Consider the following 57,671-nt stretch of genomic DNA (forward strand, 5'->3'; position numbering starts at 1 on the left):
CAAGTCTTCTGTGTGGAAGTCAGGGTTTTCGCCGGCAATTTTGTCAGCTACTTCCTGTGTGATGTTCTTGATGCCTTGTTCAGTCAGGAAGTGGTATTTCACCCAATGGGATACGCCTTCAGCGTTAGTCCATTTGAATGTGTGGCTTCCGAAACCGTGCATGTGGCGAAGTGTTGCGGGAATTCCGCGGTCGCCCATCAAGTAAGTCACTTGGTGCAAGGATTCAGGTGACAATGACCAGAAGTCCCACACTGCGTTAGGGTTTTTCAAATGCGTTTTTGGATCACGTTTTTGTGTATGGATAAAGTCAGGGAATTTGATCGCGTCTTGGATAAAGAAAATCGGCGTGTTGTTACCGACTAGATCGTAGTTTCCTTCTTCTGTGTAGAATTTCAAAGCGAAACCGCGTGGGTCGCGAACTGTATCTGCAGAACCGTTTTCACCTGCTACTGTTGAAAAGCGGGCAAACATATCTGTCTTTTTGCCGACTTCAGAAAGGAAAGCAGCTTTAGTGTATTTTGAAACGTCCTGAGTTACTTCGAAATAACCGTGTGCGCCAGCGCCTTTAGCGTGGACTACGCGTTCAGGTACACGTTCTCTATTGAAATGCGCCAATTTTTCAAGCAAATGCACATCTTGCAATAGGACAGGACCACGCGCTCCGGCAGTCTGTGAGTTTTGGTTGTCTCCGACTGGGGCACCCCAGCTGGTTGTTAAACCTGTTTTGTTTGTACTCATGAATCGAACACCTCATTCTCATTTTTTTAACTTTACTATTTAATAATAACATTTTTCAAATTAAAATCAATTCTAAATGATAATCATTATAATTAAAGAAAAGGTTTTATTCGCATAATCGACCATTAAAATAAAAAAGCCTCTTCTCCGAGTTAACGGAAGAAAGGCTGAAGGCTGATATTAATCCATTGCATAAAGGCGTTTATAGCCAGAGAAGTGCTTGCTCCAATAGCTGTTGCTCAAACTTGTGATCTGAACTTTGTCACCGCCTGCATGGATGAACTGATTGTTGCCGATATAGATGCCCATGTGGGAAATTCCCGCGCGATATGTGTTTTCAAAGAACACTAGATCGCCGACTTGTGGTGAGCTGATGTCGTATGAACGCGCATCATAGCCAGTTGTGCTGGTACGTGGAATTTTGATGCCCGCCTGGTTGTATACATAATAGATGAACCCGCTGCAGTCGAATCCGCTGGCAGTCGAGCCGCCCCACACATATGGTGTTCCGACAAGCGATTTTGCTGTTTCCACAATTTTGCCGACTGTATCAGTCGCTGCCGGTGGAGCCGGGTTTGATACAGGCGTTGTTTGTGAAGGCGCCGCTGTGGAGTTTTCAATTTTTAGAACTTGCCCAACGCGGATCATGCTGGAAGTAAGTCCGTTCCAGTTCATCAATTGTGTCACCGAAATACCGTTGCGGTAAGCGATTCCTGTTAATGTGTCACCACTGACAACTTTATAAGTTCTCGCAGTTCCGGCAGATGGAGCTGGTGCTGGAGCAGGTGCCGCTGTGGCCGTCGGCGGAGTTGGTGCAGTGACTGCAGGGGCAGAAACCGCTCCGCTGACAGTAAGTTTTTGTCCCGGGTAAATCAGGTGGCCGGAAATCTTATTGAGTTCCTGGATTTTGCTGACGGTCGTTTTATGTAAAGAAGCAATTTTTGATAAAGTATCGCCTGATTTTACTGTATATGTATTGGTCGTGTTGCTGACTGGCTGGGAAGGAGCCGGTGTCGGCGCAGGAGCCGGAGTGGTTGTTGAACTGCCCGTTGCAGCCGCTGCCACTTGAAGTACCTGATTCGGGAAAATGGCATCCGAAGTCAGTTTGTTCCATGATTTTAACTCAGCTACTGAAACGTTATGCTGGCTGGCGATCTTCCAAAGGCTGTCGCCTGATTTAATCGTGTAAGTTGAACTTGCTTCTGCATCTGCAACTCCGATTAAAAGGGCCAAGGAGCCGGATGCAATTACTGAAAAGGCAATCTTATTCATAGTTTCTCTCCCTTTATATGTAAATTTTTTATAGTTAAACAGTAAAGTATACTTAGTAATTTTAGTACTCTCTATTCTATCTGCAACGAATAGAATAGGCAATATGATTTATTGTTACAATTAGATTACAAAAATGAAAACAAGGTTTAAAAGGAAACAAGAATGAAGATATCGGGTTTTTCCTTAAAAAAAGACAGCAAAAGTAAAAGGCGTTGCCAAAAGATGTAATATTTGCCATGCTTGCAACAAGAACAATCCAATATTAAGAGGAGGAAGAACAATGAAGCTTAAACCGATGGAAGAAACGATTGCTGGAGTTTTAGGGATCGAAATGGGGGAAGTGACGAAAGACAGAGTGACAGCGACCATGCCGGTCAATTCTTCAACACATCAGCCTTTTGGCCAGCTTCATGGCGGAGCTTCCGTCGTACTTGCCGAAACGGTCGCGAGTGTAGGGACCTGGCATCTCATTGATCAGGAAAACGAAATCGCGGTAGGGCTTGAGATCAATGCCAATCACATCAGAGGAAAACGCGATGGAATTGTTACAGCTGTCGGAACTCCTCTGCATAAAGGGCGCACGACGATGGTATGGGATATTAAAATTGTGGATGAAGAAAATCGGTTAATTTGCGTATCAAGATGTACGGTAGCAATTGTACAGAAGAAAAAGTAGTTCGTTACTTTTATACTAATAGAAAAAAGTCAAAACCCGCTGTAATTTTCAACGGGTTTTTCACTTGCTGTTTTTTCTTCAACTCCAGAAACGAGTGTTTTAGGATAACAAGGAGTCAATTTAGTATCAAAAACAACATATTTCTGTTTTAGTTCTTTTCTTTGGGGAATAAGAGAGTTAACATAAGAGAGAAGGATACAGATAGCAGCTACTATAACGAAAAACTATATTAAGCTATTGATTTGGAATTGCGGCAGAAGCAATCGGCCAATAAAATCAATCGTCTCTTCTATAACAACTTAAATAGATGAAAAACTGCCGAGAACCAGAAGAAATGATCAAAAGACTCTACTTCCCGCATTTCGGTTTATGCCGGTATGCGGGCTTTATTTGTATAATCAGCCAGTCGCCGAAGAACGAGGGAAATGGAATATTATTTGAAAAGAGAGTGGACGCAATGTTTGGTGATTTAAACGAATTAATGGAAGCGAGAGCGATTAAAGACAAGCGTTCGGTCTCGTGGAATACAATATGCGAAACCGAAAATTTATCGGAAAAATTCATCCGCGACAATGAAGCGCAGGTTAACTGGTACCTGGTTTCGGGCCATCAGCAATTATCGGAGGGATTTATCCGCGAATTCAGCGGACGCCTGTATTGGGATGAAGTCATACGCACCCAGAAAGTGTCTGAGGCGTTTATCGAAGAATTTGCTGAGGCGGAAAAATGGAGCGCGGATACGGAGAAGTTAAGCAAAAGACAAGCCAAGACAAGGGAAAATGAAGCAAGTCCGTTTAATCTTAAACAGTATTGGGAAATTGTTTCGCGCAAAAAAGAAATGTTGAATGCCAAAGGTCTTTCGCCAGCTTTTATCGAACGGCACAGTGAAAAACTGTCTTGGCCTTCCTTATCGGTTTGCCAGCATTTGCCGATGTCGTTGATCGACCGTCATCCCGAACGGGTGGACTGGACTGCTGTAACCCGCCACCAAGTGCTGTCAGAATTGTTTATTGAAAAATATCGCACTAAAGTTGAATGGGAAACAATCACATTCCATCAGCGATTATCTGAACGCTTCATCAACAGGCATCATGCAAAGATGAGTTTCATTTCAGCGGAAGAAAAAAGATCTGAAGCTTTTATCTATACCCACTTGGATAAAATGGATGCAGCATCGGTAATCGAGCATCAGGATTTTAGGACGATCAGAAGCTATGTGCCGATGGACGTTTATGTGCTGTCAAAGAATGGCCGTAAAAAATACATTCTGAAATTTAAGAGCCATGACAGGAGTGAGCTGTTGGATTATTGCAAAGTTGATGAAGAAGAGCTGCTTGAGATCCTGCAGGAATATGGACTTGAAGAAGTGATTGAAAAAGATTTTCCTGAACTGCTGGTCGGTGAAGGAAGCCTATATTAGTATGAATGCAATACAAGGCCGTTTAGGAACAGCAACCCTGATTCCTTTAACGGCTTTTTATTTTCTTTGAAAATTATAGTTAGAATAATCAGAAATACATGGCAATAAAATCTGTAAGTGATAAAATTCTCTTATAGGGATAGTATAAAATGAACACAGCTGAACAGAAGTTCCGGGAGGGCTATATGGGCAATCAAGTTACAATAATCGATTATACAGAACAAGGAAATTCCATCTATGTGAATTTGGAAGTGCTGGATGAAGGGCAAGATAAAATATATGCTGAAGAAGTACGGTTTCTTGATGATTTGATTTACGGGGATCTCGTACATGCCAAAAGATCGCCATTGACGGACGGTTGCCGGAAGGAAACAATCCAATATTTGAAGAATTACTTCAATCGTTGAAGTGGAGGTGCCTGATGATATTCCATTCAGGAAAGGACAGCAGAAAATTACTTGCACTGACAATTTATAATGATTTCGCGGCTGTCAGGGAGGTTAGAAGCCTGCAGCTTGAAACAGAAATCAATCACTTGGTCATCGGGGACCTTCCAGCTGGAATTGAACCTGACTCTTTGTTCGTCAAGGGGGCTGCTGTCCTGGAACAGGATTACGAACGGGGCATAACAGATAAAGAGCAGTTGTTGGAAAAATATATTGGCCGGGTAGTTACTGTGGGAAATTTGGAAACGGGCACTGAAACGAAAATCCGTTTGCTGAATGCTGGACCCGATGTTATCGGGGAAATTGAAGGTACCGATGAAATCTTGGTTAATCCTGGTGGACATATCATTCTGCCATCGGGAGGCGGCAAAATTCAAATCGATCCTGCAATATCCTGCCGCATTGAAACTTTGCATGAAGATACAGATATCGGTTTGCATTATCTGGTTTCCGGCCTCAATTGGGAAGCGAACTATATTGCCGAACTTTTGGACGAAGAAATGGTATTGAATGGCTGGATAAAAATTATAAACTATGCCGGAGGAGATTTTGAAAACTGCCAAATAAGAGCGGTTGCCGGCATTTTGAAAAGAACCGGTGAAGGGGTTCCCTTCATGGAGAACAGCCGGTTCAATGTAAAAGGCTCCTCCGGTGAGCTGAAACCATATGGCTTTACTGAAGGGAATGTCTATGAACTGGAAGGGACTTTCTCGATTGGAGGAGGCGGACATAAGCAGGTCCGATTTATCCATAATCAGCCTGCTGCTTTTCAGAAAATATACAGAATTGAAGATCGGCAAGAGAATGCATCTATACAGCTTCAGTTAGGGAATGCTGCTGATTCAGGATTGGATATTCCGCTTCCAAAAGGAAACATACAATTTTATGGGCATGGCGGAAATGGGGAGTTGGACTTTCTCGGGGAAGATGAAATCAGCCATATGTCAGCCAAGGAGAAGCTTATAGTAACAATTGGCAAAACTTTTGACTTAACCAATAAATCATTTGAAAAGAGCCGGAAAGTCACAGGCGGTTCAGAGTACGTTACTTTCGTCTACAGAATTAAAAACAGCAAGCTGAAAAATATTGCTGTCCTTGTCGAGCATTCAGTCAGCGATCCTATTTGGGAAATGGAATCCTCGACCCATGATTATGAAGTAAAAGCTTCGCATACTTTGGAATTTCATGTACGGATGGGTGCCGGAAAAACAGTTGAGCTTGAGTTCACTTACGAGGTGAAGAAGCGATAAGTAAAAAATACAATTAAGATTAGCTGTTTGTGAAAGCTGCTGACTGTCTTGCCAAAGTAACCCGGGAACGGGGGGCATAACGGCCCGAACATACAGCAGGTTTCTGAGTATGTGAATTCTATTATTGCGCCAATGGGGTGACACAAAAATTAATTGAAAAAGCTGTTCCAATAATCCTTAAGCGGATTCGCGGAACAGCTTTTTTCTTAATGATAATACACAGGTTAGATGACAGGTTGAGTGTAGCTAAATCAGGCGTGTTTGATAAAATGAAGATGTAATTGTTCTCAATAGAAGAAGGAGGAAAAGAAATGTTCAAGAAAATGGCGTCAGACGCTTTGGGTTTAAGTGATGTCGGAAAAATAATCGATCCGAAGGACTTTGATAAAACAGATTCCGATGATTATGTCATGCATGAAGACCAGGAAAAGATATATTTCCTGATTAAAACAAGAGCGGATGAATATTGTTTTACAAATCTTGCTTTAATCCATGTGGACGGAGAGAGTGCCGTATCTTCAAAAAGAACTTTAAAACGCTATCCTTATTCAAGACATCCGATTTCCGATGTATTTTTGGAGACCGCTGGAAAAATAGATATCGATGTAGAAATTGCTTTTAAACTGGGAGCTGAACAATTTCAAATCGACGTTCAGAAAAGCCAAATTGAGCAATTGAAGGATTTGTATAAATCTTTATTGCGCATCGCGGAATTGACTTATGAAAACGGCATCGTAATTGATATGGCCAACCAAAGCCTTGATAAAGCAGCAGGAATTCTTCAAAGTTCCCGTCCTTCCAATGTGGCATTGGACGAACAGTATTCAAAACTGACGGATTTCGGATTCACATGGCTGACTTCTGTCAGAAATCAGTATCATGTAAAAGATTTCGGCGACGTATTTGAAAAGTATATCAACAATTAAGCAGAAAGCACCGGATCCGTGATGGGTTCGGTGCTTTTAGCTTGTTGAGAAAAAGATAAATGTAAGTAATCGATATTTCGCAAAACAGCTTCGAAGGCATTAGCCGTGTGTTGCACGGAGAATGCCTTTGCGACGAAGTGCGCAGCACTGCAGGAGCACGTTTTTTTAGGCAACTCCTGCATCGCTGCGCTAGCTTCGTCGCAAAGAGATGTCCCAAATTACATTTGGTCCATCTCTTGCTTGTCGGAGCTGAGCGGCCGTTTCCGCTTTTCTTTTTACTCCTCACTCAACTTCCTTCTGCCAAAAATAAAGTAATAGTAAGTGGACGACACGATATACAATCCGGCTGTGATCGAGAACGCATAGGCATAGCCCCAATACGAACCGAAAGCGATGACCAGGCCTGCCGCAACCGGACCCATCGTGGCCCAGCCGACATTAAAGACCATCTGGTTCACGGAATTTGCCAGCCCTTTGTATTTATCGTGCACGACTTCCATCGCAATAGCGCTTTGGATGGGATTACCTGCATTCATCAATGCCTGGCGCAGCAAAAAGCCTAACGAAGCCAAAAATAGAGAAGTGGTATATGCGGTCAGAATCAGGAAGGGAATCGACAGGACCTGAAAGATGATTAAAGCTTTTACTTTGCCTACCCGCCGGACAAGCATCGGACCAATCAGCATTGCGACTGCGGTCATGGCGGAACCGAGTGATAGCACCAGACCGATGTAGGCATTGGAAGCGTCGAAGCGATTTGCGAAGTAAAGATTCAGGTACGGCACAACCAAACCGGAGCCAAGGCCGATCAGCAGGCTGGCGAATGAGAAGTGGAAAATAACGATCAAATTTCGCCTTAACCCAGGATCATCCGGTTCGATATCGATCCTTGTCTCCACTTTTTCGGAAGGTTCAGGTATTTTATTGTTCAATTCGAATAAAGGCAAGAGCCCTGCTGTAAAAAGGGTGGCCCCAAAAAGCAGCGACCAGCGGATGGCGTCGACTGCGGACATCGACAGATAGACTTGGAATACGTCGGATACGATGCCGCCCAGCAGGCTGCCCACAACATTTGCGGCTGTCATCAAAGCAAAATAGATGCTGAACATGTGCACACGCTCAGAAGATTTTGAGTTCTCGGCGAGAAGCGGTACACCGGAAACTTGGACGAAAGCCATGAAAAGACCGGTGAAAAAAGCTGCAGTAACAAGAGGGGATTCCAGAACCGCAAAGCTTCGATAGTATAAAGTGACGGCACCGAACAAAGCACCTGCAATGATGATCCATTTCCGTCCGATTTTATCACTGAGGAAACCTGCAGGAATCAGCATGATGGCCGAAGCCAGAGCGGTCATGGAAATCACTTTGCCGTTGACGGTTTCAGGCATGCCGAGTTCTTTTATATAGAGGTTATACATCACCATGAAAACGCCCAACCCGATTTGGATCAGGACATTGGCGAGCATAAACAGTTTAACGTTTCGATTAAAGGAAAGGATTTTAGTCTTCCAGTCCATGAACCAGGATTTCATCTAATCCACTCTTTTCTGCAGAAAGTTATTTCGCCTCTCTAAATATATAGTCAGATGTAAATAAAATCAATCCATTCCGATTATTTTCGGTCAAAATTGTTTGAAAAGGAATATAGCTTCACGATTGCCTCAAACAGCTCATATATCTGAAAATTTTTATATTTCAATTCTGCCTTGAATGATTTTTGAGGCGTGCTATAATTGGTCCATTCAAAAATAATATTCACTCATATAATAGCGGGGATATGGCTCGCGAGTTTCTACCGGTTTACCGTAAATAAACCGACTATGAGAAGCAACGAAACGATGGACTATGCCCTTTTTGGCGCATATTTCTTTGCGTTTCCTTTCGAATTCAGCTCGAAGGACATTGCTCCGCTCATGGTTATGAATGGATGCACGGTTCTGAGGGCTATTTTTTATGCCCTCGGCCGTGACGAAAGGGGAACCAGCGAAATGAAGCAGTTACAGGAGAAAATAGTATCAGAAGGAAGAGTATTATCTGAATCCGTCTTGAAAGTGGATTCATTCCTGAATCACCAAATCGATCCGGTGCTGATGGATGCAATCGGCGAAGAGTTTGCCTCGCGCTTCTCGGATGCCGGCGTCACTAAAATATTGACAATCGAATCTTCAGGGATTGCCCCTGCCGTAATGACGGGCCTCAAAATGGGTGTTAAGCCTGTTTTTGCGCGCAAAAGCCAGTCGCTCACATTAACCGATAATTTGTATTCGGCAAGCGTCCATTCGTTTACCAAAAATGTCACTAGTGAAATATCGGTCTCAAAAGATTTTCTGGATAAAGATGATATGGTGCTGATTTTGGATGATTTTCTGGCTAACGGCCAGGCGGTTTTGGGGTTATTGAATATCATTGAACAAGCTGGAGCGTCGATTGCAGGTGTCGGCATTGTCATCGAAAAAGGTTTCCAGCCCGGCGGCAAGGAGATCCGCGACCGCGGCATCCGCGTGGAAACGCTCGCGAACATCAAGACAATGGAAAATGGCAAAGCAGAGTTCTTTGAGGAGGCGATGGTCCGATGAAAAAATTATTAGGCGAATCAGCTCTGGGGCTGCAGCATGTACTGGCGATGTATGCCGGAGCCGTATTGGTTCCATTAATAGTCGGAGGCGCACTCGGCCTCAACTCTGAACAACTGACTTACTTAGTATCAATCGATATTTTACTGTGTGGGATTGCAACCTTGCTGCAAATTGTCAGCAACCGATTTTTCGGAATCGGTCTGCCGGTGGTTCTTGGCTGTACGTTTACAGCAGTTGGTCCGATGATTGCCATCGGAGGCGAATTTGGCATTTCTGCTATTTATGGGGCGATCATAGCATCCGGAATTTTTGTCGTCCTGATCAGCAGTGTCTTCGGCAGTCTTGTGCGCTTCTTCCCGCCGATCGTCACGGGTTCTGTGGTGACGATCATCGGAATTACGCTGATTCCTGTTGCCATCAATAATATGGGCGGAGGGCAAGGTGCGGCTGATTTCGGTTCCACTGCCAATATCTCTCTGGCATTCGGCACGCTGCTATTCATCATTTTGCTTTACAAGTTCTCAACCGGTTTTGTCAGAGCCATTTCGATTCTGCTTGGTCTTGTCGGCGGGACGCTCGTTGCCGGTTTCATGGGGTTGGTCAATTTCGCGCCAATCGCCGAAGCTTCCTATTTTCATATGGTCAAACCGTTTTATTTCGGCATGCCGACTTTCGAATGGTCCGCCATTCTGACGATGAGCTTGGTGGCGATGGTATCCCTGGTTGAATCGACGGGTGTCTACTTCGCGTTAAGCGATATCACGAAAAAGAAATTGGAACAGAAGGATTTGGCGAAAGGCTACCGGGCGGAAGGCTTGGCTATAATGATGGGCGGCATTTTTAATGCTTTCCCTTATACGGCATTTTCACAGAACGTCGGACTGATCCAGATGTCCGGCGTCAAATCCCGGAAAATTATTTTCATCGCCGCGATGATGCTCATCACACTTGGATTTGTACCGAAAATTGCGGCCATGACGACAATCATCCCGACAGCTGTCCTGGGTGGAGCGATGCTTGCGATGTTCGGTATGGTTATTTCCCAGGGAATAAAAATGCTTGGCAAAGTGATGGGTGAATCTACGGAAAACTCGATGATCGTTGCCTGTTCTGTCGGAATCGGGCTGGGGGTAACAGTGGTTCCAGAAATTTTTGCGTTGGTGCCGCCAAGCTTTCAGATCCTGACGAGCAACGGCATTGTGGCAGGCAGTGTAACGGCAATCGCATTGAACATCGTGTTCAATATGATTCCAGCCAGAAGCAAAGCAAAAGCGGATGTGCCCAGCTCTAAATCGGCAACATCGGAAAAATTACTGAGTCAGAACTGAAAAAGACTCCAATTGAGCGGAAATTGCTCAATTGGAGTCTTTTTATCTGCTTTTAACTGAAAGGAAATCCAAAGTTTCGCTTAATGTTTCCTGCGCATCAAGTGTGTCCAGCGCATATTGGAACTCATGCTGCAGATTTTTTTCCGAACCCTCGAAAAACATCGTTTCAACCGTTATTCCGTGTGAACGGATGATGCTTGCAAGTTCGATTGATTGCGGAGCCAGTGGATCTCCGTCTCCCACTGAAATGAATGTATCCGGAAAATCAGCGGTAATGTGCTTAACTGTCGACAGCTCTTCCAAATCCCTGAAGTTTTCAAACGCCGTGGTTCCGGTGTATGTGTTCAAAAAATAATCGATATTGGGAAATCCGGTGTCACTGACTGTTGCCATATTGTATAATCCGCAAAACAATAAAGCGCCGCGCAGCTTTTCGGAATCAACGGATGGCGTAAGCCCCATGGTGGAAGCTAATCCTTCATTTGAGATAACGGCACTGAGCTGGCTTGCAATTTGCGCGCCGGCAGAATCACCGCCGATGAATATGCGGTCCATATCTCCGCCAAACTCAGCGGCATGCTCCTGAAGATATGCCAGTGCAGCGTTTGCCTGGAAAATCGGTCCTGGATAAAGCTGTTCAGGAGCAAGGCCGTAATCAATATTGGCTACAAGATAGCCCTCATGGGCAAGAGTCATGGCATAATCACGCCGGCTGTCTTTCGAACCGCCGACATAACCGCCGCCGTGAATCCACAAAATCACTGGTACCGGTTCGTCCAGCGTTGCGGGAATATAAAGGTCCAAAAGCGCATCTGATTCCTCTTCGTAAATGAGGTCTGGGATTACAGTGACTTCCGCCCGCACTTCTTCTATATAAGGAGGCGGAGCAAACACTGCCGACCCGGCTGGCTCCCTGGAAGCGACAGCGTCTTTCGGCGTCATCATGTCTTCCATGAAAAGAACCGCCAATAGCGCCAATCCTATAATAATAGGGAAAATCCATATTTTATTTAGCATAAAGTTAGCTGGTTTTTTCATAAAGCACATCCCAACGTCATAATCTGTCGATTTCGGGCTAGTAAGTTCATCCTATCTGTAATGATTGTAATAAAGAAAGAGACTAACTGCCTAAATGTTGTAATATGTGCGATTTAAGGTTCTTTTTATAAAGAAGGGGTAAATAAATAGGTGATGTTTTAAAGAAGTTGTAAGGGAAAAGGGGGATTTATATGTTCGGGTTATCGGATTTAGTGGCACTGGTGATATCGGCATTCATCATATTGCCGGTCGTCGTATTTCTTCGTGAAATGGGATACGTAATTGTAGGCTTGCTGCTTGGTGTAAAAAATCCCCGTTTAACGGTAGGATCCGGACCAAGAATCGTGAAGGTCGGAATGTTCGATATTCGGAAATATTATCATCTATACAGTTGGTTTTCCTACGATTCCCTTAAAAGGGAAGGGAAATTTGCTTATATCTTATTGTACGCTGGCCCAATTTTAGTGAACGTTGTGGTGGCGTTAGTCATCAACGCCATGCTGGCGAACGATATGCTCCAGGAATATGAAACTTTCTGGAATCGATTTATCTTTTATGCGTTCTATTACGTCCTATTTGATGTCGTCCCGATGAAAACAGCCAACGGGATGCCGAATAACGGGCTGATCATCTATGAAATGCTGCGTTATGGCAAACGGACTGATTTTAATGAGGAGCCTTTCATTCCTGCGACTAGTGAAGTGGAAGAACAATATGAAGAAGAAATGGAGAAGATAGAAGAAGTGAAAGAACACCAGAAAGATGTAGCGGCAGAAGAAGCGGATACCAAATATGAAGAAAGACAACACAAATCGGAAATTGAAAAAGTTAAACAAGATGAAATTGAGGATCTGGAAAAAGCGGGAAAACATGAACAAGCCAAGAAGAAAAAGCATGAGAAAAACATGCCTGAATAATAGAGATGAAGGGGAAGGGGTTTAATGTCTTTAATTCGAGATAAATACTTGCTATGATGATAGCAGGTGAAGTGCTTAGCAAAGGAGTGTGTGAATGATGGCAAAGAAAATTTCGGGAATTCATCATATTACAGCCATCGTCGGTGATGTGCAGCAAAATGTGGATTTTTATGCAGGTGTTTTAGGGTTGCGGCTGACGAAAAAAACAGTCAATTTTGATGATCCAGGGACTTATCATCTTTATTTTGGCAATGAAGAAGGAGCGCCTGGAACGATCATGACTTTCTTTCCTTGGGGCGATGCTTACCGCGGGAAAATCGGTGACGGGCAGGTCGGGGTGACGGCATTTGCTGTGCCGCCGAATAGCCTTGGTTTCTGGAAGGAGCGCCTGACTAAATTCGGTGTTCCATTTACTGAAAATGAAAGATTCGGCGAGGGTTATATAGGCTTCGAAGACCCTCATGGCCTGCTTCTGGAGTTGGTGGAACGGACTGAAGGCCAGAAAAGTTCGTGGGATTTCGGCGGAATTACCGGAGAAACAGCGATCAAAGGATTTGCTGGAGCCCTTCTTTTCACAGCGAATGCCGAGAAAACATGGGAATTGCTGGAGTCCGTCATGGGACTCGAAAAAATTGGCGAAGAAGGCAATATCATACGCTTTAAGTCTACGGCAGAAATCGGCAATATCGTGGATGTCATGACGGAGCGGCAAGGTACCGGCCAAATGGGAGTAGGCACCGTCCATCACATTGCCTGGCGGGCTGAAGACGATGCGGATCAGCTCGACTGGAAGGACAAAATCGAAAACTGGAGGCTCGGTGTCACCCCGGTGCAGGATCGGAATTATTTCAATTCGATTTACTTCCGTGAATACGGGGACATCCTTTTTGAAATTGCCACTGACCCGCCGGGCTTCTCAGTAGATGAACCGGTTGAAACACTCGGGCAGGAGCTGAAGCTTCCGCCGCAATATGAGCAATTCCGCAAACGGCTGTCGCAGGAACTGCCGCCGCTGCGTGTCAGAACTTTGGATGAAGACAAATAAAAGGAGCCGCGGAATATATTCCGCGGCCCCTTTTTAATTTGCACTCTATTTATTTGGATACCATGCTGCGCAAAGCCAAGTTGATGTTCTGCGGGCGTTCCGCCAATCTTCTCATGAAGTAGGCGTACCAGTCTTTCCCGTAAGGCACATACGTTGTGAAAGCATATCCTTCCGCGGCCAGCTCTTTCTGCATTTCCGTACGGAAACCGTAAAGCATCTGGAATTCAAAACGGTCATGAGGGATATTGTTTTCTTCAACGAATTTCTTCACTTCATTGATGATATTATGGTCATGGGTTGCGATGGAAGTAAACGCTTTCCCGAGAAGCCGGATTTTGATCAATTTCAGGAAGTTTTCATCAATGTCCTGCTTGCTTTGCAGGGAAACATCCGGAATTTCCTTGTAAGCACCTTTTACGATGCGCAGACGGACATCATCCAGACGCTCCAAATCTTTTTCTGAACGGTATAAATAAGCTTGGATTACCGTACCGACATTCGGATAATCCTTACGCAGTGCAGTTAGAATATCGAGAGTCTGCTGGAGGTGGGCATAATCTTCCATGTCCAGGTTGATGAATATATCGTATTTTTCGGCTGCAGCTGCAATTTCGCGAATATTTTCAAGGCTGAAATCGTAATCGATATCCAGTCCGATTTGAGTCAGCTTAATCGACATATGGGCATCTACGCCATGTTCTTGAATAGCTTCAATAGTATTGATGATATCTTCTTTGGCGGCAGTCGCTTCTTCTCTGCTGTAGACGAATTCGCCAAGGTTGTCGATTGTCGCACTGATTTTCATGCTGTTCAATTCTTTAACCGATTTCATCATACTGTCAATGTCAGTACCGGCAACCATTTTACTGGCACCTAATTTTAATCCCCATTTTTTTGCACCGCTGTTCAACAATTGGTTTTTGCTCATAGCAATAAAAAAGTCTCTAGTTACACCCACAATATTTCCTCCTATACTATCAAACGACTTAATTTATCTCGAAAAACTAGCAGATCGGCAAAGAATTGAATACAGCTTTTTCCGTCGGGAATTCATGAAGAAAATCCAGAAGAACGCTGTGCGCTCGTATCCCAGATATATTATAATTGATTGTTTGAAGTCAGCATATCATTAAATATTATAGAATTAAAACTATTCCTATTAAAAAAAATAATTTTATGTCTTTTTTTAGTCCTGTAAACTTTTCATCGGGCTTTACAAGTGTAGAATAGAGGATAACTTAGGGGTAAAACGGAAAGGAAGAGAGTGTATGAAAGGTATCGCAGCAAAAGGTTTTACCTTTTCGGTGTCGGTTTATGCGCTGCTCCATTTCATCACCTATTTCTTCTTCAACGAGGCTTTGTTCAATGTATTATCTGTCCTGGGGTCACTGACCTTAGTGTTCGGGTTGATTCTGCTGCCGCTCAATAAAATGCAATTGCCGATTTTTCTCTCCACAATTGCGGTCGGCGTCATGTTATTAACAAATGGCTCTTTGCTGGAAGGGCTGGCGGAAGGTTTTTTACAGATGCGCAGCCTGATTTCGCTATTGCTGATTGTACCGATGATCAGCTGGGTGTTGAATGAAGAACCTTATATCGATGAAATCATGAGCTATGGCCATAAATTTTTGAATGAAAGCCGGAAATTCTATTTAGGGTTGACGGGCATGACCCAAATCATCTCCCATTTCCTTCTTTTTGGAGCGGTTCCGATGATGTACAGTTTCATTGATTCATTTTTGAAGGAACAAAAAAGCGAAGCGTGGGAACAATTCAAGGGGACAGCCATTTTGCGGGGCTTTGCTTTGTCCACACTATGGGTCATCAGCATTCCAAGCTTCATCTTTGCGGTGGAGGCTTTAGGCGCCACTTTATGGAAATCAGTCGCACTGGGGTTTAGCGCGGCTATAGGTGGAAGTTTGCTCGGTGCATTTTTTGCTTATCGTCAGGAGAAGAGAGATGGAGATGACTTTTCGGCGGTCCTGCGCACTGAAATTGGCGAAGCAATCAAGAACTCGCGGAACACTGGCAAATGGAACCGGGATGTGGCGGAATTCGCTTTTCTGTTTGTGTCCCTGTTCGGTACGATATTTTTCATTCACGAAGTCTGGAGGATCGACTTTCTGGTAGTGATTCCACTTGTCATTCTGTTTTGGACATTGCTTTATTTCCTGCTGAAAAAACGGCTGGGGAATTATGTGGCGGATGGTAAAAATTATTTTTCGAATGGGATTTCACGGCAGGCACAGCAGTTCAGTATCCTGCTGTCCGCAGGATTAATGATTTACGCGCTGAATAGATCAGGGACAGGCGCATACGTAATTGATGGCATGAATTACATCACGGAACTCATCCCGTTTCTGAATATCCTGCTGCTGCTTCCTTTCATCCTGATCGTTCTCGGGTTTATCGGGCTTGGTCCATTGCCTGTCATTGTTTTGGTGACAGGGATTCTGGAAGGGGCGGTGCTGCCGTATCCGCCGGAATTGATTGTGCTTGCGGTAACTTCAGGGAGCGTCATTTCCATTATCCTGTCACCGTTCGTCATGCCGGTCATCATTTTGAGCAGCTTGAATGGCTTGAGCGGCATCCGGAACGGCATCCGTTTCAATTTAAGATATGCCATCGCTTTCTATATAATGGTCCAGCTGTTTATACAGACGAGCATTCTTTTATAAGCCGATCATCCACCTGTCACAAGGTGGATTTTTTGTAGCCGATATTCCGCAAAGCAGCTTCGCTTTCGGGCCCACAGGATGTGGGTCATGCAGTCGGCGCGACAGGACGTCGCGGTTCCGACTGCCGGGGGATTTAAAACCTTTGCTCCTGCATCGCTGCGCTGCTTCGTCGCAAGTAGTTGCCCTCGCAGGCTACGGTCAACTATTCGCTGTTTTGCTCCATATCTCTAGAAATTTCTCTTATCACTGCAACGGTAGATTAGATTCTTTTTTAATGTGACTTACATAGTAGCCTGAACCAATCCGGTTTGATAGGCTATATATAAATTGAGCGGCTGACGAGTGGGAGTCGGCGACGCAGAAGGAGGAGTTTTGTTTGGCAATTCTTCATATGCTTACGGGTTCATATGCGGGCCGAGAAGAAAAAGGCATCAAACTGTGGGAGTTCGATACGGATTCTGGGACGCTCAAGGAAGTGGCAGGAGTCAGCGGAATTGAACGTCCATCATTCCTCACGATTCATCCATCACAGGAATTAGCGGTATCGGGCAGTGAAGATTTCGACGGCGAACTGGTATCCTACAAGCTGGATTCGGATAACGGCATGATACAGGAACACAGCCGCAGCAGCGGAAATGGCGATCATCCTGCTTATGTCACGATTGATCGAAGCGGCAAATGGCTGCTGTCTGTCAATTATTCCGGTGGGAACGTGAATGTCTTTGAACTGAAAGAAGACGGGTCCATCGGGGGAATGACCGACTCAGTGCAGCATGAAGGAACGGGGCCGAATCATGAAAGGCAGGATGCTGCCCATCCGCATTCCATCATTCAAGTGCCAGGGGAAAATCTGTTTGCTGTCTCGGATCTTGGAACGGATACAATTTACTTTTATCAGCTTGATATGCAAAACGGGAAACTGGCGCTTGATCACGCAGTAGATACAGAACCGGGAAGCGGTCCGAGGCATTTGGCATTCCATCCGAAATTGCCACTGATTTATTCGCTGGGTGAACTGGATTCGACAATGACGGTTCTGACGGTTGGACAGGAAAGTGAAATCAAGCCAGTTCAGCGCGTGTCACTTCTGCCGACAGCTTTCGAGGGAGAAAATACGGCTGCGGAAGTGGTTGTATCCGAAGATGGAAAATTCCTTTATGCTTCAAACAGAGGGAATGACAGCATCGTCTCTTTTGAAATCGATGAAAGCGGCAAACTCCGCAGTCCGGAATTCACGAGCAGCGGCGGAGCGGGACCGCGCCATTTCTCATTGGTTCCAGGCGGGAAATGGCTGATTGCGGCTAATGAGAAATCGGATACCCTCACAGTTTTGAAACTGGAAGACGGACGGCCGATTGAACTTGCGCAGGAAATAAAAACTACGGCGCCAGTCTGTGTGAAATTCATCGAATAGGAAATATAGAAAAAAGAGGGAATGTTGATTCGGGGAGTATGTCTTTGTCATTCACTCCATGTCATTTTGTGCTGGTTTTGTGCAGATTCAAAGCATCTACTTCTTATTTGAAACAGACTTGAAAAGACATACTTTGTAGAGAGGTATCTGAGATATGGAGCAAAAAAGCGAAGACTCCCAGGGGAGTAGAACCGGAGTTGGCTTGCCAACTCCGGTTCGAGCGAAGTGCTGAGATCCACTCGGACGAAGTAGAACGAGTCCGAGTTAGCTCAGTGCAAGCCAAGCGCGGCCGAAGAACTTCCGGCCGGCGCTTTGCGACGAAGCTAGCGCAGCGATGCAGGAGCACGGGTTTGTAAAGCGAAGCTGTTTTGCGCAATATCGTTTATATTTTTCCTGTTCTTAAAGAATAAACAGGCCGTGGACATTTGTCCGCGGCCTGTTTTCTGTCTACCAATCCTGTGATTCTTTTTCCATGACGCCGAACTCTTTCAAGATGCTTGTGAACCGGCTTTCCACATTTCCTTCAAAAGCTTCAGCCGTGCAGTCTGTATGCGGCGGGTAATTCAGTTCCCGGGCCTGCTGCAGGGTCGATTCCTCAAGGTAATTCGTCGCGTCCGCTTCCTGGAAACAGGAGGGGGCGATATAAGTCCGGTGGGTATGCTCCAGAATCACCCGTGTGTTGGGCGGAGGAACATTCTCGCGCGGCACAAAAAGGAAAATCAAAAACACGGCTGCGGCCAAAATGCCGAGCAAAATCCAAATATTCATCTTTTTCATCGCTTATTCCTCCGCCAAAAGGATTTTGATATCACTTATGATCTCTTCTGTTGGGGGATCGATCCCGTCATAGAATTTGCGGACAACACCTTCTTGGTCAACCAGATTGAAAGACGTTCCATGAACGACCTGGTCTTCATTCGCAGGTTTTCTGGCAACGACTTTAAAGTTCTCCATCGCGAATGCATCGATTTCTTCGGGAGAATAGCCTGTCAGCAAGTCCCAGCTGTTCAGATCTGCACCGTAATTCTCAGCATAGGATTTTAAAACTTCTGGTGTATCAATCGTTGGATCCACACTGAACGAAACAATCCGCACATCAAGTCCTTCTTCCTTCAATTGCCCCTGCAATTCGGTCATATTCGCCATCATCGGCAAACAGACGGTCGTGCAATTGGTGAATACGAAATCCGCCAGCCATACCTCGCCTTGCAGATCTGCTAGACCGACATCTTCATTATTTTGATTGGTGAAAGTAAAATCTTCTATTTCCCAACTGACGGGATCTTTTATTTCCTGGCCGCAGCCGGCAAGGAAAATACTTAACACTATTAAAAGGGTAAACCACTTCGTTTTCAGCAATAGTACCCGTCCTTTCTGAATCGCTATCGTGAATCCTTATAAGCGTAGTGGATATGGAGCCGCCAAACAAGTACCGGACACCAAAAATATATGTAAATATTTCGAACGGAAGAGTTTGGGAAGCGAAAAGTAAATGGAATAACGGAAATAAAATATATTTGTAATTTAATTTACGAAAAATTTAGTTAATTTACAAAGGATTATCATGGAGCGTGTAGAATCTACTAAAGATAGATAATTAAGGAAAGGCGATGTTAGGAGGAGTTCGTATGATTATCCAGGAAGAAGAGTTGACGGCAGATAAATTGAAGGACTTCCATAACGGCCAGATGAAAAATGCTTATCAATATTTTGGAGCAAAAGTCGAAAGGGGCTTTACCTCATTCACGCTCTGGGTTCCGGACGTCAAAAGGGTGACGGCCGTGGTATTTCATCCAGAGACCAGTGAAATGGTTTCATATGAGATGAAATGCCTGCCGCATGACGAAACGATTTGGCAAATCCGTGTCCCGGCGGATTTGACGGGATACTCCTATATTTATGAAATTCTCTCGAATAATGGTGAACTCCTTGAGAAGTCCGATCCTTATGCCAGACAGGGAGAGATGAGGCCGCAGACAAGATCGGTGATTGTCGGACCTTCACGGTATGAATGGCAAGAAGAGATCATGGAAAAGAAACGCAGCCTGGCTGAAAACCACGTTGAAAAACCGATGGCAATTTATGAATTGCATATCGGGACCTGGAGAAGGAACGAACAAGGAAACTTTCTGACTTACAGGGAACTGGCTGATGAACTCGTTCCTTATGTGAAAAACATGGGTTTTACACATATTGAAATCCTGCCGATTACTGAGCATCCTCTTGATGAGTCATGGGGTTATCAGGCAACCGGCTATTTTGCGCCGACAATCCGCTATGGCACTGCAGATGACTTGAAGTATTTTATTTCTGTATGCGCAAAAAATGAGATCGGAATATTTTTGGACTGGATTCCTGGCCATTTCTGCAGTGATGCATTTGCGCTTTCTTTATTCAATGGAAAACCGCTTTACGAAGAATCCCGTGAAGAAAGAAGAGTGAATTATGATTGGGGCACATTGAATTTTGATATCCAACGAGGTGAAGTGGTGAGCTTCCTGATTTCAAGCGCTCATTATTGGATGAAAGAATTCAAATTCGACGGTTTTCGCATGGACGCAGTCATTACACAGCTTTATATACCAAATGAAGAAGCCAGAACTTTTAATGCAGAGGGCAAGGAATTTTTACGCACTTTAGTGTCCAGTTTAAAAAAAGGGTTCCCAGACGCCATCCTTGTTGCAGAAGATGCGTGGGGGCATCCGAAAGTGACCCATACCCCAGAGGAAAATGGAGTCGGCTTTGATTATAAATGGAATTTCGGCTGGATGCACGACACGCTCGCATATATGAAAGAGCAGCCGTCGGAACGCTCGGAGCACCACGACAAGATGAACTTTTCACTTATGTATCAATACGATGAGCGTTATATCCTGGCTTTTTCACATGATGAAGTGGTTCATGGAGAAAAATCGCTGCTGAATAAATTGCCGGGAACAATGGAAGAGAAGTTCAGCCAATTGCGTTTGCTGCTTGGTTTTTGGATTACCCATCCCGGTAAAAAGTTATTATTCATGGGCCAGGAATTCGGGCATTTCGATGAATGGGAATTCAAGCCGGAACTGGATTGGGCTTCGCTGGAACAGGAAGCACACAAAAAAATGGCCTATTTTACGAAAGACCTCCTGGGATTCTATAAAAGTGAAAGATCACTTTATCAATTGGATGATCATTCCAAAGGATTTGTCTGGCTTGATGCCGACAATCATGAACAGAGTGTCGCCTCGTTCATCAGAAGAGGAAAGAATCCGCAAGATGAGTGTGTCATTTTGTGCAATTTCTCGCATAATGCCTATTCTGATTTTCGCGTGGGGGTGCCGGGAAACGGGGAATATAGACAAATCTTTACAAGTGCAGCCGCCGAATATGGGGGAGTCCAGAGCAGTATCGCCCGCATAGCTTCAGCTGAAGATATCGGAGCGGATGGACAGGACAAGTCCATAAAAATTGAGTTGCCTGCATTTACCATGTGTATCTGGAAATTGATGGAGAAAGGGAGCGAAGCGGATTGAAAAAGCAGATTGTGGCAATGTTATTGGCCGGCGGGCAAGGAACCCGGCTGAAAGAACTTACTTACGCGGTGGCAAAGCCGGCAATTCCATTTGGCGGGAAGTACCGCATCATTGATTTTCCATTATCAAATTGCACAAATTCAGAAATCCATACAGTTGGCGTTTTGACGCAATACCAGCCGCATTTATTGCATCAATATATCGGCCTTGGAACCCCGTGGGACCTTGACCGCCGAAATGGTGGCGTGACGATGCTCCCGCCATATGCGGAAGCTGACGGCATCAAATGGTATGACGGAACCGCGAATGCGATTCATCAGAACATAAAATTTTTAGAGGCGCATCAACCGGAATATGTTCTAATTCTATCGGGTGACCATATATATAAGATGAATTATATGCTGATGCTCGATTTCCATATCAAGCATCAGGCGGATGCCACGATTTCAGTTATTGAAGTGCCATGGGAAGAGGCAAGCCGCTTTGGCTTGATGGAGACGGATGAAGAAATGCAGATTAAGAGATTTGTGGAAAAGCCGGCTGACCCACAAACTAATTTAGCCTCTATGGGCGTATATATTTTTAATTATCAAAAGCTGAAGGAATACTTGGCAAGAGACGCAGAACAAGAAGAGTCGAGCCATGATTTCGGCAAAGATATCATTCCGGCCATGCTTGAAAGCAATGAAAAAATGGTCGCTTATCCATATAAAGGCTATTGGAAAGACGTGGGGACAGTGGAGAGTCTTTGGGAAGCGAATATGGATTTGCTGGAACTGGACTCGGGTCTCGTGCTCCACGATTCGGCCTGGAGGATTTTTTCATCCAATCCTCAGCTGCCTCCGCAAGTAGTGACGTCGACATGTGAAATTCAGGAATCATTTGTCAATGAAGGCTGCATCATCGAAGGCAAAGTCAGGAGATCCGTTATTTCTCAGGATGTCCATATCAAAGAAGGGGCAGAGATTGATGAATGTGTGGTAATGGCAGGGACGGTAGTCGGATCGGGTGCAAAAATCAGCAGGGCGATCATAACGCCTGATCTCAAAATTCCCGCCAATTTTACGCTGCAGAAAAAAGATGGGGAAATCACTCTTTTAACAAAAGAAACGATCAGGAATTGGGAAGGGAGTGAAGACGATGCGCTTAGCAGCAGTAATTGACGCGACTGTCACGATTCCGGGACTGAAGGAATTGGCGATGTACCGGTCGTCCGCCTCGATTCCATTTGCAGGCAGGTATCGCTTAATCGATTTTGCATTATCCAATATTGTGAATTCGGATATCAGTTCAGTCGGAGTCTTTGCTTCACAGCAAAGTGTTTCGCTGATGGATCATATAGGGAAAGGGAAAAGCTGGGATCTGGACCGCCGCAGAAACGGACTTTATTTTTTGCCCACCTCACAACGGGAAGGCGACCAATTGAGTGTCGGTTCCTTTGCGGCGCTTGAGGACCATCTCAGTTTCTTCAAGAAAAGCACGCAGCCCTACGTCGTTGTAACCAGTGCCTTTTCCATTTCGCAACTGGATTATAACGATATGCTGGATGCCCATTTAGCGTCAGGAGCCGATATTACAGAGGCGGTCCGGGACGGGGAATGCATGAAATCTTACATCTTATCCAAGGAATTATTAATGGAGATGATCAAGAGTTTCCGGGAAAATCGGGTTGTGAGTGTTGAAGATATCGTGAATCTTAAGAGAAAGCCATATACCTTTTCGCAATACCAATATGAAGGTTATTTCGTGCTGATCAATTCAATGGAAAGCTATTTCAATGAATCGATGGCGCTGTTGAACGAAGTGACATGGAGGCAGCTGTTCCTGCCCGAAAAACCGATTTATACGAAAGTCAAAGATGAACCGCCGACCAAATATATGAAGGGATCGAGTGTTAAGCGGTCCCTGGTTGCAAACGGAAGCTTATTGGAAGGCCAGGTCAGTGACAGTATTCTGAGCAGAGCGGTGGAAATCGGCAAAAATTCAAAACTCGAAAATTGCATCATCATGCAAAAATGTGTAATAGAAGATAATTGTGATTTGCTGTATGTGATTGCGGATAAAGATGTGCGCATCAAAGCTGGCAGTGTACTGCATGGAACAAAAGAAAAGCCGGTGATCATCCGTAAAGGCAGTGTAGTGTCGGAGGGAGAAGTCTTATGAAAATTATTATGGCAGCAGCGGAATGTGTACCTTTTGCAAAAACAGGAGGGCTGGCTGACGTAATTGGTGCATTGCCAAAGGAACTGGCGAATAACAACCATGACGTTACTGTGTTCTTGCCCAAATACAGCCTGATTGCGGAAGAATTTACAGAGCATTTTTCATTGATTGAAGAAATTCCTGTCTCTTTCGGCGGAGAAATCAAACCATGTGGTGTCTACCAGTACAATGATGAAAATATCCGTTATTTATTCCTGGAAAGCCGGGAATATTTCGGACGGTCCAAAATATATGGCGAACCGGATGATGGGGAGCGTTTCAACTTTTTCAGCATCGCTGTCCTGACCGCAATGAAAGAGATGGAAGTAAAAGCGGACATCATCCACGTCCATGACTGGCATACAGCCATCATTCCATTGCTGATAAAAAAAGACAGCCGTTTCAAAGTGCTTGGAGAAAGCGCTAAAACAGTTCTGACGATCCACAATCTCCAATTTCAAGGCAATTTTGCCACTACTGTTTTCACAAAAGGATTTGAACTGGATGAAAACGGGTTCGACCTTTCTTCCATTGAATGGAATGGAAACTACAATATGCTCAAGACCGGCATTTCCTATGCCGATAAAGTGACCACTGTCAGTCCAAGTTACCGGGACGAAATTTTAACAGCTGCATATGGTGAAGGGCTGGAAGATGTGCTTAAGGAACGTAAAGGCGATCTGGTCGGAATCCTGAACGGATTGGATACTCAGTTTTATAATCCCGCCACAGACCTGGCGATTGAAATGGAGTATGACCACTCATCGATCGAAGAAAAAGCGGTCAATAAGCGCAAGGCTCAATCATTGATGGGTTTGCCGGTGAAAGGGGATGTTCCGCTGACCGTCATGATTTCGCGGCTGGCGGGCCAAAAAGGAATCGATATCCTGGAGGAGGCTCTGCCGGAATTGCTGCAATCCAATGAACTGCAATTTATCCTGCTGGGTTCAGGGGAAGAGAAATTTGAAGACTTTTTCGTGCAGCTGGCTAAAGAATTTCCAGATAAAGTAGCGGTGCATATTGGCTTCGACGAAGACCTTGCGCACCAGCTTTATGCAGGGGCAGATATCTTCCTGATGCCTTCCCATTTTGAGCCTTGTGGTTTAAGTCAGCTCATTTCAATGCGTTACGGAACCGTTCCTGTAGCCAATAAAACAGGCGGTTTGAAAGATACAGTCATTGAATATGACCGCGTCACGCAAACGGGCAATGGTTTTCTGAGTGACTTCACAGGGAATGAGCCTTTCACAGAAGCTGTGAGAAGGGCATTAATGTTCTATCAGGAATCCGGACATTGGGAAGCGATTAAAAAGAATGGCATGGAGGCGGATTATTCCTGGAAACAGTCTGCCGGATTATATGAGGGGCTATATCAGGAATTGACGAAAAACCTTAGCGCAAAATAACCTGGGAATTCACTATCGAACGACCAAAGGAAAGGTGATCTGATGGCAGATAAATCATTCGATAACACAGATTTGGCTGATTATAAAGCAAGCGGTGCCCTGGAAGGGAAAGTGGCGATTATCACTGGCGCCAGCAGCGGCATCGGGCAAGCGGTGGCCATAGCCTACGCGAAAGAAGGAGCAAAAGTTGTCATCGGCTACAAAGGCAATGAAGAAGGAGCCAGGGCAACCCTGCAGACAATCGGGAAATATGGCGGCGACGCAAAAGCGTTCCAAGGAGATTTGGGAAAATCGGCCGAATGCGAAAAGATTGTTCAATTTACGCTTGAAACTTTCGGCCAGATTGACATCCTCGTCAATAATGCGGGCTATCAATACCCACAAACTTCACCGCTGGATATCACGGATGAACAGATGCTCAAAACTTTCGAAATCAAAGCTTTTGCGATGTTCTATTTAGTGAGAGCGGCGTTGCCTCATCTGAAAAAAGGGTCCCGTATCATCAATACAGCTTCCATCAATGCCTACCGTGGACATTCGGATCTGATCGATTATTCAGGTGCGAATGGCGCGATGGTGGCCATGACCCGCTCGCTGGCAAGGCGTCTGGTTCGGGAAGAAATCGCGGTAAACGGTATTGCACCCGGTCCGATCTGGACGCCATTGATTACGAAGACATTCGGGGATTTAAACCCTAACGTAGCGGCTGACTTTGGGGAAGATGTACCAGCAGGGCGGCCGGGACAGCCTTTTGAGCTCGTAAAAGCCTACGTTTTCTTGGCAGACCCGCAAAATTCCTATATGACAGGGCAATTTCTCCATATGAATGGCGGAGATTATATGTCGACCTGATTGCCGATCCGCCTGGAATATTCTTTCTGGCGGATTTTTCATGTCTTCCTACTTCTCCGCTTATAAGGCAGCTGTGATAAAATTCACTGTAACTAAGGGAGTGAGTTTTTGAAAAAAATCTTGATGTTAATTGTTGCGCTGCTTATTTTTTTAGCGGGATGCCAGGAAACTGTTGCACCGAAGAAACCTGTTGAACAAGGGGAATCGGTTCAAGAGTCGATGGATCCGACATTAACCGTGCATTATATCGATGTAGGGCAGGGGGACGCGACATTGCTTGAATTTGATGGCCATGCAATCCTGATTGACGCTGGCCATTGGAAGTCTGACCAAGCTGTCGATTACCTGAAAACTGCAGGCATCAAAGCGATCAATATCGCCGTTGGTACGCATCCTGATGCGGATCATATCGGCCAGCTCGCACAAATTATCGGCGAATTCAGCGTGGAAGAAGTTTGGCTGCCGGGAAATCCAAGCACATCCAATACCTATTTGAATGTACTGCAGGCGATAGATGCAAGTGGAACCGATTATTACGAACCGAGAGCGGGAGATGTTTTTGACGTAGGGAAAATGCGCATCGATGTTCTCTATCCTGAACAGATTACTGGTGCAGCCAATGAAGAATCAATTTCCATGAAATTGACATACGGAGATATTCAATTTGTTTTCACTGGAGACGCCGGGGTAAAAGAAGAGCAGCAAATGATCGACAGTGGAACCGATTTGCAAGCGGAAATTCTTCACCTTGGCCACCATGGCTCGAATACATCCACCAGCAGCGCTTTTCTGGATGCGGTATCACCGGAAGTGGCGATCTACAGTGCGGGAGCGGATAATTCCTATGGTCATCCTCACGCAGAGGTGTTGGCGGCAGTCGAAAATAGCGGTGCTGAAGTTTATGGCACTGACGTTAATGGCACGATTATTGTTGAAACAGATGGCAGTGCCTATAATGTAGTGACCAGCCGCACCGGGATCCCGACTGAAGGGGAGAATCGCTGCATCAACATCAACATCGCATCCACCGCTGAACTCCAGCAGATTGCGGGAATCGGTGAAACGTATGCAAAAGAAATTATTCGCTTACGGCCATTTGAAGCGATTGAAGATTTAGATGACATAAGCGGCATCGGCCAGGCGACAGTAGAAGCGATCAAAGAGCAGAATCTGGCATGTGTAGAGGAGTGATCACGTGAAAGGCTATTTGGACAAGATCGAAGACGGAGGAAAAGCAGTCATTCTGCTGGAAGAGCAAGGCTTCGAAATTATTGTGCCGTTCAAGGAACTTCCGCATGGGAGCGCCATCGGCTCGTGGTTCCGGATCTATGAAGAAAACGGTGACTTCTCCATCTTACTGGATGAAGCTGAACGGCAGCACAAAGAGCAATTGGCAGATGAATTGACCGGTAACTTAAGGATGAAAAGCAGCGGCAGTAAATATAAAAGAGACTAAATTAAAAATGCCCTGGACCGATTGCAGTCCAGGGCATTTAGGCTGTCGAGAAACATCAACTTTTCAATCATTTCGCTGCATATCTTTTAATGTCTCGAAGCTAGCGGAGTGATGCAGGAGCAGCCTAAAAAAACGTGCTCCTGCAGTGCTGCGCACTTCGTCGCAAAGGCATTCTCCGTGCAAGACACGGCTAATGCCTTCGAAGCTGTTTTGCGCAATATCGATTACTTGCCTTTATCTTTTTCTCAATAAGCTGAATGCCCTGGACCGATTGCAGTCCAGGGCATCGTGATTTTAATTTGTTTTTTCGATCAACTCGAGATAATAATCCGCGATTTGTCCTTCTTGGTACAGATCTGTTCGATCAGTCGCATAATTATGGATGGTAGCGGGGAACTCGAGTTTCAAATCCGGCACCCGTACCTCAAAATCATTTTTATAAAGAAGAACAGCCACATCGTGGTATTCTTCACTATTCACTTTAAATGAAAAAGAAATCTTGTTTATTTTATTTTCTGTACCTGAAAGTTGGACGTGCTCATTTCTAAAGTCTGTTGCTTCAATCTGTTTGTCATCAATCCAAACGGCTGTCTCCATGGAAAAACCACCTTTCCAAATTCTATGGTTCAACTTTAACACGAAAAAACCGTCAAACCCCTCTGTAAGGATTTGACGGCCATATTCAGGCTGCCGCTTTTTTATTGCGCGCGTAGCGGATATTTGCCACTACAAGCGTGACAACAAGGAACAGCCCAAGCAATCCGATGACCGGATAAAACTGGCTGACGAGTTCTGTAAATCCTTTGAAGCTCAACAGGTAGGCAAGTGTCACTGCGATGACAACCGTAATTTTGAAGCGTGCCGTATTCTGCTCCGCAAAGCGGGCAGTGAACGAAAACAGCATACTGACGGCTGTGTTGTAAATCATTGCAAAAAGAATCAATGAAATGAAGAACCCGAGCAAGGGAGAAATATCGTTGGCTATTTGAAGCATCGGCATATCCGAGCTGCCGACTCTGTCGACGGCTGAAAAAATAGCCAAGTGGCTCAAGATGATCAATGCACCTAGCCCAAGTCCGCCGATCAATCCACCGCGGGCGGCGATTTTTTCGTCTTTTTCGATTCCGCCCATGACGATGGCCATGGAAGCACCGACGGCTATATTGAAGGAAACATAATTGATTGCTGAGTAAAACCAATTGGATAAAGCTGAATCCTGTTCTTTGGCAATCGGGTTCAGTTCAGCGAACGAAGCATCCATTGTCAGAAGGCTGTAAATGGCAAGACCGATAACCACCATGACTAAAAATGGCGTGATACTGCCGATAATGGCAATGATCTTCTGGATATTGAGCATGATCGTGCCCATGACGATCAAAGCCATCACGGTATTTCCAAGAACTGCCGGCAAACCGAATTGCTGGGAGAAGATTGAACCGGCTCCGGCAATCATTACAACTCCCACGCCGAATACTGTCAGGATAATGATGATATCCATGATGAAACCGCCGTATTTGCCGCCGATGCCATAGAGCGCATCTTTGTGCGAAGTGGTTTGCATGCGGCTGCCGAGTCTCGTCAGACTCATTCCCATATAGGCAAAAAGAGCAGTGGCCAATATAGCCGCTAAAATACCGAGATAACCAAAGCTTGTGAAATATTGAAGTATTTCCTGGCCGGATGCAAATCCTGCACCGACGATAATACCGATAAACGCGCTGCCGATTTTTAAACTTTTCTTCATGTTGTCCCCCTGGATGTGTGCGAACTTGATTCTAAAACTTATGTAAATATAGCAAAAAAATCGTATTCTGACAAAATATATTTGAAAATTCAAGACTTTGGCGCGAAAGAATATTATTATGAGAACATTTAAAAATTATTTGGAAATGAAAAGAGGATGCCGGAATTCCGGCATCCTCTCATAATAAATTATAGTTAATCGTTTTTATTTGCGATGATGACTAATTTGCCTTTGTCGAGTTCTTCTTCGTATTCTTCCGCTTCCTGTTTCGTCAGGCCGGCGCCTTCCATCTTCGCGCGGAGTTCATCGCCGCGAGAGCTGGTCATGTTTTTCATGCTGTCCAGGAAACCTTGTTCTTTCATGCCGACGCTTTCAGTATCAAGGGCATCAGTTACATCTTTTTGGCGCTTTTTATCATGCGCGAAAATATAGATGTCGTCATGGTCGTATCCTTGTGTTGCCAATTTGTCGATTTCTGCTTTTGCTTGGAGTGCGTTCTCAACTGTCATTTTAATAGTCAAAATAATCCCTCCTAATTTTTCTATCCACTTATTCTTTACCACGCAGCTGCCCGCCTTAAACAAGTGTATGGGTTCCTTATGCGTTATACTAAAGAAAACAGCATTGGGAGGAGAGTTGACATGAACATAACGACTATCGGGATTTGGGGCGGCTACCCAAATAAAAACGAAGCGACCTCTTCGTTCTTAATCGAACAGGACGGTTTCCGCTGTTTAATCGACTGCGGAAGCGGGGTGCTGGCGGCGGTTCAGAACTACGTGGAACTGCGTGAATTGGATGCGGTTATACTTACTCACTATCATCCGGACCACGTAGCGGATATCGGGGTGCTTCAGCATGCGGCAATGGTGGGCATGCAATTGAAGGAGTGGAATACACCTTTGCCGATTTATGCGCATAACCGGGATGCTGCGGGTTTTGACAGCCTGTCATATAAAGGGGTCACGGAAGGCAAAGAGATTCATGCAACTGAACCTGTTCAGATCGGGCCGTGGGAAGTATCCTTCTGTGAAACGATCCATCCGGTTTATTGCCTGGCATTGAAATTCTCTTCAAACGGCAAGACAGCGGTTTTCACAGCCGATACGGCATGGAAAGATGAACTCGTTGAGTTTTCGGCTGGAGCCGACTTCATTGCTGCCGAATCGAATCTTTATGAAAAATACGTCGGCATCATCCAGGGCCATATGAGCGGACGCCAGGCGGGCGAACTTGCTTCAGGAGCCAATGTGAAACAGATGGTGTTAACCCATCTGCCGCAATATGGTGAACTTGAGGAGATTTTGGAATCTGCGAAAGAAGCATTTTCCGGTCCGGTTGAATTTGCTGAAATCGGTAAAACGTATCGGCTTTAATTGTTTAAGGGAGCAGATATGGTACTTGAGAGAAAAAAGTTGAATGAATAGGTGTTTTAACTTTCATTAATGGGAAGTTAGTAATATAGAAGCTATTGAAAGGGGCACGGTTTATTATGAGGGAATTATTCGGTTTGATGAAATTCGGCGCTAAATCAGCGCTATGGGCAGCAATTATAAATACGGTTCTCGGCATTATTAAAACAGCTGCCTACCTGATCACAGGAAATGTCGCCATGTTCGCTGAAATGATGCACAGTTTTGGTGACGCGGCCAACCAATTTTTCGTATTCATCGGATCAGGGCTCAGCAAAAAGAGTCCGACGGAACGATTCCCTGGAGGATTTGGGCGACTCGTCAATCTGGTCTTGCTGGGAGCCGTGCTGATTGTCGGGATCCTTGCCTATGAAACGATTATTGAAGGGATTCACCATATCCAATCAGCGACGCATTCCGAAGATTGGTTCTGGTTGAACGTCGGTGTGTTGGGCATAGCGATCGTATTGGAATTGTTCGTGTTGCATAAAGCCATGAAAGAAATTACACATAACTTGCCAAAAGAACAAACTAAAGGCTTGAAAATCGTTTCCGCATCTTTTAAAAACGTGAAATCAGCCAATCCTGCAACAAAACTTGTCTTCCTTGAGGATATGGTCGCAGTCAGTGGTGCAGTGCTCGCACTTGTCGCAATCGTGATTGCAACTTACACCCCGTTCCATAGTGCGACAGGCTATGCGTCAGTCATTATCGGCCTTATGCTTCTAGTTGTAGTGGGACGTATTTTCCTTGATAATTCCGCTGGCGTTCTTGGTGTCGCAGATCTCGATATGCAGGATCGCATGGGCAATGAAATCATGAAGCATCCAAAAATAAATGACATTCAAGATATTGATGTTATTCGCGAAGGCGATGATCTTCATGTTGAATTGAAAGTGGAAGTCGCACCAAATATGACAATTCAGGAAGCGGATGAAATCCGGGAGTATATAGCGTTAGAAATCAATAAACGTGTTCCGAATGTTACAGATATCATTATCGAGTTTGACCAGGATGATGATATTACTCATTGGAAAAAAGTAACAACGCAGAAACCAGTCGAATAAGCAGTGGATATAAAGCAAACCTTAGCGAATTAACTGGAGGGATTCTAATGAAGATCGGAATCATCGGCGCAACTGGAAAAGCTGGGAGCCTCATCATGAAGGAAGCAAAATCCAGAGGTCATGAAGTGACAGCGATTGTGCGGAATTCACAGAAACTTCCTGAGGAAGAAGATGCCGTGGTTTTGGAAAAGGATATTTTTGACCTTGATGCAAATGACCTGAAACAATTCGATGCTGTCGTCAACGCTTTCGGCGTGCCGCCTGAAAAAGCGGAGCAGCATGTGGAAGCGGGCCGGTCGCTGATCAATGCACTGAAAGAAGCAAAAGACACACGTCTTTTGGTGGTCGGAGGCGCAGGCAGCCTGTTTGTCGATGAAGCCAGAACAACACGATTGAATGAGACTCCGGAGTTTCCTGAGGCTTTCAAAGCCATCGCGTTGAATCAGTCCCAAAACCTTGCGGATCTTGAGCAAGCTGAAGGAGTTCAATGGACTTTCCTGAGTCCCGCAGCTTTTTTCGATCCTGAAGGCAAGCGCACAGGACGCTACCAAATCGGGGAAGATGCGTTTCTTGTAAACAGGAAAGGCAAAAGTTATATCAGCTATAAGGATTACGCAATTGCGCTGGTCGATGAAATTGAAAATGGCTGGCATATCAATAAGCGGTTTACCGTAGTAGCGGAAAGTGAATGAATACGGAAAGCAGCTGCCGGATTTTTATTCCGGCAGCTGCTTTTCTTCACTAAACGTTCACCTTCATTTCTTCAAAGCGTAATTGAATCATGTATAATAAATTGAAACTTGAAGATAAAGGTGGGTAAGCACGATGGATTTTCTATACTTTCCAGAAGATAAATCAGAGTACATCCCGGGCATCATTTCCGTAATTGTTATCTTCATTCTCTCAATGCTGATTATCTGGCTATTGGTCAGGGCTTCGAAGAAACAAGTTCAGAACTTGGAAGATCAGGGGTATTCCGTTAATTACGATATGAAAAACAGCGACGATCCGCTGTCTATAGATGATAAGCCGGAAAAGGATGAAGTGAAACAGACTTCTGAATACGATAACGGCAAAAAGGGGTCCTGACAAAAATCAGGACTTCTTTTTGTTGAAGGGAAATCGGTGTATACTGATACCGCATGATTATATTTAACGAATTGGAGATTTACATATGATAAAAAATCTTTTTGGCGGCCTGCAATGGGCCGTATTTCTATTAGCTTCATCCATTGCCGCACCGATCGCCATCGCCAGCGTATTCGGGATGGATACGGCGGATACGGCATTATTCGTCCAGAGAACGGTCTTCGTTCTGGGAGTCGCGGTTTTGCTGCAGGCATTTATCGGCCATAAGATGCCGATCAACGAAGGGCCGGCCGGATTATGGTGGGGCATCTATATCGTTTACGCAGGATTGGTCGGTTCACTTTACGCCACGGCCGAAAACGCGCTGCAGGCGCTGCAAAGCGGGATGCTATACAGCGGGGTGCTGTTCATCATTTTCGCTTACACCGGTCTCGTGGGTAAAATGCGCCGTTTGTTCACCCCGACAATCACATTCGTCTATTTATTGTTATTGGTGCTGCAAATCAGTGAATCGATCATGTCGGGCCTGTTCGGCATCACGACACCAGGAGAACCTGTCGATCTCGTCGTCTTTATGGCCGGAATCGCGGTTGTAGTCGCCACTTTCTATTTTATGGGCAATAAAATCCCGTGGGTCAACCGCTATTCCGTACTGTTTGCGATTGCGGCTGGCTGGTTCCTGTTCTTGATCATCGGCAAAACGGAATCCGTGCCGTTCGAAGCGGGCACATTCATCTCATTGCCGAAGATGCTGGTATTCGGTCCGCTCGTCTGGGACAGCGGCATGTTCGTCACATCCTTGTTTTTAACCCTGCTGCTGATCGCCAATATGATGGCATCGATGCGGGTCATGGAGTATTTATTGAAAAATGAATTCGGCATCCATCAGCCGGACCGGGTCAAACAAGGTTCCGTCGCATCCGGATTGAACCACATCATTGCCGGCTTGTTCTCTTCCATCGGACCTGTGCCGATCTCAGGAGCAGCCGGATTTGTCAGTGCGACAAGGACCCCGTCATTAAAGCCGTTCATTGTCGGCGGATTCCTGGTGGTTGCCATCAGTTTGTTCCCGAATATCATGGCATTGCTTGCTGCCTTGCCGGCGCCGGTCGCCTATGCGGTCATCTTTGCGATTTTCACGAAGATGGTGGAAATGGCATTCAAGGAGTTGGAAGAGGAAGCTGACCGGATGCAGGCCTATAAAGTTTCTGCTTTCGGCTTGATGATCGGCGTCGGCATCATGTTCGTTCCCCAGGAAAGCATGGCTGAACTGCCTGGTGTGATTGCCTCGACTCTTTCAAACGGCTTGATCACAGGAACTATCATCGCGATTATTCTTGAGCAGGCATTGATTTGGAGAAAGAACAAAAAATAAGAAAAAGCGTGCCGCATCGGTGAGATGCGGCACGCTTTTTATATAATCAAAAATTATTTATTCGCCTTCGATTTCCTCAGTCAACTTCTCCAGCTCGTCGATCAATTCGCCGATATAGGCGATTGTGTCGCGCAACGGTTGATCGGTTGTGATGTCGATGCCAGCCATTTTGGACAGCTCAACCGGTGATTTGGTTCCGCCTGCTTTCAGCACTTCCAGCCATTCGTCGACAGCCGGCTGTCCTTCTTCAAGGATGCGTTTTGAGACTTGTGTCGAAATGGTCAAGCCTGCGCTGTACGTGTAAGGATACAAGCCCATATAGTAGTGTGGCTGGCGCATCCAGGTAAGCTCGGCACCGTCATTGATTTCCACAGTGTCGCCCCAGAATTCCTCCAGAACCCCGCGTTTCAGGTTGTTCAGGATTCCCGCATTGACGCTCTGTCCTGTATCGATGCGCTCATACACTTTGCGCTGATAAGCAGCTTCAAGCAGGTGCGTCACGAAATTATGGTAATACGTGCGGGCAACGATGGAAGAGATGACCCAGCGTTTGAATTTAGGGTCTTTCGAATTCTCGAGCAGGTGGTTGGCCATCAGCATTTCATTCATCGTCGATGGTGCTTCGATAAAGTAGAGCGATGGACGCGCGTTGAAGATGTTCTGCGCGCGGTTGGCGTTATAGAAATGTCCGGCATGGCCAAGTTCATGCGCCAGCACAAACACTTCGTTCATGCGGCCGGTCCAGGAAATCAGGATATACGGATGGTTGCCGTAAGGGCTCGAACAGAAAGCGCCAGTCGACTTGCCTTTATTCTGCGCGAAATCGATCCAGCGTTCCGAATAAGAACGTTCGATCATTTCAAGATAATCTTCGCCCATGATGCCAAGCGCGTCGTTGATGTATTTCTTCGATTCTTCCACTGTGATTTCCGGTTCGTACGTCGGATCCAATGAAATCTTCAAATCGGCGAAGGTCATTTTCTCAAGGCCATGCGCTTTTTGCAGCAATTTCGCGTATTTGCGCATATGCGGCGCCAATTCACTGGTGATCAAATCGATTTGGCGGTTGTAAAGCGAACGGTCCACTTCCTGATTGAACAGCAGGTAGTCGAAAATGGAATCATAGCCTCGCAGGTCGGAAGTCGTTTTTTCCGTCTGCAGCTGCATATCATACGTTTTCGCAGTGGTATGCTGGTAGTCTTTCAGCTTCTTCGAAAACGCGTCAAAAGCGGCGCGGCGCTTGGCCGTATCCGTTTCAGCTTCCCAGTCGCCTTCGAATGACACGTAACTTAATGGATAACTTTTGCCGTCCGCTTCAAAATCGTCGAATGACATATCCACCATTTTTGTCGTATTGTAGAGACCGTATGGCGCGTTGAACGTCGATGAATAAGCGGCAAGTGTCTTTTCCACTTCCGGATGCAATTGATATTGCTTTTTGCGGATCAATTTCTCCAAATACACTTTGAATTCGTCGGATTCCTGCATGGCCTGTTCCAGCGTTTCTTCCGGCAATGCCAGCAATTCACTGGTGACGAACGACAGCTTGCTGTTCACTTTGGCTGCTGATGAACCGAATTTGCTCGACAGCATCTGGGCTTCGTCATCTGTTTGATCTGTGCTGATTTTAAGGCTTGCGTATGTACCCACCGGCACGAATTTTTCGTTTATTTCAGCGTAAGCTTTCAATAACTCATTTACTGAAGCCGCATCCTTCGTGTTTCCTTTATAAGTTGAGGCGAATGTATCCACTTCTTTTTCGAGCGCAGAAAGCGCTTCGTGAAAAGCTTCATCTGATGGGAATAAAGACTGCAGATCCCATGTTTCATCAATGCTGACTTCTGAACGTGCGGGCATACTCTTGACCATTTATCTCGCTCCTTTTATTACGGTTATCGAACTATTCCAAGTATAGCGGGCAAGCGGAAAAAAGTAAAAACTATTTATCAAATAAATTTTAAAATTCTTATAAATTAGGTTTAAAAAATTTTGAAGGTGGTATTTAGATTATACAAGGCGGAACCACCGTAGGGAGAAACGAGTAAACGGTTTAGTAGTTTACAATCGCCTCCAGACGAGGACATGCACAGCCTTGGCGGAAAATTTGCTTTACTGACGATTGTGATCTCGTCGGGTACCAAGTTTGTAAAGTTTTCTGAAGAGAAAGTGTTTCAAACGAAGTTTGGTAAGTTTTTTGTGTAAGTGCAACTGAATATCTGACTGCAGAACATCGGATTCGCTGAGAGGTAGATGCGACTAAAATCTAAAGATGCAGACAGTACAAGAAGCTGTATTGACGGGATAAGAACATTCGTCAACCTTTATAAGAATGTAGAAGTATGATTGACAAATTTTCCGCGTGCGCAAACTTCTCCGAGAGTGGAGAAGCTGCAACAGGGAAAGCACAGCCTGATGAAAAGGGCTGTGCTTTTCTATTTGTTCAATTTCATCAAAAAAGCGGACCGCTTGGGCGATCCGCTTTTTTCTTATTGTTTTTTAGTATTCTCGTTCTTCAACCACATTATGGTCCTTGTCCAGAATCTGAAGTTTGCTGGGTGTATTGTCTTTAGCGAGTTCTTCAGCTGCGGCAATCGCTCCGTCTTTGCTCGGGAATGACTCGGTCGGAGCCACGTCCTCCAGTTTGACGATCCAGCGCGTTGCGTCCTGGTCAGGTGCTACACTATAACATTTCATACATATCAAACTCCTTTCCTGATCTCTTTTTTTGTTTTCCCGCACTCTATGGTTTTAAACAATTCGCCATGTCAATTAAATTCAGAATAGTTCGTCCTTTACTTGGTGCTTATGTTAAAATTGAGGTAATATCTTACAGAAATAAATGCAAATATCTCAAGAAAAGAGGAGAAAAGAATGAGTGAAACAACGATTACAGCAATTCAGGATGAATACGCAGAGGAATTTGCGCATTGTTATGGATGTGGGCGCTTAAATGAGTCGGGACATCATTTCCGGACAATATGGCAAGGAGATAAAACCTATACTGAATATGAACCCGGCAATGAACATACAGCTATTCCAGGATTCGTTTACGGCGGCGTCATCGCTTCACTTATCGATTGCCACGGAACAGGCTCGGCTTCATTGGCATTGCATAGAAAGAATGGTTTTGAACCAGGCAGTGGAGAAGAGCCGCCGCGTTTTGTTACGGCATCGCTGCATGTCGATTACCTGAAGCCGACTCCACATGGCGTCACATTGAAAGCGGTCGGAGAAGTGGAAGAAATTCACCCGAAAAAATTTAAAGTGACTATAGAAGTTACAGCTGACGGAGCAATATGTGCAACGGGGACGGTAGTAGCGGTTGTCATGCCTTCTTCATTCGGAAAATAATTCTCTAAGGGGCTGGAGGAAATGGCGGAAGAAAAACAGGAGATCCGAACAGATTTGATTGGAGAAATTTTAAGGGAATACGAGAAGACAGGCGGAATGGACAATTTGCCGGGGGCCGGGAAACCGCTGCCGTCGGAATATTTTTCAGGAGACCTTTTTCAGCATTTTCAGCGCATCGCGAACGAGCAGGGATACAAACCGCATTGGCTGAAATTGCAGCATGAAATACGCGGTCAGATCCAAGAGGCGCTTGGCAAATTGGAAGCTGGCAAGACAAAGGACCTTCCTCTTCGGATTGCAAGAATCAACGAGAAAATCCATGAATTCAATAAATCCTGTCCGCCGCCCTTGCAAAAAGGCTCCGTAACGCTTGAAAATATCAGCAGAATGGCAAGCCGGTGGGAATAGTACGGTATCAAAACGGACCCAACTTGTTTGGCGTCCGTTTTTTGGTTTAACAGCGCAAGGATTAGGGAATTTTTCACATGAGTCTATTTAGCAGGAACCAGAAAGGGAGGGGTGAGCAATTATGGAGAACAAAGATGAAAAAACAGAGTTGAATAAAACACCAGAATCAGAGGAAGTGAAAGAGCCGTCTGTCGAACCGGTGCCGGAAGTGACCGAACCGACGGCTGAATCAGCGTCGCCTGTGGATGAAACGACGGAGGAGACGGAAGCGGAACCAGAACTGAAGTCAGAACCGAAGTCGGAATCGACGCCTGAACCGGCTGCTGAAGTGGTTGAAACAGAAGCTGTATCGCCACCGGTAACTGAAGAACCTGTTGTGGAACCGGCAAAAACACCGGTTGAACCGGATCCGATCGTAGAAGAGGCGCAGGCTCAACCTGCACCGGTTGTGGAAGAAACCCGCGTTGAACCAGTGCCGGAAGCGGAAGAAAAGACGGTGGAGCCCGCAGCGGAACCAGAACCGAAGCCAGAAGCGAAGTCGGAACCGACGCCACAACCAGCAGAAACTCAAGCAGAACCAGTGCCAGCCGCTAAAGAACCGGTTGAAAAGGCAGAGGAAAAACCCAAAAAATCTGCGAAAAAAGAAAAAGCTGCTGCTGAACCAGAGCCGGTGGAAGAAGTTCCAGAAGAACCGGAGGAAGAAGAAAACAATGAAACTGCCCGTTTCAGTAAAATTTACAGCAATGTAGCTTCCAATAAATATGAAAACCTTCGTACAAGTTATATAGAAAATAAAGCGAAAGAGCTGCGGAAAAAACGTAAATAACAAGTCGAGTGCAGTTCATTGTTAAAAGGATTTTCCGAAATAGAAGCTTTTGACGGTAAATGAATGACACAAGGACGATAACGCTTTTAATTTTATTTGTTTTTCCGAGTATCCGTTTCTTTTATAACGAAACTGGCACGAATAAAAGCGGAAATCGATTCACTTTTTTGCAGGAGTGCCATTTGTGATCGGCAAGCGGGGAGTTATGATCGGCTACGCGACTTTTATGATCGGCTACGCGCACTTTATGATCGGCTACGTGGCTTTTGTGATCGCCAACCCGTTTTTCACCGGAGCCAGCTCCAGCGCTTCCGCTTTCCTTTATTTACGATCCAACTTTTCAACTTCCTCGGAAGCGACAAAAGCAAGGTCGTCATTTCCGAACAATTGCAGCACATCAAGAAGCGTCTCGTTGCTGATTTCAAATTCAGTCGGATCGGCTTCTTCGACAGCGCGCACCAGTGCTTCGTTTTTGGATTGGGCAGGATAAGCTCTTTGGTAAAGCTGAACCGGATTTAGCTCATTTTGCAGGGACCAGGTGACAAAAAGCTGGATCATTGTCGCTTCATCCTGCTGGTATTTTTTGATGATCCATTCGTCGCGATTTTCATATTCCATACGTATCAGCTCCTTATCAGCAATTTTAACCTTAAATATTAAAAGAATATAGATGGATGCTTGGACTTCCATGAAAAAATCCTCTAGAATTTAACGCAAGACGCATGAGAGTATCGGAGGGAAAAAGATGAAATTAATTCAAGTAAGAAAAGGGCAGTTCGTCTACTATAATAACGAATTGCATAAAGTCTATTCGGTCAAACCATTGGCCAAAAAATCTGTTCACATGTTCCGGATCAAAGATATGGAGCAAGTGGACTGCAAAGCGGATGAAGTATCATTGTACAAGCCGCAGCATCTCGATTCGTTCCTGTTTTTCGGGAGCCGCTATACGCTGCGCGATGATATTGCCCCGGATGAAGGCGGGTATATCCTGATCAGTAAACCGGATCCTGATTATATGGATCATTATTCACTTAATGAATTCGAGAAAGTGGAATCGGTGGAAGGCAAGAATGTGGTGACGACCAGACAAAACACAGTGAAATTCAGGGAATTTTTCGTTATGGAACCGGGCGAGGCGCAAGGCAGCAAAGACATCGCTTATTTCGATAAGTCAAAAGTCGATGCCAGCCAGCTGGAAGCGGATAAAGAATTGATCGAAAAAATCCGCGAGCGCGACGCGATCCGTCCGTCCATCGGGGATGTCTACCTGAATCTGGATGACGCTTCGACTGCAATGGTAGTGGCGATTTCGAGTGAAGACGTAACACTCGGCAATGGAGACCGCCTGACATTCCATGAACTCTACAAAGCGGATAACTGGAACTTCCTCTATAACGTGGTTGACGGCGAGTTCCGTTAAACCGGATCTACGAATGCATTTTAATAAAGCCAGCTAAGGACGATTCCTTAGTTGGCTTTTTGCATTCTAAAGCGGCTTCAACGCTTCCGTACGGTCGAAAAACAGGAACGCGTCGTATCGCTTTGACATCATGGACGGCACGTAATTGCCGTAAGCTTCATGCTCCGGATTGTATACGACGCCGACTGCCCGGTGTCCGACCCAGCGATCGAACAAACGGCGGTTGCTGTCATCGAAAAGCAGCAGTTTATCATGCGCGCCAGTTCGGTGCAGCAATTCTTCCCATGAATTCTTCGCAGCAGGCGGCAGCACCATCTCTTCGTGCGGTGCTTCCCATGCTTCAGCTGCAATGACAGTGCCTTCGTACGAACCGAAACCGACAGCGAAAACATCTGCGGACGGATTCTGCTCGCGCAGCAATTGCCCGACATTGACCATGTTATCTTCTTTCATATCTGTCGCCCGTGCATCTCCTATATGCGTGTTATGCTCCCAGATGATAATGCGGGCATCTGTGCCGTGATACTTCCGCAATTCATTAACGGTTTCCACCATATGCTGGTCACGGACATTCCACGAATCAGCACCGCTTTTGAGCATGGCACGGTAATAAGCTTCCGCGTTCTTCGCAACCAGTGAATTGACCTGCAAGTTCAGGTCGGCTTCTTCATCATTCGTGTAATTCTCCGCGTTACTCCGTATGGAAGCCAGCAACCGGGTGACTTCTTCGATGCAGCTCTCCGAAAAAGTCGCGTACGAAATCGCGTATTTCTCCGGCTCCCGATTGCTCGGGTCGAAACAGGAAAATGCCTGCTTTGCCAGTTCCGCGTCGCCGCCTTCGGGATCCACATCGTTCAGATAATGAATCACTTCCTCCATCGACTCCCACAGACTGTACACATCGATTCCGTAAAAGCCGGTTTTTTTATTTTCCGAAGCGTTATAAACCTTCAGCCAATCAATAAAATCCGCAATTTCTTCATTTGCCCACATCCAGGTTGGCCAGCGGGTAAACGCCTGTTTAAGCATGTTCCGGGCGCTTTGATCCTCTTCGGCAAAATTATTGATGTAGCGATGTACCCGGTAAGCGGACGGCCAATCGCCTTCTACTGCAATCTGTGAAAAACCTTTTTCCTGAATCAGCCTTTTCGAGAATTCGGCGCGCCATCGGTAATATTCTGATGTCCCGTGGGTTGCCTCGCCCAGCAGGACAATTTTTGCGTCGCCCACAGCTTCCATCAATGGATCCAAACCATCTAACCCGTTGACAGGCTGTGCAAACCGGCTGATTGCTTCTTCCAACGTAAGATTCATCCCTGCACTTCCTTTCAAAAAATGATCGGAGGTCAAAATGGGGAAAAAAGCATATCCGCGAAACGGATATGCTTTTGAGAATCATTTCTTCAGAACATCTTGGTATTCCGGAGTCTTTTCAATGACGCCACGCGCAAAAGGGCATTGGGCATCGATGCTTTTTCCTTCATTACGGGCATATTGCACCACTTCGCTCACCAATTGCTTGCCGACGCCTTGTCCCGAAAGTTCAGGCGAAACTTCTGTGTGAGTCACTGTCAGCACATCACCCGATGGCGTATAAGCGAGTGAACCCAATTCCTCTGAGTCCCGTTCAACGTAGAATTTATTGTTGCCGTGTTTCACATCCATTGCATTGCCTCCTTTTTCATTTATAGTGATGTATTCCCGTTCTCGTTAAAAGTATTCAATAGCGGGTATAGAAAGGCATGGTTCATCTAAAAATATGTCAGGATGAGGTGATCGAATGGCAGATGAAAGACTTGCCGAAACTGCAGTCAATAAAATCGAGAAAGTGTTTGGAGAGCATGAAACCTATAGGCGTGCACATTCAAGAGGGATAGGGTACAGAGCCGTTTTTACGGCAAACGGCGAAGGGAAGAAATGGACCGTGGCGCAGCATCTGCGGGAAGGGGAGACCAAAGCTGTGGTGCGATTTTCGCACAGTGCTCCAGATCCTTTTTGGACGGATAATCTATCACCGGTAAAAGGCATGGCCGTGCAATTTCAGTTGCCGGACGGGCAAGTGATGAACAGTGTCGGCGTCACTTCGCCGATATTCTTTTCGCGTACACCGGAAGTGTTTACCGAAATGCTGGATATCGCGAAATCGTTTAAAAAGGGGCGGCTGCGATTGCGGGACCTCATCACCTTATTCATCAAATATCCGGAAAGCCGAGCGGCCATCCGCATCATCCGTAAAATGCAGAGCCCGGCGAGTTTCGCGACTGGCCTCTACCATTCCATTCACGCATTTTACCTGGTGAACGGCACCGGCCAGCGCGAACCTGTCAAATTCCAATGGCAGCCGGAAGCGGGCGAGGAATCGCTGAATCCGGCAGAGGCTGCCTCTGTGGAAAAAGGGGATTTTGAAAAAGAGCTTGAAGAACGCGTGGTACGGGGTGAAACAGCTTTCCGTCTGATAGCGGTGATCGGGGATGCAGGGGATCCCGTAGATGACCCGACAAAAGACTGGGCTAAAGACAGAAAGAAAGTTGAACTGGGGCGCCTGGTGCTGATGGAAAAGACTGACGATGCGGAAGGGTTGCTGTTTGATCCGACTGTCCTGGCGGAAGGCGTCGAATGTACGGATGATCCCATCCTGCATTTCCGCAACCCAGCATACGCTGTTTCCTATATGCGGAGGGAAAAGGAGAAGCAGGCGGGCCGAAGCTGAAAAAGCGGCATATATTGCTTGCCGATCATAAATGGCGCGTAGCCGATCACAAATGCCCCGTAGCCGATCATAAACTCTCGCTTGCCGATCACAAATGCGATATAACCGATCACAACTTGCTAATTGTTCAAAAATGAAATTTTTTCTCTTAGTTCGGTAGCTTTATTCGTTCTTGCAACGGGCTTTTTAAGAAACTCTTCTTCAAATCAGTCATATCCGAAGAAATAAAGCATTTCAGGCTCTCAAAAGTGAAGAATTAACTTATTCTCGACACAAAAAAAGCTGAAGCCCAATAGGACTTCAGCTTTTTATTGTTAACGGGCGCCTCAGCTTTTCTATCAATAAAGCTTCCCTTGTCTGTAAAGGACTTCAGATAAACGCGAAACTGAGTGGATATAGCAATTTTGGCGGAGCGGGAATGGATCTCCGTAAAATTGCGGCAGGATCATATCGAAAGTTTTCTTCATCTGCGCGACAAGTTTTTGGTAGATCTCGTCTTCAGTATCGTAGCGGGTTTCGCGACCTTGCAGCCATTCGAAATATGACACGATAACTCCGCCGGCATTCGCCAGGATATCAGGAATGATCACGACGCCTTTGTCGCTTAAGTATTTATCTGCCTCTTCTGTAGTCGGCGCATTTGCACCTTCTACAATAATCCGCGCTTTGATGTTTTCCATATTGCCTTCGTGCAGCTGGTTCTCCAGTGCAGCAAGGAATAATACATCCACATCGAGCGTAAGAAGCTCGTCGCGTCCGCGGATTTCGGCTTTTGCTCCGGTTTCAGCCAATTGCTCTTCTGTTGTCGGAAGGTCTCCTTTATTTTTCGCGGTAAAGGCGATCAATGCCGGAATGTTCAGGCCTTCTTCATTATATAAAGTTACGTTGCGGTCACTGACAGCAACGACCGTATTGTCGACCAATGGACATTTATAAGCTTCATGCGCTGTAACGGAACCAACGTTACCGAAGCCTTGTACGGCCACTTTCAATGGACGATGCGCCATTTCCAATGTGGTTTTGGCGAAGACGTTGTCCGTTGAAGATAATAATTCCTCTTTTTCCTTCAGGAAATCGTGGATCATATAACGGAATGAAAAGTAGACGCCTTTACCGGTCGCTTCCCGTCGGCCTTTAGAGCCGCCGTTCACCACCGATTTACCGGTGAAACTGCCCAGGTAAGGGGTACCGTGATGGATTTTCTTGTATTCAGCCATCATCCAGTCCATTTCACGTTCTCCGGAACCGACGTCCGGTGCCGGAATATCTTTGTCCGGTCCGATGACATCAGCGAAATACCGGACGTATTTACGGGATATTGCATTCAGTTCCTTCTCGGAATAATTGCGGGGATTGATGACGATGCCGCCTTTGCCTCCGCCGAATGGCACGTTATGCAAAGCGTTCTTCAATGTCATCAGGAAAGCCAGGTTCATGACCTCTTCTTCGTTAACCGATTCATGAAAACGGATGCCGCCTTTATAAGGGCCAAGCGCATCGTTATGCTGGACCCGGAAAGATGGGATCCGCACGACTTTTCCATTATCCAATGGAACGCGCAAATAGGATTTATGCACTTTGTTCGGTGTTGACAGGATGGAACTGAGTGAAGTGAAAGCTTGCTCACGCATCCCTTCGTTCAGCTCCGGTAAAAAACTTTCATCTTGCATTAATGCATCGAGTGAAGATTGGATGATTGCATTTGTCGGTTCTTCCATTTTGCTGCACCTCCGAAATTAGTATCTCCTATCTCCATACCCTGTCCGAATTGAAATATGCACAGGAGATTTCCGGTTCTATTCCCAGCTGTCGTATTGTTCCTCTTCCGTGACCACACGCAGATCGTCGGCAGTGATGAGCATAACCTGATAATCGTTCTTCTTGGCGTATTGCTCCGCTTCTTTTTTAATGAATTTCGGTGAGCCGTCCGTTTCTTCATCGTACATGATCAGGATGCCATCCGAATTCCGCAGGAAAAATTTATTCTTCTCGATGAATTGCCACGGAGCTTCGTAAGGGCGGTTCGTCAGGCTTCGATGGAAATCCGCCTGCCGAACGATTTCTTTGTATTTTTCCTGATTGGCTTCATTCCATTTGTTTTCCTGTTCCAGAAACGGCGTGAGAAGCGCGAACTTCAATTGAGGAAATTCCTCTTTCATCTCGATGGCCACTTCTGCCGCCCATGTCTCGACGCCCAGCTGTCCGCTGACCAGAATCCATTCCAAGCCCTCATCAAGCAATGCGCGAAAGCGATTTTCCAAGGCTTTTTTTATAAAGCGCACGCCAGGGTTCTTATCGTCGAAAATTCCCAGCTCATGCTGTTTATATCCTGTCACCACTAATCGTTTCAACAAAATTCTCACCTCGCACCAGTTAAAGTTTCATATTTCCAGTCTACCGTACTCCTGCTTCCTTTTATACTCGCAACCAATCGGCTTTTCTTATTAACAGAATAGTCAATCGGATTGTGTTAAAATTTCCTGCATAAAGGAGTGGAGCAGATGGTCAATTTACGTGATATTGAAAATGCCCGTGAAGAGATAAAAGATGTTATCCATCAGACGCCGCTGCTGGAATCGGAATTGCTGAACGCAAAAGCGGGCAGGCGGATATTCCTGAAAGCCGAGCATTTGCAGAAGACGGGGTCGTTTAAAATAAGGGGAGCAGTGAACGCTGTAAAACAGGCGGTACAGAAAGGCGCAAAATCCATCACGGCGGCTTCATCCGGGAACCACGGGCAGGCGGTCGCCTATATCGCCGGAAGGCTGGGGATTCCGGCTGTAATCGTGGTGCCGGAAGATGCGAACCGCGCAAAAGTGGCGGCTATCGAGGCATACGGCGGAAAAGTGGAGTATTGCGGCTTCACTTCCGCTGACCGCATCCCGCGCGCAAAAAAATTAGCCGAAGAAAACGATGGCGTTTATATTCCGCCTTATGACCATCCTTATATCATCGCGGGGCAAGGCACAGTCGGCCTCGAAATCCTCGAACAATTGCCTGATGTCGATCTCATCGTTGTGCCGGTGGGCGGAGGCGGCTTGATCAGCGGAATTTTGACGGCTGTAAAAGAAAGCAAGCCCAATGTCAGGGTCATCGGGGTTGAACCGGAAAGCGGCAATGACACTTTCCTGTCACTTGAAGCTGGAAAAATCATGGCAGTATCGGGCAGCCAATCCATCGCGGACGGTTTGCGCACTTCGCAACCCGGTGAACTGACATTTCCGATCCTGCAAAAAAATATCGACGGCATCGTCCTGGTCACAGAAGAAGAAATAAAATTTGCGATGCAATTTTTCATTGAACGCACCAAGCAGCTCATTGAACCCTCTGCGGCTGCCGCTGTCGCCGCAGTCCTGACAGGGAAGGCGGGAGAGCCGAATGAAAAAATTGCCGTGGTCCTTTCTGGCGGCAATATCGACTTGCCGGCACTCCGCACCTATCTGCCCGATTAGACGTTTAACAGAGTACGTGCCGGGAAAAGAGTAGTATAAACAAAATTTATCGATGACTAAAGGAGAGGATCAAGATGGCAGACAACAAACAGCCTCATGAAAAGCTGACAGAGAAGAACAACGGCTTGAACGACACTCAGGAAGTCCTTTACAGCGAAGATTTTAAAAAAGCGGATAAAGCTGGCGAACAGCAACGTGAGGAAAATGACGAGAAGAAAAAAGACGATAAATAATTTGCAGCCCCAGTGATCAAATAATCACTGGGGCTTTTTTGTGTAAACAATTTCCCGGTCATCATTGCATTGTAAAGGACTCAAATGTAGAATGAAGTTTAAGTATTCTGAACATACCAACTGGTAGGTATGTTGAATCTTAAAATGGCTGGAGGGAAGCTGAATGCATGTAATGGATCTGTTTAAGTTAGAAGGGAAAACCGCTATTGTCACCGGCGGAGGACGGGGACTCGGGGCCCAAATCGCAGAGGGGTTCGCGGAAGCAGGGGCAAACGTAGTTGTTTGTTCGCGAAAATTGGAGGCGTGCGAAGAAACAGCAGAGATGCTGAAAGGGCTAGGTGTCAAAGCACTGGCATTGAAATGTGACGTTACAAACGAGCAGGATGTGGAAAACGTCATCCGAAAAACCGTCGAAGAATTCGGTACGGTCGATATACTGGTGAACAATTCAGGAGCGACATGGGGCGCACTGGTGGAAGAAATGCCGCTTGAAGCCTGGCAGAAAGTGATGAACGTCAATGTTACAGGGACATTCCTGATGAGCCGTGCTGCCGGCCAAGTGATGATCAAACAAAAGAGCGGGAAAATCATCAACATTTCTTCTGTCGCGGGACTCGGCGGCATCGATCCGGAGCTGATGAATACGATCGGCTATAACACAAGTAAAGGCGCGGTGATTACGTTCACAAAAGATCTGGCTGCAAAATGGGGTCAGCACAATATCAATGTCAACGCGATTGCGCCAGGATTTTTCCCGACGAAAATGTCGGAGGTCCTGATCGAACGTGGGAAAGAGCAATTTTTGAAACAGACGCCGCTGAACCGTTTCGGCACGGATGAAGACTTAAAAGGAGCCGCTTTATTCCTGGCTTCAAGTGCATCCGATTATATTACAGGAGATGTCGTCGTCGTTGACGGGGGCATGCACGTCCTTTGAAGAATGTGAGGTAAGGCAATGAAAGACAGGATCAAAGAGCAGAGCATCATCTTTTTCGAGAAAAAGGGCTTCAGTGAAACGTCAATCCAGGATATCGTGGAAGCGCTGAATGTCACAAAAGGCACGTTCTACTATTATTACAGCAGCAAAGAACAGCTGTTGATGGAAATTCATAAAGAGTATATCGACGACCTATTGCAGCGCCAGCAAAAAATCATCGACAGTGGTGAAAGCCAAAACGCCAAGCTGAAAGAGATCATCCACTTGCTGATTTCGGATATTGCGAAAAACGGGGACAGCGGCAAAGTGTTTTTCCGTGAAATGCGCCATCTGGCAGATGACAATGCAGCGGAAATCAAAAAGAGACGCGAGCAATTCCGCCTTAATATAGAAGAAGTTATTCGGGAAGGTGAGAAAAAAGGTGAATTCAAGCAGCAATTGCAGCCGGATATAACAGCACTCGCGGTATTGGGGATGACCAATTGGACCTATCAATGGTTCAATACAGCCGGCGAACTGACGGCAGATGAACTTGCTGAACAATACAGCAGCATTATTCTGGATGGGATCAATATGCGTAACGGAGGGTGAGATATAGAAATGGCCTACGAAACGAACGTGAAAGTGCGTTTTTGTGAAACCGATGCACTCGGACATATCAGCAACATCAGTTATTTTATCTATCTGGAGGAAGCGCGTACCGATTTTTTTGTTGAACTGGGATTCGGAGCAGATCTGGAGGATTGGAAAGTCATCATGGCTTCCGCTAAATGCGATTTTGTGCGGCAGGGATATTACAATCAAAAACTGAAAGTGGTTTCTGAAGTCCAGAGAATCGGACGGTCGAGCTTCACAATTGTCCACCGGATTGAAGATGCGGAAAATGGCGAGTTGATCGCAAAAGGCGAAGCGAGTGCCGTCTATTATGACTTTAAAGCACAGAAATCAGAAAAGATTCCGGATCATCTTCGCGATGTGCTCGAAAAACATCTAGTGAAGGAGACGGTAGTACATGACCAATGAAACATTGAATTATCCTGGCGCAGGTTTTCTTTACCAGCCTTCAGGGGCAGAAGCGGTTTTTACACCCGAAGATGTGAGTGATGAGCATCTGCTGATCGGCAAAACGGCCAAACGGTTTTTGGAAAAGGAAATACGCCCGAATAATGAAAGGATCGAGCAGCAGGATTTCGAACTGGTAAGGGAACTCATGCAAAAAGCGGGTGAACTCGGGTTGTTGGCACATAGTGTGCCGGAAAAATATGGCGGACTCGGCCTCGATAAAATCAGCAAAGGCATTGTCGGGGAAAACCTCGGGTCAGCTGGCGGCTATGGCGTCGCCCATTCGAATCATACTTGCATTGCGACTTTGCCGATTACGTATTTCGGCACGCCGGCGCAGAAAGAATATTATTTGCCAAAGCTGGCATCAGGTGAATTCATCGGAGCTTATTGCCTGACTGAACCGGAAGCGGGATCGGATGCGCTTTCTGCCCGGACGACGGCAGTGTTGAACGAAGCAGGAACGCATTATTTACTGAACGGCAGTAAAATGTTCATCACAAATGCGGCATTTTCAGATACGTTCATTGTTTATGCAAAAGTGGATGGCAAGGCCTTTACTGCTTTTATCGTGGAAAAAGATTTCCCGGGGTTGTCTCTGGGAGCCGAAGAAGCGAAGATGGGCATCAAAGGTTCTTCGACGCGCACAGTGAGCTTCGATAATTGCGAAGTGCCGGTGGAAAACCTGCTGGGTGCAATCGGCAAAGGGCATGTCATCGCTTTGAATGTCCTGAATCTTGGCCGCTTCAATTTGGGCTCTGCCTGTATGGGCGCTGCGAAATACGGGCTGCACCTGGCAGCTGCCTATACGAAAGAACGGAAACAATTCGGCAAAGCGATCTCGGAGTTTCCGGCAACCCAGGAGAAATTGGCGTTGATGGCGGTCCGCATCTTCGAATCAGAATCGCTGCAATACCGCACCGCCGGTTATCTGGAAGATGCACTTGGCGGACTTTATGACAGTGAAGACCATGCGCTGATTGCAAAACGCCTGATGGAATATGCCACTGAATGCGCAGTCTGCAAAGTGCACGGTTCAGAAACGCTCGACTTTGTAGCGGATGAAGCGCTGCAGCTGCACGGCGGCTACGGCTATATCAAAGAATACAAAGTGGAGCAGATGTACCGGGATTCACGGATCAACCGCATTTTTGAAGGCACCAACGAAGTGAACCGCCTGTTGATACCAGGTGGATTATTAAAACAGGCGGGCAAAGGAACTCTGCCGTTAGGGGAGTATATCGCACAGGCAGTCGCCGAAATGAACAACCCGAAAGTCGGTTCCATCGGTATTATTTCCCGGGAAATAGAAGCCGTGCTCGCCATCCGCCGAGTTTTCCTGCTTGCTGCAGGCATGGCCTTTGAAACTTTCGGAGAAGGTCTGGCGGAACAGCAGGAAACATTGATGAAGCTGGCGGACATCGGCATCCAGCTGTATGCGGCAGAATCCGCGGTATTGCGGACCCAAAAAGCGCTTGCCAAAAATGGCGAAGAAAAAGAGACGCTGAAAGTCGAATTGACTAAAGCACTGCTCGACGAAGCTTTGCTGACGGTTGAAATGTCTGCTCGTAAAATGATGCAGGGAATTTCAAGCGGCCGCGCATTAAAAGACAGCATGGCGCTTGTCAGCAACGAACTCAGCCGCCTTCACGCGGAACAAAGCAATGCAACCAAACGACATATCGCGGCGGCTGTTCTCGAAGCGGAGCAGTATATAAGTTAAGGGGGGAAGAATGGATGAAAGTAATTAAATTCGAACAATACGGCGGACCTGAAGTTCTGCAATACACAGAAGCGGAACGTCCGGAGCCAGCCGACAATGAAGTGCTGGTTGAAGTGAAGGCGATTGGTGTCAACTACGCGGATACGGCGCGCCGCGAAGGGCAATACGTGGTGCCGACGCCGTTACCATACATTCCTGGTTCAGAAGCAGCCGGTGTAATTGTGGCAACGGGCAGCAAGGTCAAAAGGTTCGAAGCGGGGATGCGCGTGTCAGCGCTGATCGAATCCGGTGCCTATGCTGATTTTGTAACAATCGACGCGAATACACTCATTCCGATTCCGGGTGAAGTAGATTTTGAACAAGCGGTTGCACTGCCGCTGCAGGGTTTGAGTGCCTATCATGTCTTGACGACGATGGGCCGCCTCGAAAAAGGGGAAACGGTATTGATCCATGCCGCTGCAGGCGGTGTCGGAGCGATTGCCGTTCAACTGGCGAAATTATTCGGTGCAGGAAAAATTATCGCCACAGCCAGCTCAGCGGAAAAGCTGGAGCACGCGAAAGCGTTAGGCGCGACTCATCTTGTCGATTACACAAAAGAAGATTGGGTCGAAGAAGTGAAGAGCATCACCGATAACAAAGGGGTCGACCTGGCGCTTGAAATGGTCGGCGGCGAAGTATTCAACAAAACATTGAAATGCCTGGCGCCATTCGGGCGTCTCGTCATTTTCGGCGCTGCCAGCGGTGAACAGGCGCAATTCCATCCAGGGCAATTGATGAGAAAAAACCAGTCGGTAATCGGCTTTTTCCTGCCGCAGATCATGCGAAAACCGGAGCTGTTCCAAAAGAGTTTGCAGGAGCTGCTCGGTTATATGGCAAGCGGCGAGTTGAAACTGACAATCGGGGGCAGCTATCCACTAGCTGATGCAGCTGACGTTCATCGATTGCTGCAGAGCCGCAAGACAATTGGAAAACTGGTTCTCAAGCCATAACAGACGCAATGAAACTCTCATCTCTAACTTAAGGTGAGAGTTTTGCTGCACGTAATTCTGAAGGAGGCAATAATTATGAAAATACTCATTGTCGGTGCCGGTGCCATTGGCGGTTATTTCGGTGGGCGCCTTCTTGAAAAAGGGGAAGACGTCACATTTTTGGTTCGGGACAGACGAAAAGAAGAACTCGAATCAACTGGTTTGAAAATAGAAAGTGTGAATGGCGACTGCCTCCTCACACCCAACTTGATCACCAAAGACAGTGAGCCGGCAGCGTATGACGTGGTATTGCTGTCGACGAAATCCTACCAGCTGGCAGGGGCTATTCAAGATGTACTGCCGTTTGTCGGAGACGAAACGATGGTGCTGCCGTTATTGAACGGCATCTCCCATATCGATCAATTGACCGAAGCTTTCGGTGAGCAGTCGGTCATTGGCGGTCTGTGCTTTGTGGAAGCGACTCTCGGTGAAAACGGGACGATTGTCCAGACCAGTCCGTTGAATCAGCTGGTTTACGGAGAACGGAGCGGTGAACAAAGCGACAGAATCGAACGCTTGAAACAATCTTTCGAAGGAACGAAAGCTGAATTTATCCTGAGCGATAACATTAACCAGGAGATGTGGCATAAATATTTGTTCATCACGACGATGTCGGGCATCACGACTTTGTTTGAAGAGCCGATCGGACCGATCCGCGAACTGGAATCCGGCCAGCGCACCATTGCAGCGTTGCTGAAAGAACTGGAAGAAGTGATGGCGAAATTCGGAGCTCCGATCGAGCAAGGGATATCCAGTAAGCTGCTCGAGAAAATCAACAGCTTGGGTGATGGGATGAAATCTTCGATGCAGCGTGATGCCGAGAAATCGCTGCCGATTGAAGCGGATCATCTGCAGGGGTATCTGCTGGAACGTGCAAAGGAATTGAAAGTTGCAGTCCCGGTTCTCGAAACGGTCTATACGAAATTGAAGCTTTATGAAAAAGGTGTAAATAATTAACTGAAAATTAAATAGACAGAACATTTACAAAATTTTTTTATTAGAATATGATTAAGTGGCAAGCGTGAAAGCGCTTGCTGAATTTAAAAAGAAGAGGGAGTTGAGAGATTTGAATGCTATTGCACTCGCGGCCATTGGACTTTTTATCTTTGCTTTAGGTTACCGCTTTTATTCTAAATTTGTAGCAGAGAAAATTTTCCGCCTGGATCCGAATTACGTAACGCCGGCCCATAAATTCAAGGATGGCGTCGATTTCGTTCCAACCAATAAATTCGTCTTATGGGGACATCATTTTACATCCGTTGCCGGAGCCGCACCGATTCTGGGACCGGCGATCGCTGTGTACTGGGGCTGGCTCCCAGCTGTATTATGGGTAGTGCTGGGAACAGTATTCGCTGCAGGTGTCCACGATTTCGGTACACTCGTCCTTTCTGTAAGAAATAAAGGCCAGTCTGTCGGCACACTTGCGCACCGCTTGATCGGACAGCGCGGCAAAGTCCTATTCCTTTTCATCATTCTGATTCTTGTTCTGATGGTTAATGCCGTATTTGCCTGGGTTATCGCAAACTTATTCATTTCATTCCCGGCAAGTGTCATTCCGGTATTCATCCAGATTCCGCTTGCTGTCTGGATCGGTTACGCAGTTTACAAGCGAAATACGAAAATGCTTGTGCCTTCGCTGATTGCTCTGGCAGTAATGTATGGCGCCGCCATTTTCTCAAGTCAATATGAATTCCTTCAGATTGACCTTGTCCGTTACATGGGCGGAGAAGAGGGAGCCGGATTATTCGGTCTCGGCGCGATTTCCACCGCCTTCTTTATCTGGATCATCGTCTTAATGATTTATGTTTACATCGCTTCAACTTTGCCGGTATGGAAATTGCTCCAGCCGCGTGATTTCATCAACTCCCATCAATTGATCGTCGGTCTGGGAATCCTTTATCTTGGCTTATTGTTCACAAATCCTGAAATCACAGCACCGATGACGAACACGGTGACCGACGTTTCCTGGTTCCCGCTGCTGTTTATCACGATTGCATGTGGTGCGATTTCCGGTTTCCACGGACTCGTATCTTCGGGAACTTCTTCCAAACAGCTTGATAAGGAAACGGATGCACGTTTCGTTGGTTACCTTGGGGCTGTCGGGGAAGGTATTCTGGCATTGATTTCAATCATCGCCGTTATCACATTTTTCCCTAACCGCGAAGCATTCCTGGCTACTTACAGCAGTTTCGCTGCTTCGAGCGGTTCCGGTCTTGGCTCGTTTATCCAAGGTGCGTCCCAGTTGGCTACGGGGTTGATGATCCCTTCTGCCATCGCTGCAACAATCGTATCTGTCATCGTCGTATCTTTTGCGGCGACTACGCTTGATACATCTGTCCGCTTGATGCGTTACATCATTTCAGAACTGGGAGTCGAGTACAATATCCCATCTTTGGAGAAAAAACACGTTGCGACAACAATCGCAGTTGTAGCGAGTGCTGCACTTGTGCTGATTCCGGAAGGGCCGAACGGTTTCGGTTCAGGCGGGTATCTGCTGTGGCCGTTATTCGGTACCTCGAACCAGCTGTTGGCTGGCATCAGCTTGCTGCTCATCTCCATATGGCTGAGACAGCTAGGGCGCAGCTACGTCATCACCATTGTGCCAATGATATTCCTGATGTTCATGACGCTTTGGGCGATGTTCCAGCAGGTATTCCTGCAATGGGCATGGTACGCTGCAGCTCCTAATATGCTGCTGTTCGTATTCGGAGCCATCATTTTCGTCTTCGCGTTATGGATCATCATTACAGCGATACAGGTGCTCGCAAGTAAAGACAATTCAAAACTGCTCGGAAACGAAAAAATAGAATAATCATGGAGAAGGGATCATACTTGATGTGATCCCTTCCATTTTTATTGTCCAGTTGCATACATATTCTTTACTGGAAAAGAGGTGTTGAAATGCCGATCACCGATAACTTGAAAAGGTTGATCAAATGGTATGAAGCGGTGCTCGAACATCCGCATAAAACGGAAATCGCGCGGGAACTGCGGGCAGAAGACGATTTGTTCCTGCTGATGCTATACTCGGAAATGCTGGGTATTCCGAATCCCGCCTATTATTACACGCTTGAACTGTATCCTTATATGATCGAAGAATTCCATGACTGGCATTTACGCATGGGCATGGAAAAATCACCGCTTTCCGGAATCCGCTGCTGCTAATTTCAATGAAAAGAGGTTAAGGAATGGACGTTTTATCGAAAAGCATCATCTTTGTCGGAGGCAAAGGCGGCGTCGGCAAATCTACGTCGGCCGCCGCCATCGCCTCGAAATCCGCAGACAGCGGCTTTAAAACTTTGCTGATTTCAACAGACCCCGCCCATAACGTCGGGGACATCTTCAACCAGAAAATCGGCGGCAATACGAAAGAAATCGCTAAAAATCTCTATGCACTTGAAATTGATCCGGAAATCGAAACAGAGAAGTACATCAAAGGTGTAAAAGAGAATATCAAAGGGACCGTTCACACGAGCATGATGGAAGAAGTGAACCGTCAGCTTGATACAGCGAAAGCTTCTCCCGGCGCCGACGAAGCGGCGCTGTTTGATAAGCTGATCCACATCATTCTGGAAGAGCGCCAGAACTTCGATAAACTGGTGTTTGATACAGCACCGACCGGCCACACGATCCGTCTTCTGACATTGCCGGAATTGATGGGAGTCTGGATTGAAGGGCTGCTCGATAAGCGGCGCAAGACGAACGAAAACTATTCCGCGCTGTTAAATGACGGCGAACCGCGTGAAGATCCGATTTATGATGTGCTGCGCGAGCGCCAGGAGCGTTTTTCAAAAGCGCGCGATATTTTATTGAATGAAGAGGAAACCGGTTTTATCTTCGTGTTGAACCCGGAACGGTTACCGATCCTGGAGACGAAAAAAGCGCTGGAATTGCTGCATCAATACCATTTGCATGTAAAGACGCTGATCATCAATAAAGTCCTGCCGGAAGAAGCGGATGGCGACTTTTTGATGGAACGCAAGAAGCACGAAAAGAAATACATGGAACTGATCCGGGAAACATTCCCGAAACAACAGCTGATTTTCATCCCGTTATTTTCACAGGACATCATCAGCATGGATCAATTGAAAATGTTCAGCGAAAACTTTGAGCAAGGAGGAATAGCGTGAAAGCATTTGTGATTGAACAAGGAGAACTGAAGATAACAGATATGCCGGAACCGGAAACGAAAAAAGGTGAGGTGCTCGTCGCGTTGAAAACCGCGGGCATCAACCGCCGCGATTTGAACCTGGTGAACCGCCACGGCAATAAGCCGGAGCCGCTGATTATCGGATCGGACGGGGCAGGTGTTGTGGAAGCGGTGGGAGAAGGTGTGTCGAACGTTGAAGTCGGCGATGAAGTCATCATCAATCCTGCGCTCCGCTGGTTTGCAAATAGTGATGCTCCTCCTGCGGAATTCGATATTCTGGGCATGCCCGACCACGGAACATTTGCGGAAAAAATCGCTTTATCTGCAGAACAGGTTGAAAAAAAACCGCATCATCTTACATGGGAAGAAGCGGGTGGCCTTGCGCTGCCGGCTTTGACCGGCTACCGTGCTTTGTTTACAAAAGGAGAAGTCAAAAAGGGTGATACGCTATTCATCCCGGGAGCGGGGAGCGGTGTTGCCACATTTCTGATCCAGTTTGCGAAAAATATCGGAGCCCGCGTGATCGTCACTTCGAGAAGCGAAGAGAAGCTGGCCCATGCCAAAGAAATTGGAGCGGACCTGGCCATCGCAACCGACAGTGACTGGGTTAAGGAATTGGAAAATGAAACAATTGATCTTGCCATCGACAGCGTCGGTGCAGCGACTTTCAACCGCACACTCGATGTCCTGAAAAAAGGCGGCCGAATTGTCATTTTTGGTGCGACAACAGATGACGTCGTCGATTTCGATCTGCGGAAATTCTTCTATGGCCAATATCAATTATTTGGTTCGACCATGGGCAGCCGCGACGAATTGCGTGAAATGATCAATCACCTTGACCAATACAAGATGCATCCCATTGTCGGTAAAGTTTTCGAACTCAACGAAGCACAGCAGGCATTCGATTACTTGAAAGACGCCAAGCAATTCGGCAAAGTTATTTTGCGAATCAGCCATTAATTTTGAAACCTGACGGCCTTTCATCCGTATTAAGGAGTATAAGAACCAACATTACTGGAGGTAATGAATAATGGAAACCAAAGGATTAAAAGTCCTCGTCCACGCCAGTGCGTTTTTTGCTCCGTTCCTTGTGCCGTTTATCGTGTTTCTAATTTCTGAAGACAAAGATGTAAAACGCCTATCCATCCAGGCTTTGCTGTTCCAGATAGTACTCGGAGCGCTCCTGTTCGCTTCAGGCTTGCTCACCGTCATACTGATTGGTATTCCAATGCTGATCGTGTTCGGTCTTATCGGTGTGATAGTCCCAATTCTCGGCATCATCACTGCCTTGAACGACCAGCACTTCAGCTATCCGATCGTTGGCAGCTGGTACTATTAAGAAAAGCGGTAGAGTCCAGACAAAAAAAGTCCTTCGGGGCTTTTTTTCTTTGTGGAAAACCGTTCGTAAAGGTGTAAAGTATGCGGCGAACGTTCGTAAAGTGTTTTGGTACATTTACGAACGTTCTTTTTGTGGGTTTATAGAGGATGTTGGGGCGTTCGTAAAAGTGTACTTTTACGAACGGTTTTTAAATTACATACGAACTTATAAAAATAACCGTTTTTAAATTTTCTAATTATTGGTAATATAACCATATACATATTTAGATTAGATAGACGATGGAAACGGTCCGGATAAAGGAGATCAAACAGAAAGTAGGCAGAATTAAATGAAGGCTAAAACAATCGTAAAGAATTTTGGCTTTGAAGTTGAAGAAGAGCCAGTCAGCATCTATCCGTTTTCGCCAGTGTACCGGATGAAACGACCTGAAGGCGACTTTATCGTCAAAAAAACGCAGCATCCAATCGAAAAAGCAAATCGTCTCATGAGATATACAAGAGTATTAAACGAACAAGGTGTTGATGTGGTCACTCCGGCAAAAATTCAATTAGAAAATCCAAGGACGATGGATGAAGAAACCTACGTCGTTTATCCTTTTGTTCAAGGAATTCCTTATACCGGGCAGGATAGAGAAATCGTAGAAGCAGGAAGATTACTTGGACGAATCCACGCATTATCCCCAGCTGATAATGAATATGCATTGGATATATACAATGTATTCGATTTCACGGAAGTGGAAGTGAAAGAGAGCTTCCAGCACATTGAACAGAATGCAGCTTCTCACGGCATTACAATGAATCCGAAATTAGAAGACCGGCTTCTGCAAGCGGTTCGTCAACAAGAGGAGCTGAAGCAAGCCGGTTTGTTGTTTGTCGCAACACCGCACGATTTCAAAGCGAATAATCTTGTTTATACGCCTCAGCCTTATTTGATTGATCCGGATAATGCTGGATGGGTTCCCCGAATATTTGATTTGGCACTCGTCCTATTGCTGTTCCATAATGAACTTGCCTCTGCACCCGACCGAACGTTTACAAAAAAGCAATGGCACCTGTTTCTAACTGGATATGGGGAATCCGTAAACTTATCGCATGAGGAGAAAGCGAATTGGCCGAAAGCACTGGACCATGTTTTTCTCGATGAAGTGATGTGGCTGATGGCAGATGTAGAAGAAGATTGGCGTAATCCAG

59 protein-coding genes and 1 riboswitch (2 of these 60 running past the window's edge) are annotated in these 57,671 nt (G+C 46.1%); of the genes, 42 read left to right on the top strand and 17 right to left on the bottom strand.

Features of this window, described 5'->3' with window-relative positions:
- Positions 1-738 carry the 5' portion of a catalase KatA gene (gene katA, locus CXF70_RS09850; protein WP_101802501.1) on the bottom strand. 729 nt of this gene lie to the left of the window's left edge, so 738 of the gene's 1,467 nt are visible here — the first part of the coding sequence; the start codon lies at positions 736-738; its stop codon lies off the left edge, out of view.
- A 180-nt stretch (positions 739-918) separates the two neighbouring features.
- A complete protein-coding gene (locus CXF70_RS09855) occupies positions 919-2,010 on the bottom strand; it encodes a C40 family peptidase (protein ID WP_101802502.1) in 1,092 nt (363 codons plus the stop codon).
- A gap of 280 nt (positions 2,011-2,290) precedes the next feature.
- Between CXF70_RS09855 and CXF70_RS09860 the strand changes: the two genes are divergently transcribed.
- From CXF70_RS09860 to CXF70_RS09880, 5 genes are all read left to right on the top strand, one after another.
- Positions 2,291-2,686 (top strand): hotdog fold thioesterase, encoded by a 396-nt coding sequence (locus CXF70_RS09860; RefSeq protein ID WP_101802503.1) that lies wholly within the window; start codon positions 2,291-2,293, stop codon positions 2,684-2,686.
- Positions 2,687-3,143: 457 nt separating this feature from the next.
- The gene (locus CXF70_RS09865; RefSeq protein WP_101802504.1) at positions 3,144-4,106 is read left to right on the top strand and encodes a hypothetical protein; all 963 of its coding nucleotides are present in this window, start codon (positions 3,144-3,146) and stop codon (positions 4,104-4,106) included.
- 149 nt (positions 4,107-4,255) lie between these two features.
- Positions 4,256-4,513 carry a hypothetical protein gene (locus CXF70_RS09870; protein ID WP_233208598.1) on the top strand — a complete coding sequence of 86 codons (258 nt, stop codon included), beginning with the start codon at positions 4,256-4,258 and terminating at the stop codon, positions 4,511-4,513.
- 14 nt (positions 4,514-4,527) lie between these two features.
- Entirely contained in the window at positions 4,528-5,802 is a 1,275-nt protein-coding gene (locus tag CXF70_RS09875; protein ID WP_101802505.1) for a DUF4139 domain-containing protein, read from the top strand.
- A 311-nt stretch (positions 5,803-6,113) separates the two neighbouring features.
- Entirely contained in the window at positions 6,114-6,728 is a 615-nt protein-coding gene (locus CXF70_RS09880) for a PH domain-containing protein (RefSeq protein ID WP_101802506.1), read from the top strand.
- Positions 6,729-7,003: 275 nt separating this feature from the next.
- On the opposite strand, the gene CXF70_RS09885 is transcribed toward CXF70_RS09880, so the two are convergent.
- On the bottom strand, positions 7,004-8,260 hold the full coding sequence (locus tag CXF70_RS09885) for an MFS transporter (protein ID WP_101802507.1): 1,257 nt from the start codon (positions 8,258-8,260) through the stop codon (positions 7,004-7,006).
- Between the two features lie 207 nt (positions 8,261-8,467).
- Positions 8,468-8,569, top strand: a riboswitch (purine riboswitch).
- A gap of 147 nt (positions 8,570-8,716) precedes the next feature.
- Between CXF70_RS09885 and CXF70_RS09890 the strand changes: the two genes are divergently transcribed.
- Both CXF70_RS09890 and CXF70_RS09895 read left to right on the top strand, forming a co-directional pair.
- Positions 8,717-9,304: a xanthine phosphoribosyltransferase gene (locus tag CXF70_RS09890; RefSeq protein WP_101802555.1), complete on the top strand. Its 588-nt coding sequence runs from the start codon at positions 8,717-8,719 to the stop codon at positions 9,302-9,304.
- Positions 9,301-10,632, top strand: a complete 1,332-nt coding sequence (locus CXF70_RS09895) for a nucleobase:cation symporter-2 family protein (RefSeq protein WP_101802508.1) — start codon at positions 9,301-9,303, stop codon at positions 10,630-10,632. Before CXF70_RS09890 ends, CXF70_RS09895 begins: the two co-directional genes overlap by 4 nt.
- 42 nt (positions 10,633-10,674) lie before the next feature.
- Here the strand turns inward: CXF70_RS09895 and CXF70_RS09900 are convergent, their stop codons facing one another.
- Entirely contained in the window at positions 10,675-11,670 is a 996-nt protein-coding gene (locus CXF70_RS09900; RefSeq protein ID WP_233208599.1) for an alpha/beta hydrolase, read from the bottom strand.
- A gap of 191 nt (positions 11,671-11,861) precedes the next feature.
- On the opposite strand from CXF70_RS09900, the gene CXF70_RS09905 reads away from it, so the two are divergent.
- Positions 11,862-12,587 carry a hypothetical protein gene (locus CXF70_RS09905; RefSeq protein ID WP_101802510.1) on the top strand — a complete coding sequence of 242 codons (726 nt, stop codon included), beginning with the start codon at positions 11,862-11,864 and terminating at the stop codon, positions 12,585-12,587.
- A gap of 97 nt (positions 12,588-12,684) precedes the next feature.
- On the top strand, positions 12,685-13,632 hold the full coding sequence (locus CXF70_RS09910; protein ID WP_101802556.1) for a ring-cleaving dioxygenase: 948 nt from the start codon (positions 12,685-12,687) through the stop codon (positions 13,630-13,632).
- A 49-nt stretch (positions 13,633-13,681) separates the two neighbouring features.
- Here CXF70_RS09910 and CXF70_RS09915 read toward each other — a convergent pair whose 3' ends face one another.
- The gene (locus tag CXF70_RS09915; RefSeq protein ID WP_101802511.1) at positions 13,682-14,590 is read right to left on the bottom strand and encodes a proline dehydrogenase family protein; all 909 of its coding nucleotides are present in this window, start codon (positions 14,588-14,590) and stop codon (positions 13,682-13,684) included.
- A 310-nt stretch (positions 14,591-14,900) separates the two neighbouring features.
- Here CXF70_RS09915 and CXF70_RS09920 point away from each other — a divergent pair, with 310 nt between their 5' ends.
- On the top strand, positions 14,901-16,310 hold the full coding sequence (locus CXF70_RS09920; protein ID WP_101802512.1) for a hypothetical protein: 1,410 nt from the start codon (positions 14,901-14,903) through the stop codon (positions 16,308-16,310).
- Between the two features lie 376 nt (positions 16,311-16,686).
- Positions 16,687-17,724 (top strand): lactonase family protein, encoded by a 1,038-nt coding sequence (locus CXF70_RS09925; protein WP_101802513.1) that lies wholly within the window; start codon positions 16,687-16,689, stop codon positions 17,722-17,724.
- A gap of 447 nt (positions 17,725-18,171) precedes the next feature.
- Here CXF70_RS09925 and CXF70_RS09930 read toward each other — a convergent pair whose 3' ends face one another.
- Positions 18,172-18,501, bottom strand: coding sequence for a hypothetical protein (locus CXF70_RS09930; protein WP_101802514.1), 330 nt, complete (start codon positions 18,499-18,501; stop codon positions 18,172-18,174).
- 3 nt (positions 18,502-18,504) lie between these two features.
- Complete coding sequence (locus CXF70_RS09935; protein WP_369916937.1) at positions 18,505-19,083, bottom strand: SCO family protein; 579 nt, start codon at positions 19,081-19,083, stop codon at positions 18,505-18,507.
- 269 nt (positions 19,084-19,352) lie between these two features.
- Between CXF70_RS09935 and glgB the strand changes: the two genes are divergently transcribed.
- The 7 genes from glgB to CXF70_RS09970 all read left to right on the top strand — a co-directional run bounded on the left by glgB (position 19,353) and on the right by CXF70_RS09970 (position 27,152).
- On the top strand, positions 19,353-21,236 hold the full coding sequence (gene glgB / locus CXF70_RS09940) for a 1,4-alpha-glucan branching protein GlgB (RefSeq protein ID WP_101802515.1): 1,884 nt from the start codon (positions 19,353-19,355) through the stop codon (positions 21,234-21,236).
- Positions 21,233-22,399 (top strand): glucose-1-phosphate adenylyltransferase, encoded by a 1,167-nt coding sequence (locus CXF70_RS09945; RefSeq protein ID WP_101802516.1) that lies wholly within the window; start codon positions 21,233-21,235, stop codon positions 22,397-22,399. Before glgB ends, CXF70_RS09945 begins: the two co-directional genes overlap by 4 nt.
- Positions 22,377-23,399 carry a GlgC family sugar phosphate nucleotidyltransferase gene (locus tag CXF70_RS09950; RefSeq protein WP_101802517.1) on the top strand — a complete coding sequence of 341 codons (1,023 nt, stop codon included), beginning with the start codon at positions 22,377-22,379 and terminating at the stop codon, positions 23,397-23,399. Before CXF70_RS09945 ends, CXF70_RS09950 begins: the two co-directional genes overlap by 23 nt.
- Positions 23,396-24,844 (top strand): glycogen synthase GlgA, encoded by a 1,449-nt coding sequence (gene glgA, locus CXF70_RS09955; RefSeq protein ID WP_101802518.1) that lies wholly within the window; start codon positions 23,396-23,398, stop codon positions 24,842-24,844. The genes CXF70_RS09950 and glgA overlap by 4 nt, the downstream gene beginning before the upstream one ends.
- A gap of 42 nt (positions 24,845-24,886) precedes the next feature.
- The gene (locus tag CXF70_RS09960; RefSeq protein ID WP_101802519.1) at positions 24,887-25,696 is read left to right on the top strand and encodes an SDR family oxidoreductase; all 810 of its coding nucleotides are present in this window, start codon (positions 24,887-24,889) and stop codon (positions 25,694-25,696) included.
- Between the two features lie 108 nt (positions 25,697-25,804).
- Positions 25,805-26,887, top strand: a complete 1,083-nt coding sequence (locus CXF70_RS09965) for an MBL fold metallo-hydrolase (RefSeq protein ID WP_233208600.1) — start codon at positions 25,805-25,807, stop codon at positions 26,885-26,887.
- 4 nt (positions 26,888-26,891) lie between these two features.
- Positions 26,892-27,152: a DUF3006 family protein gene (locus CXF70_RS09970; RefSeq protein WP_101802520.1), complete on the top strand. Its 261-nt coding sequence runs from the start codon at positions 26,892-26,894 to the stop codon at positions 27,150-27,152.
- A gap of 294 nt (positions 27,153-27,446) precedes the next feature.
- Here the strand turns inward: CXF70_RS09970 and CXF70_RS09975 are convergent, their stop codons facing one another.
- The 3 genes from CXF70_RS09975 to CXF70_RS09985 form a co-directional block, all read right to left on the bottom strand.
- On the bottom strand, positions 27,447-27,749 hold the full coding sequence (locus tag CXF70_RS09975) for a DUF3219 family protein (protein WP_101802521.1): 303 nt from the start codon (positions 27,747-27,749) through the stop codon (positions 27,447-27,449).
- 85 nt (positions 27,750-27,834) lie between these two features.
- Positions 27,835-28,896 (bottom strand): YkvI family membrane protein, encoded by a 1,062-nt coding sequence (locus tag CXF70_RS09980; RefSeq protein ID WP_101802522.1) that lies wholly within the window; start codon positions 28,894-28,896, stop codon positions 27,835-27,837.
- A gap of 194 nt (positions 28,897-29,090) precedes the next feature.
- Positions 29,091-29,417 carry a YflT domain-containing protein gene (locus CXF70_RS09985; RefSeq protein ID WP_084243223.1) on the bottom strand — a complete coding sequence of 109 codons (327 nt, stop codon included), beginning with the start codon at positions 29,415-29,417 and terminating at the stop codon, positions 29,091-29,093.
- Between the two features lie 120 nt (positions 29,418-29,537).
- Here CXF70_RS09985 and CXF70_RS09990 point away from each other — a divergent pair, with 120 nt between their 5' ends.
- The 5 genes from CXF70_RS09990 to CXF70_RS10010 all read left to right on the top strand — a co-directional run bounded on the left by CXF70_RS09990 (position 29,538) and on the right by CXF70_RS10010 (position 33,839).
- Positions 29,538-30,272: an MBL fold metallo-hydrolase gene (locus CXF70_RS09990; RefSeq protein WP_101802523.1), complete on the top strand. Its 735-nt coding sequence runs from the start codon at positions 29,538-29,540 to the stop codon at positions 30,270-30,272.
- 116 nt (positions 30,273-30,388) lie between these two features.
- Positions 30,389-31,375, top strand: coding sequence for a cation diffusion facilitator family transporter (locus CXF70_RS09995; protein WP_101802524.1), 987 nt, complete (start codon positions 30,389-30,391; stop codon positions 31,373-31,375).
- A 47-nt stretch (positions 31,376-31,422) separates the two neighbouring features.
- Entirely contained in the window at positions 31,423-32,067 is a 645-nt protein-coding gene (locus CXF70_RS10000) for an NAD(P)-dependent oxidoreductase (protein ID WP_101802525.1), read from the top strand.
- 133 nt (positions 32,068-32,200) lie between these two features.
- A complete protein-coding gene (locus CXF70_RS10005; RefSeq protein WP_101802526.1) occupies positions 32,201-32,464 on the top strand; it encodes a hypothetical protein in 264 nt (87 codons plus the stop codon).
- Between the two features lie 85 nt (positions 32,465-32,549).
- Complete coding sequence (locus CXF70_RS10010) at positions 32,550-33,839, top strand: purine/pyrimidine permease (protein WP_233208601.1); 1,290 nt, start codon at positions 32,550-32,552, stop codon at positions 33,837-33,839.
- A gap of 57 nt (positions 33,840-33,896) precedes the next feature.
- Here CXF70_RS10010 and pepF read toward each other — a convergent pair whose 3' ends face one another.
- Both pepF and CXF70_RS10020 read right to left on the bottom strand, forming a co-directional pair.
- Complete coding sequence (gene pepF, locus CXF70_RS10015; protein ID WP_101802527.1) at positions 33,897-35,708, bottom strand: oligoendopeptidase F; 1,812 nt, start codon at positions 35,706-35,708, stop codon at positions 33,897-33,899.
- Positions 35,709-36,335: 627 nt separating this feature from the next.
- Positions 36,336-36,533, bottom strand: a complete 198-nt coding sequence (locus CXF70_RS10020; RefSeq protein WP_084243217.1) for a DUF2188 domain-containing protein — start codon at positions 36,531-36,533, stop codon at positions 36,336-36,338.
- Between the two features lie 177 nt (positions 36,534-36,710).
- Between CXF70_RS10020 and CXF70_RS10025 the strand changes: the two genes are divergently transcribed.
- The 3 genes from CXF70_RS10025 (at position 36,711) to CXF70_RS10035 (ending at position 38,424) form a co-directional block, all read left to right on the top strand.
- On the top strand, positions 36,711-37,190 hold the full coding sequence (locus CXF70_RS10025; RefSeq protein ID WP_101802528.1) for a PaaI family thioesterase: 480 nt from the start codon (positions 36,711-36,713) through the stop codon (positions 37,188-37,190).
- A 21-nt stretch (positions 37,191-37,211) separates the two neighbouring features.
- A complete protein-coding gene (locus tag CXF70_RS10030; protein WP_101802529.1) occupies positions 37,212-37,598 on the top strand; it encodes a DnaJ family domain-containing protein in 387 nt (128 codons plus the stop codon).
- 121 nt (positions 37,599-37,719) lie between these two features.
- Positions 37,720-38,424 (top strand): hypothetical protein, encoded by a 705-nt coding sequence (locus tag CXF70_RS10035; protein WP_101802530.1) that lies wholly within the window; start codon positions 37,720-37,722, stop codon positions 38,422-38,424.
- Positions 38,425-38,745: 321 nt separating this feature from the next.
- Here the strand turns inward: CXF70_RS10035 and CXF70_RS10040 are convergent, their stop codons facing one another.
- The gene (locus tag CXF70_RS10040) at positions 38,746-39,042 is read right to left on the bottom strand and encodes a hypothetical protein (protein WP_101802560.1); all 297 of its coding nucleotides are present in this window, start codon (positions 39,040-39,042) and stop codon (positions 38,746-38,748) included.
- 127 nt (positions 39,043-39,169) lie between these two features.
- Between CXF70_RS10040 and CXF70_RS10045 the strand changes: the two genes are divergently transcribed.
- A complete protein-coding gene (locus tag CXF70_RS10045) occupies positions 39,170-39,847 on the top strand; it encodes a hypothetical protein (RefSeq protein ID WP_101802531.1) in 678 nt (225 codons plus the stop codon).
- A gap of 66 nt (positions 39,848-39,913) precedes the next feature.
- Here the strand turns inward: CXF70_RS10045 and CXF70_RS10050 are convergent, their stop codons facing one another.
- Both CXF70_RS10050 and CXF70_RS10055 read right to left on the bottom strand, forming a co-directional pair.
- Positions 39,914-41,161 carry an erythromycin esterase family protein gene (locus CXF70_RS10050; protein ID WP_101802532.1) on the bottom strand — a complete coding sequence of 416 codons (1,248 nt, stop codon included), beginning with the start codon at positions 41,159-41,161 and terminating at the stop codon, positions 39,914-39,916.
- A gap of 81 nt (positions 41,162-41,242) precedes the next feature.
- Positions 41,243-41,512 carry a GNAT family N-acetyltransferase gene (locus CXF70_RS10055; RefSeq protein WP_101802533.1) on the bottom strand — a complete coding sequence of 90 codons (270 nt, stop codon included), beginning with the start codon at positions 41,510-41,512 and terminating at the stop codon, positions 41,243-41,245.
- A 115-nt stretch (positions 41,513-41,627) separates the two neighbouring features.
- Here CXF70_RS10055 and CXF70_RS10060 point away from each other — a divergent pair, with 115 nt between their 5' ends.
- Complete coding sequence (locus CXF70_RS10060; protein WP_101802534.1) at positions 41,628-42,557, top strand: catalase family peroxidase; 930 nt, start codon at positions 41,628-41,630, stop codon at positions 42,555-42,557.
- A 338-nt stretch (positions 42,558-42,895) separates the two neighbouring features.
- Here CXF70_RS10060 and CXF70_RS10065 read toward each other — a convergent pair whose 3' ends face one another.
- A complete protein-coding gene (locus CXF70_RS10065) occupies positions 42,896-44,275 on the bottom strand; it encodes a Glu/Leu/Phe/Val family dehydrogenase (RefSeq protein WP_084243209.1) in 1,380 nt (459 codons plus the stop codon).
- 78 nt (positions 44,276-44,353) lie between these two features.
- A complete protein-coding gene (locus CXF70_RS10070; RefSeq protein ID WP_101802535.1) occupies positions 44,354-44,911 on the bottom strand; it encodes an SLOG family protein in 558 nt (185 codons plus the stop codon).
- A gap of 147 nt (positions 44,912-45,058) precedes the next feature.
- Between CXF70_RS10070 and CXF70_RS10075 the strand changes: the two genes are divergently transcribed.
- The 14 genes from CXF70_RS10075 to CXF70_RS10140 all read left to right on the top strand — a co-directional run.
- Positions 45,059-46,009, top strand: a complete 951-nt coding sequence (locus CXF70_RS10075) for a threonine ammonia-lyase (protein ID WP_101802536.1) — start codon at positions 45,059-45,061, stop codon at positions 46,007-46,009.
- Positions 46,010-46,083: 74 nt separating this feature from the next.
- Positions 46,084-46,242 (top strand): YfhE family protein, encoded by a 159-nt coding sequence (locus CXF70_RS10080; protein ID WP_084243206.1) that lies wholly within the window; start codon positions 46,084-46,086, stop codon positions 46,240-46,242.
- A 163-nt stretch (positions 46,243-46,405) separates the two neighbouring features.
- Positions 46,406-47,179: an SDR family oxidoreductase gene (locus CXF70_RS10085; RefSeq protein ID WP_101802537.1), complete on the top strand. Its 774-nt coding sequence runs from the start codon at positions 46,406-46,408 to the stop codon at positions 47,177-47,179.
- A gap of 18 nt (positions 47,180-47,197) precedes the next feature.
- On the top strand, positions 47,198-47,770 hold the full coding sequence (locus CXF70_RS10090; protein ID WP_101802538.1) for a TetR/AcrR family transcriptional regulator: 573 nt from the start codon (positions 47,198-47,200) through the stop codon (positions 47,768-47,770).
- A 9-nt stretch (positions 47,771-47,779) separates the two neighbouring features.
- Positions 47,780-48,202 carry an acyl-CoA thioesterase gene (locus CXF70_RS10095; RefSeq protein ID WP_084243203.1) on the top strand — a complete coding sequence of 141 codons (423 nt, stop codon included), beginning with the start codon at positions 47,780-47,782 and terminating at the stop codon, positions 48,200-48,202.
- Positions 48,192-49,964: an acyl-CoA dehydrogenase family protein gene (locus CXF70_RS10100; RefSeq protein WP_101802539.1), complete on the top strand. Its 1,773-nt coding sequence runs from the start codon at positions 48,192-48,194 to the stop codon at positions 49,962-49,964. The genes CXF70_RS10095 and CXF70_RS10100 overlap by 11 nt, the downstream gene beginning before the upstream one ends.
- A 14-nt stretch (positions 49,965-49,978) precedes the next feature.
- Entirely contained in the window at positions 49,979-50,953 is a 975-nt protein-coding gene (locus CXF70_RS10105) for a quinone oxidoreductase family protein (RefSeq protein ID WP_101802540.1), read from the top strand.
- 75 nt (positions 50,954-51,028) lie between these two features.
- Positions 51,029-51,949, top strand: coding sequence for a ketopantoate reductase family protein (locus tag CXF70_RS10110; RefSeq protein WP_101802541.1), 921 nt, complete (start codon positions 51,029-51,031; stop codon positions 51,947-51,949).
- Between the two features lie 109 nt (positions 51,950-52,058).
- Positions 52,059-53,804 carry a carbon starvation CstA family protein gene (locus CXF70_RS10115; protein WP_101802561.1) on the top strand — a complete coding sequence of 582 codons (1,746 nt, stop codon included), beginning with the start codon at positions 52,059-52,061 and terminating at the stop codon, positions 53,802-53,804.
- An 89-nt stretch (positions 53,805-53,893) separates the two neighbouring features.
- A complete protein-coding gene (locus CXF70_RS10120; RefSeq protein WP_071152079.1) occupies positions 53,894-54,157 on the top strand; it encodes a cory-CC-star protein in 264 nt (87 codons plus the stop codon).
- Between the two features lie 23 nt (positions 54,158-54,180).
- A complete protein-coding gene (locus CXF70_RS10125) occupies positions 54,181-55,122 on the top strand; it encodes an ArsA family ATPase (protein WP_101802542.1) in 942 nt (313 codons plus the stop codon).
- A complete protein-coding gene (locus CXF70_RS10130) occupies positions 55,119-56,102 on the top strand; it encodes a zinc-binding dehydrogenase (protein WP_101802543.1) in 984 nt (327 codons plus the stop codon). Before CXF70_RS10125 ends, CXF70_RS10130 begins: the two co-directional genes overlap by 4 nt.
- Before the next feature lie 70 nt (positions 56,103-56,172).
- Positions 56,173-56,481, top strand: a complete 309-nt coding sequence (locus CXF70_RS10135; RefSeq protein WP_084243196.1) for a DUF4870 domain-containing protein — start codon at positions 56,173-56,175, stop codon at positions 56,479-56,481.
- A gap of 328 nt (positions 56,482-56,809) precedes the next feature.
- Positions 56,810-57,671, top strand: partial view of an aminoglycoside phosphotransferase family protein gene (locus tag CXF70_RS10140; protein ID WP_101802544.1) — the 5' portion only. The gene runs 68 nt beyond the window's last position; only the first 862 of its 930 coding nucleotides appear in the window; the start codon lies at positions 56,810-56,812; its stop codon lies beyond the right edge, outside the window.

The organism is Planomicrobium sp. MB-3u-38, assembly GCF_002836425.1.
In the GTDB taxonomy this organism is placed as follows: Bacteria; Bacillota; Bacilli; order Bacillales_A; family Planococcaceae; genus Planococcus; species Planococcus okeanokoites.

Excerpts from the sequence above, each read along its gene's own strand:
- CXF70_RS09855 (WP_101802502.1), bottom strand. The coding sequence starts at position 2,010 with ATGAATAAGATTGCCTTTTCAGTAATTGCATCCGGCTCCTTGGCCCTT.
- CXF70_RS09860 (WP_101802503.1), top strand. The coding sequence starts at position 2,291 with ATGAAGCTTAAACCGATGGAAGAAACGATTGCTGGAGTTTTAGGGATC.
- CXF70_RS09865 (WP_101802504.1), top strand. The coding sequence starts at position 3,144 with ATGTTTGGTGATTTAAACGAATTAATGGAAGCGAGAGCGATTAAAGAC.
- CXF70_RS09870 (WP_233208598.1), top strand. The coding sequence starts at position 4,256 with ATGAACACAGCTGAACAGAAGTTCCGGGAGGGCTATATGGGCAATCAA.
- CXF70_RS09875 (WP_101802505.1), top strand. The coding sequence starts at position 4,528 with ATGATATTCCATTCAGGAAAGGACAGCAGAAAATTACTTGCACTGACA.
- CXF70_RS09880 (WP_101802506.1), top strand. The coding sequence starts at position 6,114 with ATGTTCAAGAAAATGGCGTCAGACGCTTTGGGTTTAAGTGATGTCGGA.
- CXF70_RS09885 (WP_101802507.1), bottom strand. The coding sequence starts at position 8,260 with ATGAAATCCTGGTTCATGGACTGGAAGACTAAAATCCTTTCCTTTAAT.
- CXF70_RS09890 (WP_101802555.1), top strand. The coding sequence starts at position 8,717 with ATGAAGCAGTTACAGGAGAAAATAGTATCAGAAGGAAGAGTATTATCT.
- CXF70_RS09895 (WP_101802508.1), top strand. The coding sequence starts at position 9,301 with ATGAAAAAATTATTAGGCGAATCAGCTCTGGGGCTGCAGCATGTACTG.
- CXF70_RS09900 (WP_233208599.1), bottom strand. The coding sequence starts at position 11,670 with ATGAAAAAACCAGCTAACTTTATGCTAAATAAAATATGGATTTTCCCT.
- CXF70_RS09905 (WP_101802510.1), top strand. The coding sequence starts at position 11,862 with ATGTTCGGGTTATCGGATTTAGTGGCACTGGTGATATCGGCATTCATC.
- CXF70_RS09910 (WP_101802556.1), top strand. The coding sequence starts at position 12,685 with ATGGCAAAGAAAATTTCGGGAATTCATCATATTACAGCCATCGTCGGT.
- CXF70_RS09920 (WP_101802512.1), top strand. The coding sequence starts at position 14,901 with ATGAAAGGTATCGCAGCAAAAGGTTTTACCTTTTCGGTGTCGGTTTAT.
- CXF70_RS09930 (WP_101802514.1), bottom strand. The coding sequence starts at position 18,501 with ATGAAAAAGATGAATATTTGGATTTTGCTCGGCATTTTGGCCGCAGCC.
- glgB (WP_101802515.1), top strand. The coding sequence starts at position 19,353 with ATGATTATCCAGGAAGAAGAGTTGACGGCAGATAAATTGAAGGACTTC.
- CXF70_RS09950 (WP_101802517.1), top strand. The coding sequence starts at position 22,377 with ATGCGCTTAGCAGCAGTAATTGACGCGACTGTCACGATTCCGGGACTG.
- glgA (WP_101802518.1), top strand. The coding sequence starts at position 23,396 with ATGAAAATTATTATGGCAGCAGCGGAATGTGTACCTTTTGCAAAAACA.
- CXF70_RS09960 (WP_101802519.1), top strand. The coding sequence starts at position 24,887 with ATGGCAGATAAATCATTCGATAACACAGATTTGGCTGATTATAAAGCA.
- CXF70_RS09975 (WP_101802521.1), bottom strand. The coding sequence starts at position 27,749 with ATGGAGACAGCCGTTTGGATTGATGACAAACAGATTGAAGCAACAGAC.
- CXF70_RS09980 (WP_101802522.1), bottom strand. The coding sequence starts at position 28,896 with ATGAAGAAAAGTTTAAAAATCGGCAGCGCGTTTATCGGTATTATCGTC.
- CXF70_RS09990 (WP_101802523.1), top strand. The coding sequence starts at position 29,538 with ATGAACATAACGACTATCGGGATTTGGGGCGGCTACCCAAATAAAAAC.
- CXF70_RS09995 (WP_101802524.1), top strand. The coding sequence starts at position 30,389 with ATGAGGGAATTATTCGGTTTGATGAAATTCGGCGCTAAATCAGCGCTA.
- CXF70_RS10000 (WP_101802525.1), top strand. The coding sequence starts at position 31,423 with ATGAAGATCGGAATCATCGGCGCAACTGGAAAAGCTGGGAGCCTCATC.
- CXF70_RS10005 (WP_101802526.1), top strand. The coding sequence starts at position 32,201 with ATGGATTTTCTATACTTTCCAGAAGATAAATCAGAGTACATCCCGGGC.
- CXF70_RS10010 (WP_233208601.1), top strand. The coding sequence starts at position 32,550 with ATGATAAAAAATCTTTTTGGCGGCCTGCAATGGGCCGTATTTCTATTA.
- pepF (WP_101802527.1), bottom strand. The coding sequence starts at position 35,708 with ATGGTCAAGAGTATGCCCGCACGTTCAGAAGTCAGCATTGATGAAACA.
- CXF70_RS10020 (WP_084243217.1), bottom strand. The coding sequence starts at position 36,533 with ATGAAATGTTATAGTGTAGCACCTGACCAGGACGCAACGCGCTGGATC.
- CXF70_RS10025 (WP_101802528.1), top strand. The coding sequence starts at position 36,711 with ATGAGTGAAACAACGATTACAGCAATTCAGGATGAATACGCAGAGGAA.
- CXF70_RS10030 (WP_101802529.1), top strand. The coding sequence starts at position 37,212 with ATGGCGGAAGAAAAACAGGAGATCCGAACAGATTTGATTGGAGAAATT.
- CXF70_RS10035 (WP_101802530.1), top strand. The coding sequence starts at position 37,720 with ATGGAGAACAAAGATGAAAAAACAGAGTTGAATAAAACACCAGAATCA.
- CXF70_RS10040 (WP_101802560.1), bottom strand. The coding sequence starts at position 39,042 with ATGGAATATGAAAATCGCGACGAATGGATCATCAAAAAATACCAGCAG.
- CXF70_RS10045 (WP_101802531.1), top strand. The coding sequence starts at position 39,170 with ATGAAATTAATTCAAGTAAGAAAAGGGCAGTTCGTCTACTATAATAAC.
- CXF70_RS10050 (WP_101802532.1), bottom strand. The coding sequence starts at position 41,161 with ATGAATCTTACGTTGGAAGAAGCAATCAGCCGGTTTGCACAGCCTGTC.
- CXF70_RS10055 (WP_101802533.1), bottom strand. The coding sequence starts at position 41,512 with ATGGATGTGAAACACGGCAACAATAAATTCTACGTTGAACGGGACTCA.
- CXF70_RS10060 (WP_101802534.1), top strand. The coding sequence starts at position 41,628 with ATGGCAGATGAAAGACTTGCCGAAACTGCAGTCAATAAAATCGAGAAA.
- CXF70_RS10065 (WP_084243209.1), bottom strand. The coding sequence starts at position 44,275 with ATGGAAGAACCGACAAATGCAATCATCCAATCTTCACTCGATGCATTA.
- CXF70_RS10075 (WP_101802536.1), top strand. The coding sequence starts at position 45,059 with ATGGTCAATTTACGTGATATTGAAAATGCCCGTGAAGAGATAAAAGAT.
- CXF70_RS10080 (WP_084243206.1), top strand. The coding sequence starts at position 46,084 with ATGGCAGACAACAAACAGCCTCATGAAAAGCTGACAGAGAAGAACAAC.
- CXF70_RS10085 (WP_101802537.1), top strand. The coding sequence starts at position 46,406 with ATGCATGTAATGGATCTGTTTAAGTTAGAAGGGAAAACCGCTATTGTC.
- CXF70_RS10090 (WP_101802538.1), top strand. The coding sequence starts at position 47,198 with ATGAAAGACAGGATCAAAGAGCAGAGCATCATCTTTTTCGAGAAAAAG.
- CXF70_RS10095 (WP_084243203.1), top strand. The coding sequence starts at position 47,780 with ATGGCCTACGAAACGAACGTGAAAGTGCGTTTTTGTGAAACCGATGCA.
- CXF70_RS10100 (WP_101802539.1), top strand. The coding sequence starts at position 48,192 with ATGACCAATGAAACATTGAATTATCCTGGCGCAGGTTTTCTTTACCAG.
- CXF70_RS10105 (WP_101802540.1), top strand. The coding sequence starts at position 49,979 with ATGAAAGTAATTAAATTCGAACAATACGGCGGACCTGAAGTTCTGCAA.
- CXF70_RS10110 (WP_101802541.1), top strand. The coding sequence starts at position 51,029 with ATGAAAATACTCATTGTCGGTGCCGGTGCCATTGGCGGTTATTTCGGT.
- CXF70_RS10120 (WP_071152079.1), top strand. The coding sequence starts at position 53,894 with ATGCCGATCACCGATAACTTGAAAAGGTTGATCAAATGGTATGAAGCG.
- CXF70_RS10125 (WP_101802542.1), top strand. The coding sequence starts at position 54,181 with ATGGACGTTTTATCGAAAAGCATCATCTTTGTCGGAGGCAAAGGCGGC.
- CXF70_RS10135 (WP_084243196.1), top strand. The coding sequence starts at position 56,173 with ATGGAAACCAAAGGATTAAAAGTCCTCGTCCACGCCAGTGCGTTTTTT.